Genomic DNA, 42,940 nt, shown 5'->3' with positions numbered 1-42,940 from the left:
GCCGATTAATAAAATTAGAACACCTCTTACATAAGGCATCGCAATGCGATCCTCTAGGCCTGAAGTATAGCTACTTTCGCTTTTAATAATGCAGAGAGCTTATCTGACTAAACACAGAAACTTCGCTCTTGTATGAATGCTTCTCTGCAATTATTTAATCTAAATATTCAGAGAGTGCATTATTTTTAGAGGGGGAGTAAGTTGTGATTTGGTTCTATATAGACGGAGGTTCTTAAGTGAATTACCTTTTATACGATGTTACTTTTTACTCTTAAGAACAGACTGATAGCTTTAAATGTTTTACCTGTATACCACAGACATCAAGTCGATTAAAACCTCATCAGAATATTTAATAAAGGTTTAAGCGCCTTAATAAGAATAAACTGTACTTTATTTAGGAAGTTGGATACCAACACTCTTTATTTGGTGTTCTTCGGCCTCTGCCACAATCCAGCGCAATGATTTCCATCTAAATTGGTCACCTTTTACTGGAGAATCGCCAACGATTGAAGTGATAAGCTCATGTACTCTCCAGTCTCTACTTTCTTCATCAAGTTCGAATGCATAAAGTGGAGCAAGATCAGCAAGCTTGATTTCGGGGTCTATAAAGAAATCACCTAAGAAGCGAGTTGGATCTTGTGATGATTTAGACTCTGGAGGCTGGCTGAATAGCTCACTGAGAAGATTTAAGTGCTTTGGCATACCTAATACACAAAGTGTGTCATCGACTTCTAATTCCGTACTCCCTTTCGGGTGCAATAAACTATTATCTCGGAACAAAGCAATAACCCTTGTTTCATCAGGCATTTCAAGCTTTTTTAATGGTTCTCCGATGCACCACTTTTGTGGGCCCAGTTTGTAAACAAAAATTTCCCACTCAGATTTAGGGTATATTTCTACACCGGCCCGTGATATCGGTTCGGGTTTTGGTGGTAACTCTACCTTTGCTAGTTTAGAAGCGAAGTTCAGTGAAGTGCCTTGTACGATTAATGAAACTAATACAACGAAGAAGGCAATATTGAAATATAGTTGTGCATTAGGAAGTCCTGCCATCATCGGGAATACGGCCAGGATAATAGGTACAGCGCCTCGAAGTCCTACCCATGAGATGAACCATCTTTGACGTTTACTAAAGTGTTTGAACGGAGCAAGACTGATCCATACTGAAATTGGGCGTGCGAAGAAGATCATTCCAAAGGCTAATACTAGGCCTGGAATGATGATGTCATTTAATGATGAAGGAGTTAGAAGCAAACCAAGTATTAGGAACATACCAATCTGACTCATCCATGTCATACCATCTAATACATTTAAAATGGCATGTTTGCCTCTCGTTGGGTTGTTACCTAGAATAAGGCCTGTAAGGTAAATCGATAAGATGCCACTTCCACCTAAATCCGTGCTAATAGCATAGATAATCAAGCCACCACTTATTGCTAAAATCGAATATAAACCTTCATCTAATTGAGTATGATTAATCAGTTGCCATAGTAACCATCCGCCACCAAAACCAAGACCAATCCCTACTGAAAAGTGTTTAAAGAAATTCCAGACCAGCATCCAAGCTGTGTGCTCTTGCCCAAGTGTAGAAAGTAAGCTGATGAGAGTTACAGTTAAAAACACCGCCATTGGATCATTACTACCAGATTCAATTTCTAACGTGGCACCAACTCTTTCGTTTATGCTTCTTCCTTTTAAAAGTGAAAACACCACAGCAGCATCAGTAGAGCCTACAATTGCACCAATCAATAAGCCTTGTAAGAGAGTTAGATCAAAGAGCCACTTTGCGAGTAAGCCCGTAAGTAATGTTGTAAGGGCAACACCTATTGTTGCTAATGATAGGGCTGGCCAGAGAGCAACTTTAAAACTGGCAACACGTGTCCGCATACCACCATCGAGTAAAATTATTGCAAGTGCTAAATTACTTATGATGTATGCAAGCGAGAAGTCATCAAAATGAATGCCGCCGACACCGTCCACTCCAGCCATCATACCAACAACCAGAAACACTAATAAGATAGGAACACCGAGTCGGGAAGAAACAGGGCTGAGCATGACACTGATAGCAATAAGTGTAGCGCCAATGAAAAAGAGATTGTTGATGGTTTCTTGTCCCACTTTTTCTCCTCTTTATTCTGGTGAGTCTATAGCATAGTTAATCTAAATTGGCTTCACAATCTCCATTTGTCTATTCAGTTTTATCATGTTTTTATGACAAACGTTATATCATTAAAAAGACTTTAATGAGAGAACGAAATGACTGAATAAATAAATCATGATTCCACCAATCATCAATACATTCATTGAACTAAATTTTTGCTGTGCTTGAATGATATTTTGAGGGGTTGGATGAGCCCCATATTTAAATTTAGGCGTTAAATGCTTCTGCTGCTGATATATTCGTGGTCCGCCGAGTTCAACGTCAAGTTTAATCGCAGTTAACTCAATCACTTTTGAATACACGCCATATTTTGTTTTATGTGCAACTGAGCGCAACAGTTGTTCGAGAGCTTTAATATTAGTTACAGAAAAAAGTAGGAGATAAACAGAGTATGGAATAACAAAAATGATCTGGTTAATTAAGAATGGTAGTGCTGAGAACGATTTAAATGCTGAGTTAGCTCTTGGCCAAGCATAATCAAGTTGCTTTAACAGCGTTGTAAGCATAACGGCATCAATACCACCGACTAAAAAGCTAAATATAACCAGACTGCTCGATGTGCTTGAAACTTGTGCCATCTTTTCAATACAGGCTTTACTCAAACCAACTGGAGATAAATTGGTTGTTTCTCGTTGACACCAAAGAGAAAGGCTGTGTTTAGCTGAATCGGTATTACCATCGTGAATGAGTACTGCAATGCGTCTAGACTCTCTTATAACCCCGTTATCGGCAAGACAGATAAAGAGTATCAAGGCTTCAAAAAAGAATGGAAATGCGGCTAATTCGATAAAAAAAGAAATAATAAACCAAATTGGAAATACAAGGAAAATGGATGAAAGGCTACCTGCAATGGCTTTTTGTTGAGTTGAACGTTGAGGTCTATTCACTTTTGACGAAAACCTTTTCGCCATTTCGATGTAAAAATATAAAGGCTGATATTTTCGAGGGATTCTTATTAATGCAGATAAAATCACCATCAAAAGTAACAAGCCAATGTTTTGATAAAAGGCTAAATCCGTTTGTATTGTTCTTAAAAAAGTATCAAACATTGGCTCACTATTATTCCTTTACTTAGACTTAAAGTAACTCCATTAATGCTAGTACAACCAATGCAGAATGATGGCCAGCTTTCACAATGTAGGAATCAAAATCAACAGCTGAGTCACTATTGGCGTTGTCAGACAAAGAACGGATAACAACGAAAGGAATATTGAATTTATGACAAACCTGAGCAATCGCTGCGCCTTCCATTTCACAAGCAGCCATAGTTGGGAAGTTGGCTAACATTGTTTTTGTACGCTCTGGATCGCATACAAAGGTATCGCCTGAACAGATTAAGCCAAGCTTAGATTTTACTTGTCCAACTTTTTCAATTGCGCCTTGAGTTAGGTGTAATAAATGCTCATCAGCTTTAAATGCTGCTGGATTTTGCGGTAGCTGACCGATTTCATAGCCAAAAGCAGTAAGATCAGCATCATGATGGCGAACTTCAGATGAAACAACAATATCGCCAATATCAAGATCATCAACAAAACCGCCTGCGGATCCCGTATTTACGATTTTTTCGGGATTAAACATTTGGATGAGTAAAGTTGTAGCCATACTTGCTGCAACTTTACCAATGCCTGAACGAGTAATAATGATCTCATGATTTGAGTACTGACCAGTGACAAATTCAATGCCTGCAATAGTTTGAGTTTGTGTGTTTTCTAATGCTTCAATTAAGTGAACAACTTCCGGCTCCATAGCGCCGATTACACCGATTTTCATTTTATGGCCTTGAGGTGAAATTATTAGTTTAATTTTACAGGTAAATGATGAGAGCTAAAAGTCTGGATTAACATTTGAATCTCTTGTTATCTATACTTTAGATATTTAAGTATTGAAAAGGCTTTAATATTGGAAAAGAAAGTTGGTTCGGACTCAAAGCAAACTGTTGATTTTAGTTTGCAATATGCAAATGAAACGACTCAAGAAGATATTGAGTATAGTAAAGCAGTTAATGAAATGTTGGTAAGCATCAAAGAAGCTGTAGGAGACGATCAATTTTCAAAGGTCTACTCAACAGGACTTGGGTTATGTTTATCATATTTCGAAGAGCAAGTTTGGACGTCTCAAATAATATCCTTGATGAAAAATTTAAATGAAGAGGTTCAATGTATCGAAGGTGTGAGCTTTTCATTCAATACTAAAGATGACATAGAGGGCGACGAAATGAGGTGCTCTTTAGAGCTCATACGAACAATACCTGTAGAAAGACAAAGAAGGGACGGAAGCTCTTTAGATAAATATACACTTACATCTCGCATCTCATTGCCATTAATAAATTTTAAAATGTGTAGAGATGCGAGTTAACTTTATTTAGTTTAAGAATTCTAAAATGCCAATCGCCGCCTTTCTTCCTTCATCAATTGCAGTAACAACAAGATCTGCACCTCGAACCATGTCACCACCAGAGAACACTTTGGGGTTTGAAGTCTGATAAGCATATTGGTGACGATTAACCACAACTCTATCTTTGATGTCTAATTCAATACCGTGTTGTTTCATCCAATCTGTCGGATTAGGTTGAAAGCCAAAAGCCACAATAACAGCATCAGCTTCTATCAATTGGTTTGAATCTTCGATCATTTTGAAACTAGGGCGTGGATTTCCTTCTTCAAACTCTAAATGAGTTTGTAAACATTCAACCCCTGAAACTTTACCATTGTTCACTTTTATTTCTATTGGCTGATGGTTAAAGATGAAATTAACACCTTCTTCTTTGGCATTAGCAACTTCATTTGCTGACCCAGGCATGCTGGATTCGTCACGACGGTAGAGTAAGGTTATTTTTCTGGCACCTTGCCTAACCGCTGTTCGGACACAATCCATTGAAGTATCGCCGCCACCCAGCACGACGACATTTCGATCTTTTAAATCAATAAATGGGTATTCTTCAGATGATTGATTAAGAATTTTCTTAGTGTTAGCAATTAAATAAGGTAAGGCTTGATAGACGCCTTGCGCATTTTCATTAGGAATATTGGCAATGATAGCCTTGTAGGTTCCAAGTCCCAGAAACACAGCGTCATGAGAGTCCGCGATATCATCAAAGCTGATATCTAAACCAATTTGAGTGTTAAGCTGAAACTTAACCCCCATCCCTTCGAGGATTTTACGTCTGTGCTGGATAATCGACTTTTCTAGCTTGAATGCCGGAATTCCGTAGGTGAGTAATCCTCCGATCTCAGGATACTTATCGTATACTGTTGCAGTAATACCATTTCGAGCAAGTACATCAGCACAGGCAAGTCCAGCAGGGCCAGCACCAATAATCGCAACATTTTCTGGCCGACTTTGAACGTGAGATAAGTCAGGCTTCCAACCTTGTTTTATGGCGGTATCAGTAATGTAGCGTTCAATATTACCAATCGTCACTGCCCCAAAATCGTCGTTAAGCGTACAGGCGCCTTCGCATAGCCTATCTTGTGGGCATACACGCCCGCACACTTCCGGAAGGCTATTCGTTTGATGAACTAAGTCTGCGGCTTCCATCAAGCGGTTTTCTGAAATCAGCTGAAGCCAGTTTGGGATGTAATTATGCAGTGGGCATTTCCACTCACAATATGGATTACCACAATCTAAGCAGCGGGATGCCTGAGACTCAATTTGTTGCTTTTGATTCGGGCGATAAATTTCAACAAATTCTGTTTGCCTTTGTTGAATGTCTCTTTTATCAGCAAGGTGACGATTTATTTCTATAAATTGGAAATCATTATTCATAGTTGTCACCTTATCCTTGTCTCATGATGAGCAGTGAATCTTTAGGATCAAAAACTAAAAGATCATTGATGTCAGCTTGTTTGGGTTTGACTAATACAAAACAATTTTTCCAATGCTCAAATTCTTCAATGATATGTTTGGCGTGTTCGCTATTAGTTTCTATGGCATGCAACTTAATGAGTTGCTTGAGAAATTCTTGATGGCCTTTATGGGTGAGTGGCACATACTCAACTAATTCGTTGTTGACTCTTTGATTAAATTGCCCAAATTGATCGAACACATAAGCGAAACCGCCAGTCATACCTGCACCAAAATTCACACCCGTTTGTCCGAGCACAACAACAGTGCCACCAGTCATATATTCGCAAGCGTTATCGCCTACGCCCTCAACTACGGCAATGGCGCCTGAGTTTCTTACCGCAAAGCGTTCACCCGCTTGTCCTGCAGCGTAAAGTTCGCCCCCTGTAGCACCATATAAGCATGTGTTGCCAATGATGGTGGCTTCTTCACTGGCAAACCGACTATCGACGGGTGGTTGAATTGCTATTTTCCCACCGGACATTCCCTTACCAACATAATCGTTACTGTCTCCACAAAGGTAGAGGCTCATCCCATTAGTGTTCCATACACCAAAGCTTTGTCCTGCACTGCCTTTAAAACAGAGTTTGAGATGGAGTTGATTTTGATTCGGATGCTTTTGCTGAGCAATATAACCAGCCAAGCTTGCACCTACAGAACGGTCGGTGTTTTTGATACTAAAATGGCCGATGAAGCTGGAGTTTTTTTCAATGACTTGTTTGCATGCTTTCAAAAGCATTTGATTCATTTCACCGATATCTTTTGGTGGATTGGTCTCGCTCCAAGTGATCGGTTTATTTTGTACTGGAGCCTCTTTGCCTAAGATTTGATTGAGTTCAAGTTGTTGATGATTCGTATGCTCTGCTTCATGTTGGCTTAGCAGCTCACTTCGACCAACTAAGCTTTCGAGTGATGTTTCCCCCAACTTTGAAATTTGCTCACGCAGATCTTGAGCAAGAAATTCAAAATATTGCATTACCCTTTCAGGTTCTCCATGATAATGCTTTTCTCTCAGTGTTTTATCTTGAGTTGCAATCCCTGTCGCACAATTATTTAAGTGACAAATACGTAAGTACTTACAACCCAGTGCGAGCATTGGAACAGTGCCAAAACCAAAGCTTTCAGCACCTAAAAGCGTTGCTTTGATGATATCTTTTGCTGTTTTTAAACCACCATCCACTTGGAGACGAATTTTATGCCTGACTCCATTTTTTACTAAAGTCTGATGGACTTCTGCAAGACCAAGTTCCCAAGGGCTTCCTGCATATTTTACAGAGGTAAGTGGGCTTGCCCCTGTACCACCATCGTACCCAGAAACAGTGATCATATCGGCATAAGCTTTTGCTACACCTACTGCAATCGTGCCAATTCCTGGTGTAGCGACCAGTTTAACTGATACCAATGCCTTAGGATTGATCTGTTTTAAATCGAAAATCAGCTGAGCGAGATCTTCTATCGAATAAATATCATGATGTGGTGGCGGTGAGATTAAAGTAACACCTGGCTTTGCATGCCTCAGCTTTGCTATTTCAACGCTGACTTTATGACCTGGGAGTTGACCACCTTCCCCTGGTTTAGCACCTTGCGCCATTTTAATTTGCAGCACTTCTGCATTAATAAGGTATTCTGCTGTTACGCCAAATCGGCCTGAGGCAATTTGCTTTATCGCTGAATTACGCTTGGTGTTAAACCTTGCAGAATCCTCACCACCTTCACCGGAATTAGATCGTCCGCCCAAGCGATTCATCGCAACGGCTAACGCTTCGTGTGCTTCAGGACTTAAGGCACCAATACTCATTGCAGCGGTGTCAAAACGAGAGTATAAATTACTTGCCTCTTCTACTTGGTTGATATCGGTTGGCGAATCAGTCCAATTGATCTTTAAAAGATCTCTAAGCGTTGCTGTTGGTCGTTTATCGACAAGTGCACTGAATTTTTGGTATTCGACATAACTTTGATTACGCAATGCAGAATGTAGTGTCATCACTACATCAGGATTAAAGCAGTGATATTCACCATCATTAACATATTTGAGCTGCCCGCCTTGAGGCAGTGGTAAGAAATCTTTTTTAGATAAGCGATAAAGCGCTTGTTGGGACTTGGAAACGTCATCAAAGCCTATACCTTCAACTCGGCTACAAGCACCGTTAAGGCATAAGTCGACGACTTCTTGGTTAAGGCCGATGACTTCAAATTGTTGGCTACAACGGTACGAGCTAACCGAACTAATTCCCATTTTCGACATGATCTTTCGCAAACCTTTTTCGATACCTGTTCGGTAATCAAGGTTTAACTGAGTGATTGGCTTTTGCCTGACTTGTGCCATAGCAGCAAGTGATTCATATACGAGATAAGGGTAAATAGCAGTTGCACCAAATCCGAGTAGTACAGCAAAGTGGTGAGGATCTTTGGTGCTACCAGTTTCGACAATAATGTTTGTATCGCAACGCAAGTTGTTATCAACAAGCGTCTTATGGATTAAACCAACAGCCAAGACCGCTGGGATAATAAGCTTGTCTTGCTCGGTTACTCTGTCTGACAGAATGAGGAGTGTTGTACCACCAAATGCCAGCTTTTGTGCTCTTTCAGCAATCCTGTTCAACGCCGATTTCAACCCCTCTTCTTCTGAATAAGAGAGACTAACTGTATCGTGGCGGTAATAACTCGGATTCAATTCTTTAAGCTGACTAAAGTCGCTATAAAGAAGGATAGGGGAGTTGAACATTACTCGATAAGCGTGACCGGTTGTTTCATTAAATAAGTTTTGCTCACGACCTGCGCAGGTTGCCAAAGACATTACATGCTTTTCACGCAATGGGTCGATAGGGGGATTCGTGACTTGAGCAAATTTTTGCCTGAAATAATCATAAATCGATCGTGGCTTGAGTGACAGCACTGCGATCGGTGTATCATCGCCCATAGAACCTGTAGCTTCTTGCGCATTAGCTGCAATTGGCCAGATGACTTGCTCGAGCTCTTCTTTGGTGTAACCAAAGAGCTTTTGATATTGAAGCAATGTTCCTGACGCCATTTCACTATGGCCTTGAGCTTCTTCAGGAATGTCTTCTGCGGGTATTAAAACAGTGTTGTGTTCCTTTATCCACTCTTTATATGGGTGGCGGCGTTTTAAATCATTATCGATTTCAAAAGATTGAAATAGCTTACCGCTCATGGTGTCAATGACCAAAAGTTCACCAGGGCCAATTCTTCCTTTAGCTACTACGTCACTGTCTTTGTAATCCCAAATTCCAACTTCTGAAGATACAGTGAGAATGCGATCTGAAGTGATGATATATCTCGAAGGACGTAAGCCATTTCTATCAACCGAACAGGCAGCGTAACGACCGTTTGTCATCACAACACCCGCAGGACCGTCCCAAGGCTCCATATGCATGGAATTAAAATCATAAAAAGCTTTCAGCTCTTCATCCATTTCAGGATTAGATTGCCAAGCTGGCGGAATTAATAGGCGCATAGCTCGATAAAGATCCATCCCACCACACAGGAGCATATCGAGCATATTATCAAGGGATGATGAGTCAGATCCTGATTGATTCACAAAAGGACGAGCTTGTTGTAAATCGGGCAATAATGGGGAGTGGAATTTATATGAACGGGCCTTTATCCATTGTCGATTACCTGTGATGGTATTAATCTCACCATTGTGTGCAAGGTATCTAAATGGCTGAGCTAACGGCCACTTGGGATTAGTGTTTGTTGAAAAGCGTTGATGAAATAAACAAATTGAGCTTTTAAGCTTTGAATCTTTAAGATCAGGATAATATTTATCAAGATCTGCAGGCATCATTAGACCTTTATAAACGATAACTTGTCCAGATAAGCTGGCAATATAAAAGTCTGGATCATCGGTTATAGATTGCTCTATACGGCGTCTTGCCATATACAATCTACGTTCGAGATCCTTTACTCGCCAACCAATAGGAGAGTTAATTAAAACTTGGACAATCTGTGGTTCTGATTCTGCGGCAATTTCTCCTAAGACATCACGATCTACAGGTACCTGTCTCCAACCTGCGATGCTTAATGTTTCTTTTGTCAGTTCATCTTCGAGTTTTTGTTTTGCGAGGTCAGCTTTTAGTGGGTCTTTACTTAAAAATATGACGCCAACAGCAAATTTTCGGCTAAGGTGCCAGTTATTTTTTTCGGCGATTTCAGTGAAAAAATCAGTAGGGGTTTGCATTAAAATTCCGCAACCATCTCCTGTTTTTCCATCTGCTGCAATACCACCTCTGTGTTTTAATTTATCTAAACTTTGAACTGCAAGCTCTACAATTTTATGGCAGGCTTCACCGTCCATTTGGGCGATTAGTCCAAATCCGCAGTTCTCTTTTTCAAAACTTGGGTGATATAAACTCATCAATTACTCCATTTATATGCTCCTGAATGCACTATTTATGCGATAGGCTCGACCAAAATATAGCCTAATGTGACGTAGGTCAACTTATCATGAGAACGATAATGTAGTTTTAATGTACTTTTTTTGTAGTTTTGTTGCAGGAATTGGATGATTTATGATGTTACTTATCGATATTAAGGTGTTTTTGTGAAATAAAATTAGAAGAAGTAAATATATAGATTAAATTAAATTTGTGAATTGTTATTCGGGTTAGCCCTGCGTGTATGCAGGGCTATGAATAAATCTATGATTTTGATTCAAGGTATTGCTTTAACTGCTGTAAATCATGAGCAGCATTTTCAAGAATAGTGCCCAGCCAGTAATCTTTTTCTAGCTGCCATGATGCTTCTTCACCATGTTGTAACTTTTGAGCGAACTGCTGAATACGCTTTAGGCCGACAGAACCTGCTGCGCCTTTAAACTTATGAGCTTCAGAACATAAGGTATCTTTATCACTCGACTCATTCGCTTTTTCTAAGTTATCTAAGTATTCAGGCAGAAGTTGTTCGAATAAAACGACGCTTTTAAGTAGAGTTGCGGCACCAATGGCGTTACAGTATTGCTCCAATGTATTTAGATCTAAAATTACGTCCAAATCAGTATTCGCCATTTTTTACCTCGTAAAGTTACGCTAAAACTTAAAATCTATTTCCGCATGATACTCAGTATTGATCCTGCTGCAAAGAAATACATGAGTTTAAGTGTAAAATGAAGCAATATTGTCTCAAAAACTTAACAATGTAGATTAGAGTTGTTTATGAAAAATTTACCCAGTTTAAAGAATTTATACTATTTGGTGCACTTGCATCATGAACAGAACTTTAATCGAGCCGCTAAAGCTTGTTTTGTCAGCCAATCAACATTATCGACTGGCATCCAAAACTTAGAAGAACTACTAGGGCAGCAACTTATTGAGCGTGATCATAAGTCGTTTATGTTTACTCCAACAGGCGAAGAAGTGGTTGGTCGAGCAAAAGAGCTCCTAGCTGACGTCACAGATTTGATGGAGTACGTACAATTACAATCAGAGCCAATGGCTGGAGAGTTGAAAGTTGGCTGTATCCCGACCATTGCGCCTTTTTTAGTGAGCCGCTTATTAACTGTCTGCCAAGAGAAGTATCCCAATCTAGAATTACAAATTAAAGAAGATACTACAGAGCAGTTGTTATTAGCATTGGGCGAAGGAACCTTAGATCTTCTTATTTTGGCTTTACCTGTAGATACAGGCAGCTTTCATAGCATGGCGCTAGGCAAAGACCCATTTAAAATGATTGTTCATGAGCAGTTTGCTGGTGGTCTTGTTGAACCGTTAGATTACAAAGCGATGCCAGATAATAGTATTTTTCTACTGCAGAAAGAGCACTGCATTACGGGACATGCGGTCAGTGCATGTCAGTTACAAGATAGTAAGAAAGTCCATCCGTTTTCCGCAACAAGTTTACATACACTCGTGCAAATGGTGAACAGTAAGCTTGGCGCAACCTTTTTACCGCAAATGGCTATCGACTCTGGCATTTTACACAATACGGATTTACAAGTACTCATGCCTCCGGGGGAGGCACCATATCGTGATATCGGAATTACTTGGCGCCAGACGTCGAGTCGAATTCGTACTTTTCGGACATTAGGGGAAGAGATTAAAGGGTTACTGAAATAAGCTATCCCTATCCATCGAATAGCAAATTGATTCAAACAGTATTATTTAATAAGGTATTTTCTCATTTTATCTTATTCTTTACTGTTTGATTTCTTTGTCTTCTACTGCGAATACTTGCATTGAATGTTGCTTACCTTTCAGTTTTACCATACCTAGATCAATTAATTTAATATCAGAAACTTGTTGTAAGCGAATGGCTACGGCTGCTGAGATCAGCAACTTCTGTTTAAGTGGACCACACTTATCTTGCAAGCGTGCTAGGGTATTCAATACGTCACTGAAAAAGCTAATTTCTTGTTTTTGCACACCAACAACAGCTGTAACGACTTGACCACAATGAACTGCAGCTTTGAACTGTGGAACTAGGCCATATTTTTGTTTGAAGAAGTTACCTTGCCATTTTAGAATTTGATTAAATTCGGTGTATAAGTTGATACAACGATCTTCTTCGACGCCGTCTTTAAGTGACCAATGAATTAAAACCGCATCTCCCATGTATCGATAAATGTCGGCATTATTATCTGTAACTGGATCAGATAACAATCTAAAGCAATCTTGAATTAAACAGCTGAAACGGTAATCTCCAAGTTGTTCTGCATGAGCGGTAGAGTTAGTCATATCCAAATACATAAATAAACGCTGTTCGTATCTTGGACGATGATATTTACCCAAAGCGATATTGATCAATTCTTTTGGGCCAACAAGTAAACCCATTTGTTCAATAAAAGCCAATGACAATCTGACGACGATCATATAGATCAGAAGTAAATGAAAAGCGCTAGATTGTATGATGTTCGTCGCCTCAATATGCCATAGAGTGGTCATTCGGTTATGGACTTCCCATAACTCAATAAACTGCATGAAACCGGCGATACCGACAGCTCCGCCAAGAAGCAGAATGCCTTTAACAAAAAGAGTGGCTAAATAGGTGAGTTTAGAGACAAAGCTAAAGTCTACAATGAGGTTGGATAACCAATGGAGACAGCCTAAAATAATGCCAATGTAAATGGCAAAAACTTTAATGTCGGCTTCAGTTGAAGCCCAATGAGGAAGCGCTGTAGTTTGCGAATATCTAAAAAACACAAAGACAGACATAGCAAGGGTCCAAGCAACAATTGCAAAGCCCAATTTTTTAGATTGACGACAAATTCTCAATGTACTAATTACTACTTAAAATTAGGGATGCGAAGTCTAGACGTTTATAGCAGCCAAATGCCAGTAGTTTGTGTGATTTAGATCAACAAAAGCTCAAACTTTGTCTCAGTCGATGGTCAACTGAAAGCTTTGGCGAGAATTCGTGAAGTAAATGCTGTTTTAAGATAAAAACCTCTAGGATTCACTTGTTTTATTTTTCCAAATTCATCGATTGTCTCAGTAAGTGCTTTACTGTTGGCACCTTTTGGCCTTAATTGCATTACCTCACCATAGCGTGCGGTAATTGTTTCAACTCGACCTACAGAGATAAGTTCAATAATCTCTTCCCAGTCTTGTTTAAGCAGCAGGAATTCATTTTGATCAGGTTGCCATAAAAATGGAGTACCGATTCTTCGGCTTCCAATGGGGATATTTCGATCGCCTTCAATTGGCACCCATAACACTCGTTGAATCTTATTGAAAACAACACTGTTTTCAAAGCAGGCTGTAAAAGGTGGCATGAGTGGGCAAAAAGTAACAAATGTCGTTTCGAGAGGTTTACCATTTTGGTTGATCGGAATGGTTTTTAGCTCGACGCCGATCTCTTGGAAATCTTGTTCAGCTTTAGACCCTGCTGTTGCCCCTAGTTCAGTCTCAATAAGTTGTCCTACCCAGCCTTTGTCCCGTTTCAGATCTTTAGGAACTGGAATATGGTTCATTTCTGCAACATTAGCTAAGGTGAGCCCTGCCATATCAGAAGCACGAGTTAATAATTCATCAATAGATTTTGGGGCAGATTTCATACAATAACTTCAGCGGTTGTGGTCAACGATTAGTGTACCAATAAATAAATTATTGAGGTGGTTAAAATGTGTGCGATCAATTTTGATCGAGTGAAACTTCACTTGAAAGAATATAACTGTATGAAAAAGTTATCATTGTTTTGCTGTGTTAGCACACTTTTTTTCTTGAAAATGGCATTTAACCGCTTATCCCTATATTTCCTCACACAGTTATCCACAGAATATTGGGATAACTTTTTGCATTAAAGTGCCTAAACCAAAAATATACCTATGGTCAACCTAAATTTTGTGGTTTTTTTAGGCTTGAATGAAAAAAAATGACCATCATTTGTGTATAAAAATATTCTAGAATTGAGATTGTAAAATAGAAAATGTGAATGGGTTAAAAACTGTTCTATGCAGGTAATGTGGACTAATTGAAAGTGTATTTGATTCTAAAGTGTTGAAACATAAGTTTTTTATATTTTAAGGTGTGAGGCTGAGTCTTTACTTTATAATTGTAAATGGCAGTCATTATTCACTTTTTCAAAGTTTCGAACAGAGATATCCACAGAAATTGTGGATAAACTGATAAGTATCTGAATTGTAATGTTGATAAGTTTAGCTTTTTACGAAGGTTATCCCAAAATGCTGTGTAAACATAGATTTGCCGAAGTTCATAGTTTGTGAAACAATCAGTTTATAAATGGGAAAGAAATTTGGAGTCCATGTGATTGATAGTGACGGCTTCCGTGAAAATGTAGGCATCATTATCTGTAACAAATTCGGTCAAGTCATGTGGGCCAGAAGATTTGGACAACATTCATGGCAGTTTCCACAGGGTGGTGTGGATGACGGTGAAACTGCAGAGCAGGCGATGTACCGTGAACTCTATGAAGAAGTTGGCTTATTGCCAGAGCATGTAAATATTCTATCAGTAAGTCGCTCATGGTTGAGGTATCGTTTACCTAAACGATTAGTGAGACAAGACAGTAAACCTGTTTGTATCGGTCAGAAACAAAAATGGTTTTTACTGCAACTGAACAGTAATGAAAAGGCAATTAATCTGAACGCTTCTGGTCATCCTGAGTTTGATGACTGGCGCTGGGTAAGTTATTGGTATCCTGTAAGACAGGTAGTTTCTTTTAAACGAGATGTTTATCGAAAAGCGATGAAGGAATTTGCGCCTGTTGTGCTTGCGATGCAAAACAGGGATACAGGTCGAAGAAGGTTTAAAAGATAAGTTAAGAAGCGGCTCAACGAGTCGCTTTTTTTATGTATATTCCGAATAGTAATGCTAAGTTTAGATTTGACATAAAAAGGTGCGTTTGAGATAAAAAGAATATTGTTCATTATTGATGGGAGGCGATAGTTGTTAACACTGCTAAAAAAGATCAGTCAAGAAATGGCTGCTGCCCAGCAATACGAACAGGCGCTGAATATTCTAGTTTCCAGTACAAAAGAAGCCATGAATACTCAATGTTGCTCTGTCTTTATTTTGGAAGGAAGTAAACTCGTTTTATCTGCTACAGATGGCTTGAAAAAGGCCGCAGTTGGCAAGTTTAAAGTTCCTATTACTAAAGGGGTGATTGGCTGGACAGTCCAAAAAGAAGAGCTGATAAATCTCGCCGATGCAAGAGAACATCCACAATTTTATACATCACGGGTCTTAATGGAAGATGAGTACAGAGCCATTTTATCCGTGCCTATCATTCACAGAAAGCAAGTCCTAGGTGTATTAGCAATACAGCAATCAGAAGCTCGACAATATAACGAGGAAGAAGAAGCGTTTTTAGTGACGCTGTCCGCTCAAGTTGCTGTCGCAATTAATGGCTTAAAGCAAAAGAAAAAAGTACAAATAGCTCGTAGGCAAGTTCTACTGAAAGGAGAGTCAGCTTCTCAAGGTGTTGCTATTGCAAATGCGTTAGTTATTGGTGGGCAAATCACGCTTGAACAGCCAAACATTCCATGTACTGATGTCGATGTGGAATATCAAAAATTATGTTCAGCCATTACTCGAACTCGAGCCAGTCTTGATGAAATCACCCAAAAATTTAATAGTGAACAACACGAAGAACTTGCTTCGATTTTTAGTGCCTTACATTTATTGTTAGATGAAAGTAGTTTAGGTGGTGAATACGAAAAAGAAGTGATGTTGGGGTGGAGTGCTGAATCTGCTGTTAGTCGAGTATCTCTGCGTTATATAGCGCAGTTTTCGGTCATGGATGATGCTTATTTGAAAGAGCGTGCTACGGATATTAGAGATTTAGGTCAAAGAGTTTTAAGGCAATTAATTGAACCTAATCGCATCAAGCTTGAACCTGATGAAAAAGTCATCTTAATTACTAGAGAAGCTGATGCAACCAGTTTAGCTGAATTTCCTCGACAAAAATTGGCTGGTGTCGTCTCTGAGTTTGGCGGTATTAACTCTCATGCCTGCATTATGGCTAGAGCATTAGGGATTCCTGCCATCGTTGGTGTAGACAAGCTCTTGCTGGCAGAGCTTGATGGCAAGCAATTAATCCTCAATGCAAATCGTGGACAATTACTCATTTCACCAACTCGATCGATGCTGAAAGAGTATCGAGAGTTAATCAGTGCAGAACAAGCATTAGAGAGAAAGTATCGTCGAGATTTAAAGAAACCTACGATCACGGTTGATGGTAAAAAAGCGGAACTGCATGTAAATGCTGGCTTGTTAAGTGGAATACACAATGAGACGGTAAAAGAGGCAGATGGTATAGGTCTGTACCGAACTGAAATTGCATTTATGATGCAACCTCGCTTTCCGAGTGAGGCTGAGCAACACAAAATTTATTCTGAAGTATTAGAAGCTGTACCTGGCCGGCCAGTCATTATGAGAACGTTGGACATAGGTGGAGATAAGCCATTACCTTACTTCCCTATTAATGAAGATAATCCATTTTTAGGCTGGCGAGGGATACGAATGTCTCTGGACCATCCTGAACTTCTTCAAATTCAACTCAGAGCCATGTTATTAGCGGATGCGGGAAGGCAACAGTTACAAATCTTATTGCCTATGGTCAGTCATCTCAAAGAAATTGATGAGACATTGGAATACTTTGATAAAGCGCATCATGAAATCCAAGAAGAGCTTGGTAGTCAGCTTCAGAAGCCTAAAATAGGAATTATGATAGAAGTACCGAGCTTGATTTATCAGTTAGATCAAGTGGCACAGCGGGTCGATTTTGTTTCTGTAGGCAGCAATGATTTAACTCAGTACTTGCTGGCGGTTGATCGTAATAACCCTAGAGTAACCAGTCTGTACGACAGCCTACATCCAGGTGTGTTGAGAGCATTACAAAGAATCATGTTGGACTGTCAACAACATCAACTTGAAGTGAGCGTGTGCGGAGAACTTGCCGGAGAACCCATGGGAGCAATGCTATTACTTGCAATGGGGTGTGATAAGTTGAGCATGAATCATGGTAATATAGCTAAAATTAATTACTTAATGCGACGTGTCAGTTTTACAGAGTTACAATGTATATTGAGAAGAGCGCTGTTACTGGACAGTGGTCAAGAAGTTCGAGATTTACTCACTAAGTATTTATCTGCACAAGGTATAACACTCGAAGCTGACACAGACGTTTAGCATTATTCCTTTTGGAGTACACCTTTGGAAAATTTATTCGTCATCATCGGAATATGTATGATGCTCGGAGCCTTTGTCGGGTTTATGGCTGGATTGCTGGGCATTGGTGGCGGTTTAATTGTTGTTCCAGCATTGATGTACTTGCTTCCTAAAGCAGGCATTCAACCTCAATTTGTACCAATAATAGCCATTGCTACTTCGCTTGCAAATATGGTGCTAACCACATTCTCTGCCGCAACAGCCCATTATCGTAGGCAAAATGTTTCACTAGATGTTGCAAAGGTTTTGGTTCCAGGCATTTTAATTGGGGCACTATTTTCTGGCACCATTGCATCGTATATCCCTGCTGAACATATGAAAAAGATCTTCGCTGTGTTTGTCATTTTGATGGCAATAAACATGGCTAGACCTATAAAAGCTGAATCTGTAGAAGGAGCCTTACCGAGTAAAGCCGTGTTGTTGGGATTAATGATTGTGATTGCAATCGTATCTGGTGTTCTAGGGATTGGTGGTGGTGTCATGGTTATTCCTATGCTTTGTTATTTTGGTTTGCAGATGCAAAAAGCGGTAGGTTTATCTAGCTTAGTTAGTCTGTGTGTCGCTCTTGCTGGTAGTGTGGGTTACATCATAGCGGGCTGGGATGTTACAGGCTTACCTTCGGGCACCATTGGTTACATCTATATTCCTGCTTTATTAGGTATAGCGGTAACTTCAACAATAGTCGCTCCTTTGGGGGTTAAAGCTGCAATGGCATGGCCGACTAAGAAATTAAAACTGTTTTTTGCTATTTTCTTAGCACTTGTTGGATTAGAGCTCGTTATAAGTTAAACGGGAACTATTGGATATTTACTCTGCTCAGATATAGAATCTGAACATGATTTTAACTCATTGAATTTTTTGGAAGCTTTATGGCACTCGAATTCCCACATATTGATCCAATCATGCTGCATTTGGGCACGTATGAAATATTTGGCCATACATTTGAGCCTGCGCTTAGATGGTATGGTTTTATGTATCTTCTTGGTTTTATTGCGGCGATGATTTTACTTAACCGAAAAGCGGATAAGTCAAATGGTCTGTGGACGCGAGATCAGGTTTCAGATCTACTGTTTTATTGCTTTTTAGGTGTCATTTTGGGTGGCCGAATTGGCTATGTTCTGTTTTATCAATTTGATTATTTCATTAGTGATCCAATGTATCTGTTCCGAATTACTGAAGGTGGTATGTCGTTCCATGGCGGCCTAATCGGTGTGATTACAGGCATGTTGTATATTGCATGGAAACAGAATCGTCACTTTTTTGCCGTAGGGGATATGGTTGCGCCTGTTGTGCCTATTGGCTTAGGAGCGGGACGTATAGGTAACTTCATCAACGGTGAGCTATGGGGAAGAGTTACTGATGTACCATGGGCGATGGTATTTCCGGGTGGTGGCCCGCTTCCAAGGCATCCTTCCCAGTTATATCAGTTTGCTCTAGAAGGGGTGGCCCTTTACTTGTTGTTATATTGGTTCAGTAAGCGAACTAAAAAAGAAGGTGCCGTTTCGGGAATGTTCCTTGTTGGCTATGGCGTTTTCCGTTGTGTAGTAGAAACTGTTCGCCAACCAGATGCTCAACTCGGTTATTACCTTGGCTTTATCACAATGGGGCAAATATTATCAGTACCTATGATTTTAATTGGCCTGTATTTAATTATGAGAAACAAAGGACAAAGCTAAATGAGGCAGTACCTTGATTTATGCCAGCGCATTATTGATGACGGAGTGTGGGTAGAGAATGAGCGTACCGGTAAGCGCTGTTTAACGGTCATTAATGCTGATTTGACTTATGATGTTGCCAATAATGAAATGCCTTTGGTTACAACACGTAAAAGCTTTTGGAAGGCAGCGATTGCTGAGTTACTTGGCTACCTTCGCGGTTATGATAATGCAGCACAATTTAGAGCAATTGGATGCAATACATGGAACGCCAACGCTAACGATAATGAAGCTTGGCTGAGTAACCCAAGTCGCAAGGGCGAAGATGATATGGGGTTTGTGTACGGAGCTGTTGCTCGTAATTACCCTAAACCAGATGGCGGAAGTGTTGATTTAATTCGCCAAGTCGTCGATGACTTGTCAAAAGGTATCGATAATCGGGGTGAGATTATTACTTTTTGGAATCCTGGTTCATTCCACCTAGGCTGTTTGAGACCTTGTATGTTTCAGCATCAATTTTCGATTTTGGATGGCACGCTTTATCTAAATAGTTACCAACGCAGTCAAGATGTTCCTCTTGGTGGAAACTTTAACGCTATTCAAGTATTTGCCTTGCTCAAAATAATGGCGCAAATTACCGGCTTGAAAGCGGGTAAGGCTTATCACAAGATTGTGAACGCCCATATCTATGAAGACCAGCTTGAGTTAATGCGTGATGTTCAGCTAAAACGTGAACCTCTCTCCTCTCCTGAATTACACATTAACCCAAAGATTAAGAGCTTTGAAGATCTTGAAACTTGGGTAACGTTAGACGATTTTGAAGTGACAGGGTATGAGCATCATGAAGCCATCAATTACCCGTTTTCAGTGTAGTTTTACCTTCAGGTAGATAAAAAAATAGCAGCCAATTGGCTGCTATTTTTTTATGACAATGAACCTTTACAGATTAAAGTTCACATTCGCCATTAACCAGAATTTTTGAGTATCTGTTGCCAATTCGTCAGCATCATAGTTTGCGTACTTCGCTAATAGAGTTGTTGTCTTATGGACTTTATAGCTAGCAACTAAATCAAACTCAGTACCGTAATCAGCGTTACCTTCTACAGCTTCGAATTGATGATAGAAACCTGCAACATTTACAGGACCTAATTTTGTTGCAATTTTACCGTAGTAATCGGTTACACCAGCATCAGGAGTTTTTAAGAATTTATCAGCAAAACCTTGGAATTTATGAGCGGTTGCCAATGGTGTACTGAAACCATACTCACCTTTATCACTACCGAGTTGCTCAAGGCCTAGCGTGATGTTGAACATAGAAATCTTTAATGTTCCATCAATCGCATAATAGTTCGCGTCATAACCATTAAAGGATTGAGTGGCAATGCTAGCGTGAGTTTTTAGAGAGCCAAACTTACCGTTATAATCGATGCCGTAAGTATTGTTGGAATCAGCCCAATCATCAGCATCAAGCAAATAAGCAAAACCAGTAAACTTATGATCTTTATTCAGCTTATAGTTTAGGTTTAAGAGGTTAAATTTGCCGTCTAGACCACGCTTAGGGCCATCTGGACCAAAAATACGGCTCACGTAATAGATGTAACTGTAATCGGCAGAAAATGCGTCATTGAAGGCATATTGACCACGAACACCGTCAAAAGTTTGCTCGTTTTGACGCCATGCGACACCACCAACAAAACGTTGATTGCCTAAATTGATACGCTGACGACCTAACGTAGCAACGGTAGCACCATCTTTATACTGTACATTTAATTGGTTTAGGCTGGTTCCGGTTGGATCTGCCACAACAGGGTAGCCTGTCTTATTATGATAAGCCGATGCATCGTTATAGTCATCAGCACCGATTGTACTAACATTGTCTACTTCAGCATTGACTGAAAGGTTATTTATAGTACCACTTTTGAAACTGAGTCGGCTTCTCAATGTCGAAGCGTTAGCGTCTTTAGCTGCGCCGTCTTGGTCTACATTTTCAAAACGATAGCGAAAGTTTAGTGTTGTTTTACTGTCAGAAATAAATCCAGAATCTGCTGCAACGGCTGATGCAGCAGACATACCACTTAATACTGCTAACACAACAGCGGATTTTTTAAAGCAGGATAAAGTTTTATTCATAGTTTAGTCCTTTGCAATAGGTTCTATTGCGAAATACTTAAGAAGTTCGCATAACTATATGAGCATTTTTGGTAAATGTGTTTGACTGAAATCAAGCTTAATAAATATTAGAAACTTTTAAAGTTTAAGGAGATTGGTTTGTAAGGGGAGAGCGAAAGTTATCTTTCCACATGAAACTGTATATGAGAAGTGGAGCAGCAATGATACATGGAAGAATACTGACAGACATAAACATACCATTTAAGTTGAGTTTCTCCAGTATTAATGGTGTTAATCCTCCGCAGATAGCAAAGCCTAAATTGTAACAACAAGCAACACCAGAGTACCTTACAGAGGTAGGGAAAAGCTCAGTAAGAATTGCGGTATAAACACCTAGAATGAGGGCTGAACCTATCAACAGAGGTAAAAAGGTAAAAATAATATTGGTTCTGTGGAAATAAAAATAGCTTAAAGGAAATAGGCTGTATACGGCGCAGCTCATTTGTACTAAGGGCAAGCGACCAATTTTATCTGACAGTTTTCCAACTAGTACAGCACAGGTACTTATAATGACAAAACTGCAAAAAACAAAGAAGTGGATTGTGCTTTTCATTACTCTTAAAGAAGGTTGCAAACTTATCAATTGATAAAAAGAAGAAATAGAGATTGCCGCAAGAGACGTTACTAAAAAGCCTTTAAAGACAGATTTAGGATAGACTTTTAGTAACAGATAAATAGGTGAGGATTCTTGCGATTGGTGTTTTTCTATCTCTTTAAAATAGGGGGTTTCTCTAACGCTAAACCTTAAAAGTAAACTGATTAAGCTTAAAATAGCGCCAACAATAAACATGACTCTCCAGCCCCAAGCTAAGAACTGTTGTTGAGTCAGCAGCGAAGACAAAACTGACAGTAACCCGCTAGCCAAAATATTCCCAAATGTTACGCCAAATATAATTAAACTTGTGCTGTAGCCACGTTTTCGAGCATTATTATGCTCAGAGCAGAAAACAACCGCTCCTGGAACCTCTCCGCCTAATGCTAAACCTTGAATGACTCTCAAAGTTGCGAGTAAAAAGGCACCTATGTATCCCATTTGTTGGTAACTGGGTAATAGTGATATAGCGAGTGTCGCAAAAGCCATTAAGGAGATGCTGTAGACAAATGCTGATTTTCGTCCTTTTCTATCGCCTCTCTCTCCGATGATTACACCTCCTATGATTCTACTTAAGTACCCAAAGGCAAAAATCCCAAGAACCGACATGAGTCCTTGGTGCTGAAAATCAGAAGGATAAAAAACTTTACTCAACGTAGGGGCTAGAAAAATAATGAGTGCAAAGTCGTAAAACTCAATACATGAGCTTAGTGTTGTTAACACTCTTACTTTTTCCTGTTGTGTTGTCATCTTATTGATTCATGAGGAGGTTGGTTGCTTTCGAAAGTAAACTATCAAAACTTCCTCAAAATATGGGAGATATCTATATCCTTGTAAGCATTTATTCAGATGAAACCTACTACTATTTTTGAGGTCGAAATCAACCATACTGAAGTTAAGGCTATGAATAAATTAGGAAGAATAGTTGCATTAATAATTTTATCACCTATCTGTCAAAGTGCATTCGCAAGTGTATCTATCCAAGATTCAAGTCTTGTGGGGAATTGCAATACTCATACAGAAATGAAATTTGTCAGTAATTGGGGAAATTGGCGAGTCCAAGCTGTTCAACTCAACGAATTTGGAGCGTTTGTTAAAGTCGATGATGGTTGTACTCCAGTTTCAATTTCTGAGCTTGGGGATGATGGGGTATCTCATATAAGAAAAGTGTTTGCTGATAATTTTGTTACACCTAAAAACTCTTTAACCATTGGTCATGTACTTGGGGAGAATGAAGATTTTGATACCTCAGCTATTTTATCCATGGTCTATATTCCTCGATCTAAATCAAAACATATTGACCCTACTAAAACCTGTTTGTTTTATATGAGTGCAGAGGGCCCTGCGATGCCCAGATATAGGACAATAGAGTTGAATGGTGCAAGGTGCACAATACAAAATGACTTAAATAAACACATTGTGACATTAAAAGCTCAGTGAAGAGTATTGAAAATACAGTTTTAACCTGAGATTAAGTACCACAAAAAAGCATCTATACTCAGTGTTGGACATCCACTTGTTGTACAGGTAAGTAAATAATGACATCAGGAAAGCTATATCAATCTCATGTTGATCTGTTCCCGATCGACAAAGATGACCCAGAAGCACTTGCTAAGCGAAGAGAAAGCTTTGTTAATAGAGCTACTCAAGTTTTTGATGATGAAAAGACCATCAGTGAAGTTAGAGAGAGTATACCTCTTGAGTATCTTTTTGATTTATGGACAGAACTAAAAATTGAAAATTTTTGGGAGATGCGACTCTGGTACTTAAATTGGCGGCACTTTTTAAAGTATCAAGACAGACTAGCTGTGGTGTTTTTCGGCACGTTTACGCTTGAAACACTCAATATTAACCTGAAGTTTGGTAATGAAGTAAAAGAACACGTTGAAGTTGTTTGGGAGGCTCACACACAATATATAGATAAATGTAAGCCAGAAGACGTGAAAGTATTTATTGAACGAGTTAAGTTAATGTGCGAAGCCCCATTGTTGCCAACACTTCTTAAAGACATTGACGATGTTGAATTGAGAAAAACAGCTTATATGCATTATGGTGACTTATATGGTGTACCAGAAAACGATAAAGCCTTATTGGAAAGCTATGCAGAGCAATACGCCAAAGTGATTGTGGCAGATGAAATAGAAGAGATTAAATCTCTGATGAGTAAACGCAGTTCAACCAAAGAGTTGGATGCAATGTGGCAAGACATTATAGAAACGTTCAATTTATCACGCCGCTTTCATGCAAGTGTTTTTGGCAGCGAGGTTGTAAGGCCCATTATCCCATTGAAATAAAATTAATGATCCATTTAGCGATTTGAATGTGGTCACAAGGTAGTTTGAGGGATTGTTGAGCATTCAAATAAGTGTTCTCAGGGTACTGCGCTTTTCTGATGAACATAAGTGCTTCGATGTAACTCTTTGAAAACTCTGGATGCCCCTGAATCGTCAAGATCTGATTGCCGTATTGCAGTAGGTAATTTTCACAAAAGAGACTTCCTGCAATAATTTCTGCTTTTTTGGGCTTTTCAATAATTTGATCTTTATGACTCACCACTAAATTAAATGTGTTCATTTTGGGGCGCTGCCAAGCTTGGGTGATCAATACTGAGTTTGTAGCGACGCCTATTCCCCAACCTTTTTCAGAGGTCTCAACTAGACCCCCCAATGCTTTTGCGATAATTTGATGGCCAAAACAAACGCCGATCAACTTTTGGTTTTGCTCAATCAGCAAGAGGAGCAGATCCGACAGTTTCTGCATCCAGTCCAAATTATCTGATATACAGTGCCGACTTCCAGAAATAAGCCAAGCATCGTAACCGGTTAATGAACTAGGAAATTCATGGTCGATGATTGCGTAAGTATCCCAGTTGATATTGTTTTCAACCGTATTAAAAAGCTGCTCGAACATCTCTGGGTAATCACCGTGATCGGGTTGAAGTTCATCCCTTACATGATCACAAAGAAGCAAACCAATCTTCATAATCTTCCATTCACCGCATTCAAAAATATTTGTTGATACTGCTCGATTGAAAATGAAATAGGGTTTCCTGATGCCGCAGGGTCACTATGAGATAACGCTGCAATTTTTGTTGCATCTTTATCTGAAATGCCAATATCTGCAAGGCTATGTGGGATATCTATTTCATTTCTCAGCCAAATGACCCAGTCAAGGAAGCCGTCGAAATTCTTTTTTGGTAATTCAATGTGATTGGTGATTGGGACGATTTTTGAAGCAATAGCCGCTTGGTTTGCTTTCAAAACATACGGCATCAAAATCGCATTCAATAGGCCGTGATGGGCGTTGTACATAGCCCCTAAAGTATGAGCCAATGCGTGCATTGCCCCTAGCCCTTTTTGGAATGCCGTTGCGCCCATTGTTGAGGCTATTAACATGTGTTCTCTTGCTTCTATGTCATCTCCGTTTTGAACTGCTCTGACTAAATAGTTTTTTATGAGCTTGATACCCTCAACAGCAATACCTTCAGCCATAGGATGGAAACTGGATGAACAGTACGCTTCTAAGTTATGAGAAAGGGCATCCATTCCTGTTGCCGCAGTTAAATTTGAAGGTAAACCTGTGGTTAGTTCAGGATCTAATATGACATAGGTAGGTAAAAGTTTGGGGTGAAAAATAATTCGTTTTCTTTGTGCTTGTGAATCCGTTATTACGGAGCAACGTCCGACTTCTGAACCTGTTCCCGCTGTTGTGGGGATAGCGATAATAGGCAGGGTTCCGTCTGAGTTGGCTTTTTTAAAGTTATCATTATTATCTTCAAAATCGAAAAGCGGCAGCGATTGAGCTGACATAAATGCAATTGCTTTACCCGCATCGAGTGCAGAACCTCCACCAATAGCTACTACACCATCAATATTATTTTCCTTACATGTCTTTACACCTTCACTTACTTGAATATCGGTAGGGTTACCTGTGACAGAGCTAAAGATTTGAGCTTTCAGTTTTAAGAAAATTTCGAGTTGCTTGATAATTGGAGTCGACGCAAGTCCTTGATCGGTCACAATCAATGGCCGAGTAATGTTGAGTGCAGCACAAAGAAAATTGATTTGTTGGACTTGTCCACGACCAAAGACAATTTCTGTTGGAAAGTGCCAGTTGAGAGCCATAACATTATTTCCTTTGATTGATATAAAATGACTTAGGTCTGGTTACTGCGTTGTATCCAAGTACTGAAAGGCTACATCCACGGCCAGAGTTTTTAACACCCGTCCAGGCCAGAGCCGGGTCAAGGTAATCACATTTATTCACGTATATAGAGCCAGTTATGATTTGTTGCCCTATTCCTTTTGCTCTGTGAAAATCATTCGTGAAAACGGAAGCGGTAAGGCCATATCGACTGTCGTTGATGAGCTTGATAGCATCTGCATCATCGGAGACTTTTTGAATTCCTAACACTGGACCAAACGTTTCTTCTGTCATGATATCCATCGAATGATCAACTTGAGACAGCAATTGTGGCGCTAAATATGGCGTTCCATTTTTGTTGCCTTCAAATTTAGAAACATCAATATGAGGAGTTGCACCCTTAGCAATCGCTTGATTTATCTGGGCTCTAACAAAATCTGCAGAACGAGTGCAAACCAGAGGGCCTAAATTCGTATCAGGGTCATCTGGGCGGCCTAACTGATAGTGTTGTGTTCGGTCTATCGCTTGTTCTAACACTTTGTTATATATGCTTTCTGGAACATATAATCGCTCAATACTGCAACAAGACTGTCCTGAATTGTAATAGGCGCCGCTGACAATCGATTCTACTGCTAATTCAATATCGGCATCATCACAAATGTAGGCAGCATCTTTACCGCCAAGCTCGAGCCCCGTACCAAGAAAACGCCCCGCAGCGGCTTTTTCAATTGCACTCCCCCCCTTAACTGAGCCTGTAAAAGCGATGTGATGGATTTCTGTTTCTTTCACAAGATATTCAACTCCAGCATCAGTTAAGTGAAGGTATTGAATAATATTCTTGGGGATACCCGCTAAGTGACATGCTTCTACAATTCTTTCTGCACAAAGAGGCGTTTGAGGGGAGTGTTTTAAGATTACAGCATTACCCGCTACCAATGCGGGTATGAGGGTATTTACTGCTGTGAGCAGAGGGTAATTCCATGGTGCTATGATGGCAATTACGCCGACGGGTACTTTCTCAATATACCTATCAACTCCCAGCTTCTCTTCAGGATAAACGGGTGACAATGATGACTCGGCAATATCTAACATGTAGTTAGCTCGAAAAGCGAACCCTTTAATTTCATCTGCAGACTGAGATATCGGCCGTCCCATTTGCCACGTTATTTCCTTAGCTACTTCATCGCTGAGGCTAACAAATATTTCAACGGCTTGCGCACACAACTGCTTCCTCTGATTTATAGACAGTTGCTGCCAATCTGATAAGGCGTTATTCGCTGCATTAACAGAATGTTCAATATCTTCACGAGTTGCTAACTTGCGTTCAACGAAAATCGAGCCATCAATTGGCGATATGGTTTTTTGAATCTCAGACATAATTCAATCCACTCAAATTAACTCGAAGTAACGTTCGAGTTCCCAGTCGGAAATGTGTTTTCTAAATTCTCTTTCTTCCCACTCCCTCGTTGCAGTGAAATGCTCTACAAACTCATCGCCAAACATCTCTCTTGCGGCTGCAGACTGTTTAAACATTTGCGTTGCTTGTCCTAAAGTTTGTGGGAGTGGATGTTCATGCTGATATTTTTCATCGTAGGCATTTCCTTTTACAGGCTTTGTTGCTTGCCACTTGTGCATGATGCCGTATAAGCCTGACGCTAAAGCTGCTGCGAGTGCTAAATATGGGTTGGAGTCTGCTGCAGCTAATCGGTATTCGATACGTTGGGAGTTTTCATCACCAGGAATCACACGTATTGCCGTAGTTCGGTTATCGACTCCCCAAGTTGCATGTGTGGGTGCCCAATATCCTGGTGTGAGACGATGGTAACTGTTGATATTCGGAGCAAGCAATACTAAAAATTCAGGCATTAACCTTTGCTGACCTGCAATAAAATGCCTCTGAATATTACTCATGTTGTGTTCGTGACTCGGCGCAAAAAACTCGGAATGTCCATTTTTTATCGCGTTCAACGAAATATGAATGTGCCCGCTTTGCCCTGGATAATCTTCTGACCAACGAGCCATAAAGGTCGCCATTAACTCATTCTTCTGTGCCAGCACTTTCATGAATGTTTTGAAGAGTGCAGCCTTATCAGCGGCATTTTCTGCATTATCAACTGAAATCGCAGCTTCAATCACACCAGGCCCAGCCTCTTCATGAAGACTTTCTATTGGAAAGTCCATATCTTCAGCGAGCGATAAGATTTGATGATATAAATCCGAATGAGTGGAGTTCCTGAGCACAGAGTAACCACACCAATCAGGTGAGAGTGTTTTTAAATTCTTGAAGCCTTTTTCTCGGATGGATTCGGGTGTTTCTTGAAACATAAAGAATTCATATTCAAAGCCTGCGTTGACATGAAAACCTTGTTCAGTGGCAAAATGAATAACCCGTTGCAAAACTGATCTAGGGCAAATACTTTGAGCTTTTTTAGTAAACTCACATACAAAAAGTAACGTGCCGTTCTCATCGGGGAGTTCTCTGCAAGATTCTGGAATGATACGCATTTTTGCATCAGGGTACCCTGTATGCCAGCCAGTAAAATGAGTGTTATCGTATAATTGATTCTTACAGTCCCAACCTAACGCAACATCACAAAAATCAAAGCCTTTATCGAGTGATGAGAAGAATTTCTTTTTGCTCATGTACTTGCCGAGCATGTTTCCGTCCATATCAAAAAAGCCGACTTTTACGTGGGATAAGCCCCGAGCATCAACAATTTTTTTAGCATCAGAAATAGATTTAACTTCTCTTGGATATAGCATAATCATCACTCCGTCGGTGTTAACAGAAGAAATGGCTTCAATTTCGGCTCAATAGGACTTTAGGAAACTTAGGCCAATGAAGAATAAATTTGCTTGGTACAAATGAGTATAGACACGGAATAGCCAGCTCTCGAATTTAACGTGGATTTGGCTACTGGTTTAAGAGATATTTGAAATATAAAGTGCTCATTGGTTATAACAGTGAGTTAAGAATTTGTTTGGATAAAGCTGTTTGGTCAAAATTACTATCTGTTTGATAGCTTCACTTTCTTTTTTACTGAAAACCCTTCATCAAAGTTCGTAGTTACAAGATTCGAAGTTTGGTTTTTCAATCAACATCATAATCCAAAACAGGCGCTAACCACTTTTCAACTTCTTCAATGCTCATTCCTTTGCGAGTAGCATAACTTTCAACTTGATCCTTTCCGATATTTGTCACCCCAAAATATCGAGATTTAGGGTGTGAAAAATACCAGCCACTTACGGCAGCAGTAGGATACATGGCGAAGTTCTCAGTTATATTTAGTCCAATGGTTTCATCTGGTTTGAGTAATTCCCATAGTGTGGCTTTTTCAGTGTGGTCGGGACAAGCGGGGTAACCTGGAGCTGGGCGAATACCTTGATACTTTTCTTTTATCAATGCTTCATTATTTAAGGTTTCGTTACTGACATAACCCCAAAACTCTTTGCGTACACGTTCATGCATTCTCTCTGCGAACGCTTCCGCTAAGCGATCGGCTAAGCACTTGAGCATAATAGCGCTATAATCGTCGTGATCAGCTTCAAAGCGGTCAACATATTCATCAATACCATGACCTGCTGTTACGGCAAATCCACCCATATAGTCTTCAACTCGGCTTTCTTTAGGGGCAATAAAATCGGCCAAACAGAAGTTGTGATTCCCTAATCTTTCAATTTGCATCCGTAGGTGATGGCAGGTTTTCAACACCTGATTTCGAGTGTCATCATGATATAACTCGATATCATCGTGATTTACAGTGTTGGCTGGAAATAATCCGATCACCGCTTTTGCTGTTAGCCATTTTTCATCGATGATTTGTTTTAGCATTGTTTGAGCATCGGCGTAGAGTTTTCTGGCCTCTTCACCGACCACTTTATCATCCAAAATACGAGGGTAATGCCCATGTAGCTCCCAACTTCTAAAAAAAGGTGTCCAGTCGATACGCTCAATAAGGTCGTTTAATGGGTAATCATCGAATACGGTGATACCGAGTTTTTTCGGCTTAGTGGGTTGATAGCTTTCCCAGTCGATTTCAGTTTTGTTGGCTCTGGCTTGCTTGATGGACACAATGGATTTGCGTTTGCCTTGCGATAAACGTTTTATTCTTAATTGGTCGTATTCTTGATAAATCGTATCTATTTCGTTTTGGCGAGAAGCATCTTTAATCAATTTACTGACCATAGGCACAGCGCGAGATGCATCGGTGATGTAAATGGCACCAAAAGGGTAGTTTGGAGCAATTTTAACTGCTGTATGAATTTTTGATGTTGTCGCACCACCAATGATGGCTGGAATGGTCAAACCCGCTTTTTCAAATGCTTTAACGTTATGAACCATCTCATCAAGGCTTGGAGTGATTAAGCCTGACATACCAATGATGTCGACGTTTTCTTCTATCGCAACGTTGATAATTTTTTCAACGGGTACCATTACCCCTAAATCGATAACTTCATAGCCATTACAGGCTAATACGACACCTACGATATTTTTACCAATATCATGCACGTCACCTTTAACGGTGAGCATCAATATTTTACCATTGGACTTTCCTTCTACTTTCCCCGCTTCAATATAAGGGTTAAGGTATGCGACCGCTTTTTTCATAACTCTTGCGGATTTTACGACTTGGGGCAGGAACATTTTACCGCTACCGAATAAATCACCGACGATGTTCATTCCATCCATAAGAGGACCCTCTATCACCTCTAGTGGTATGTCGGCATTTATGCGTGCCTCTTCGGTATCTTCGTCAATGTATTCAGTAATGCCTTTCACTAATGAGTGTGCCAAACGTTCGTTGACGGGTAAGCTTCTCCACTCAGCTTTTGCGTGATCCGCATCTGAACTTTTTGTGCCACGATATTTTTCTGCGACTTCGAGTAACAGTTCGGTATTGGTGCTTTCTGGATTCGGGCAAGGCTGATTTAAAACGATTCGCTCAACATGCTCTTTTAGTGCAGAGTCGATATCATCGTAAATCGCTAATTGACCAGCATTAACGATTCCCATATCCATGCCAGCATTAATGGCGTGGTAAAGAAATACGGCATGAATTGCTTCACGAACAGGGTTATTACCTCGGAAAGAAAATGAAACATTGGAAACACCACCTGAGATCATCGCATATGGGCAAGTTTGTTTAATTTCTCTAGTCGCCTCAATAAAATCAACCGCATAGTTATCGTGTTCTTCGATACCAGTTGCGATAGCGAAAATGTTAGGGTCAAAAATAATATCTTCAGCAGCGAAACCGACTTTATTGACTAACACATCATAAGCCCGCTGGCAGATTTCTACTTTTCTAGCTTTAGTATCAGCCTGTCCTTGTTCGTCAAATGCCATTACGATTACAGCCGCACCGTAACGTTTGACCAACTGAGCGTGCTCAATGAAGGCGGCTTCACCTTCTTTTAACGAAATCGAATTGACGACACCTTTACCTTGAATACATTTAAGTCCGGCTTCCAGTACTTCCCATTTTGAGGAATCAACCATGATTGGAACTTTGCTGATATCAGGCTCAGAAGCAATTAAGTTTAGGAATTTTTGCATGGCAAAAACGCCATCCAGCATCCCTTCATCCATGTTGATGTCAATGATCTGAGCCCCGTTTTCAACTTGATCTCGGGCTACATCCAGCGCAGTTTCGTATTCTTCTTCTTTTATCAGACGTAAAAAGCGAGCTGAACCTGTTACGTTGGTACGCTCACCGACATTGACGAACAGCGATTCGGGCTTAATCGTGACTGCTTCGAGTCCTGATAATCGGCAATCAGGTGCTAAGTTAGGTCGTATTCTTGGCGAATACGAGCTTATAGCCGTCTGAAATGCAGCGATATGATCAGGCGTTGTACCACAACAACCACCGACAATATTGAGATAACCACTTTGTGCCCATTGCTCGATAATCTCAGCCATTTGCTCAGGTGTTTCATCATAGCCACCAAATTCATTCGGTAAGCCTGCATTAGGGTGAACCGAAACATAACATTCGCAAATTCGGGCTAATTCTTGAAGGTAAGGCTCAAGTTCTTTTGGCCCAAGTGCACAGTTAAGGCCAATTGATATCGGCTTGATATGCCTAAGAGAATTATAAAATGCTTCTGTAGTCTGCCCGGTTAAGGTTCTGCCTGACGCATCGGTGATCGTTCCTGAAATCATCACTGGCAAACGTTGCTCTGGGTGGCTTGAATATCGTTCCGTCAACACTTTATCAATGGCAAATAAGGCGGCTTTAGCATTAAGAGTGTCGAAGATGGTTTCAACTAATAAAATATCACAGCCACCATCAATCAAACCGTTGGTGGCTTCAATGTAAGACTCAACAAGTTCATCAAAATGAACATTACGGTAACTTGGGTCATTAACATCTGGACTGATTGAACAAGTACGGTTAGTCGGTCCTAACACACCAGCAACGTAACGCTTTATCGCTGTTTGCTGTTCAACTTGCTCACAGGCTTGTTTTGCTAATTGGGCGGCAACTTGGTTAATTTCATAAACCAATGACTCCATTTTATAGTCAGCCATGGCAATGCTGGTAGCATTAAAGGTGTTGGTTTCAATAATATCTGCGCCAGCATTCAAATAATCGATATGGATTTGTTTAATAATTTCAGGCTGTGTAAGCACCAATAAGTCATTGTTGCCTTTAACAGGGCAAGACCAATTACTGAAGCGAGCACCTCGATAGTCTTCTTCTTCAAGTTGATATTGTTGGATCATGGTTCCCATTGCACCATCAAGCAGCAGAATTCTATCCTGTAGATCATCTTTGAGTTGTTGATGTAATTGAGCAGCCTGTTGTGAATTTGAAACCATGTGTTGCAATACCAAACTTAAACATTGAATTGTTTTTAAATTACACTACGGACATCTAGATGTCCATGCTTGCTTGATCATTAAATCAAAAACAGATTAATAAAAAATAATAGAAAATTAAATTAATAGTCATGTTGTAAGTGGATGTTTTTTACTAAAATAAAAATTAGTATTGAAACCTTTTAAGTTATGTATGGCAGTAATTTCGGCAGAAACCAGAGCTCAAATAGATATACTCGTCAACGAGAGAGTAACTACTGGAGATTTTAATTTTTCAGTAGTTGGTAGGCATGGTTGGGTAAGAAGTTACAAAGTTAAAGTTATTGATGGGAAAGTAGCATATTGTAACCGGTCGTCAGCATTCTCGAGATTTATGGGGTGCTTAACTTTTACTCATAGTGGCGGGAGTGCTGAGGTTTTAAAAAGTTATATTCAACAGCGATTAAGTATGGCTGTCATTGCTCCTCATCAGTGTGCGACTGGCAGAATACAAGTTGGACAGGCGTGTAATCATCAACATGCTGGGCAAAGTTACCAACTTAACGCATGTCACATAGATTCTTTTGGAAATGTTATAGATTGCATTGCTAAATCTATTCAAAATAACAACGAAGCTGTGATGTATGTTCGAGCTCTTCTTGATAGCGAAGGTAAGCAACCTTCACTATATCACTTTATGCCTGAGCTTCTCGCCATATTAGACGAAAATGGTAATGATTTATTACCAGAACTAAAGTCGTTAGAGAGTGTAAAGAGTATGTCTCAATTTTTAAGTAAATCTAGGGGCATAAAAATAATAATGAGAGATGTTCGTAAACAATATGCAAATGAAAGTTCTAGAGGCCAAATTATTGACCTAAAATTTGCAAGTAAAAGTTTAAGGTATAATAAGGAAGAAAAGAAACTACATGGTCACCCTAAAGTAAATAAAGTGGTTCTCAAAGTAAAAGATATGGCTTATAACCTTTCTAGTGTCCCATTCGTTTATTCAAATAATTCTCAAAAAAGTTTATCTCGACTTTCAAATTTCCGTAACACTCAGAGAATAATAGAAAGAGAATTAAAAAAGTTAAGTGTTGACCAGCTAAAAAGTTTTAAAAATGAGCTGGAAGAATTAAAAAGTGTATTATTAAACCAGTCTATCGCTGGCGTTGATTCGAGTTTACTATTAATTCCAGCTAAAAATGAGCAAGGAGAAGCCATCTTACATGTCAAATTTGTTGACTTGGCACATGGTGTGCACGAATCCGAGTCACTCAATAATTTTCAAAGAATGCGATCTGAAATGGATCAATCAGTTTTAACATTGATAAATATGGTAGAGCAAAAAATTCACAGTGAAAGCTGAATACCTGTAAATTCAAAATTAGTATTAGATTTTTCACTAGATTGAATACTGCCTATATTTTTGAGGAGCAGATTCGTCAGTGGTTTATTTTGGCTCAACACTTTCTTTTCAAGTTTTCGTTTGGTTAATTCACAAAGTTAATTTCTAGATAATAGTCGGTAATTTCGTTTTAGGTAGATAATAAAATTAATTTGGATTGTTGATACTATAAATGTTTAGATGCCTATAATTTGAAATACCTTTGAATACTATTTTTGGTAGGTTGATGAAAAACGCAAAGTTGATTTTCTTACGTCACGGTGAATGTGAAGGTGGCCAAATCCTTCGGGGATTGACCAATGTTCTTTTATCTAAGGAAGGTGAACAACAAATGTGGGATGCCGTTTCTCGCTTTGATGTAAATACGCTTTCAGTATATACCTCTCCCTTAAAGCGCTGTTTTTACTTTGCTGAGAAATACGATAACAATGGCATTGTGATGCCATCACTGGCTGAATTCGATTTTGGTGATTGGGACGGTAAAGAGTTCAAAAACATTTTTGAGCAAGAGCCTGAAGCCTTTTCTGCATTCTGGGATGATCCTTGGAAAACACCACCACCAAATGGTGAGCCGATGGAAGTCTTCGAAATGAGAGTAACAGGTGCAATCACCCAAATCATTGATGATTTACTTGCCAATACCGAAGCTGTTGATGAAGAAAAGCATCCTACTGCATTGGTGATCACTCACGCAGGTGTTATTCGTCAGGCCATCGCATTAGCGCTTAGTTTAGGTAAAGGGCACAGCCTATTTCGAGAGTTTGATTTACCTTATGCCGCCGTTGTTGAAATCAATGTGATTGAAGATGATCACGGTCGACGCCATTTAAGGTTACAATGGCCAAAATCACATTAATTCTAGTTAGATAGCCACATTGAATAACACCGCACTTAGCGTCAGTAATCTTAATTGGTCGATTGATGGTAATCAGATATTGTCTGATGTCGGCTTTGAGCTTGCTGAAAAACAGATGCTTGGCTTAATTGGGCCAAATGGCTCTGGTAAATCGAGTTTATTGCGCTGTCTTTACGGATTTATCAAAGCTGATAACGGCTTAATTCAACTTTTTGGAAAACCATTCGCTGAGTATTCTGCTAATGAAATTGCTAAGTATGTCGCAGTGGTGCAACAAGATACCCCGAGTTTTTTGGATATCACAACTGAACAATTGGTGATGCTAGGGCTCACTCCGCATAAGTCTTTATTATCAATGACTACCGCAGAGGACCATCAAAAAGTGAGTTCTGCGCTAGCCAAAGTTGAGTTAAGCCATAAAGCAAAGCAGAATTTTAAATCATTATCTGGCGGTGAAAAGCAGAGAGCTTTAATTGCCCGAGCGATCGTACAACAACCCAAATTATTGATTTTAGATGAACCAACTAATCACCTCGATATCCGTTATCAAATCCAGCTCTTAGAGCTAGTAAAAAGCCTAAATATCACAGTAATGGCTTCGATTCATGATCTTAATCTCGCTAGCAGCTTGTGTGATAATTTGTTGATGTTAGAAAGCGGACAAGTCTCTGCATTTGGAACTCCTAAACAGGTGTTAACTGAAAAAAGAATTGCAGACGTGTTTGGTGTGTGTAGTGAAGTGACTGAACACCCTCAAAATGGACGCCCACTGATCCAATACTTTTATGGGTACACACCAAAGGAAAGTGTTCAAGTTTATGTCGAGGGAGTGTCATGACTTCAACAACCACTTCCTCAGTGACTAAGGTGTCAACGGCCCGCACCCCTTTGTTCATTAGTTCTATTTTGTTATTGGTGAGTATTGTTTTCTCTTTGGGGTTTGGTGCGGCTGATGTCTCGTTTTCTCAAGCGCTTAATGCTTTAGTAAATGCCTTTAATAGCAGTCATCAAGTTAGCATCATTGATCGGATCATCATCGAATTACGATTGCCCAGAGTCTTATTAGCAGTATTGGCAGGTAGCGGATTAGCGATTGCAGGACATGCATTACAAACTGTATTAAGGAACCCACTAGCTGATCCATTTTTATTTGGTATCAGCTCAGGCGCTTCACTTGGCGCCATTTCATATTTGACCTTATTTAGCAGTCAAGTTGCTGTATTAAGTAGTTTTGGTCACATGGGGCTTTCAATGGCAGCCTTTATTGGTGCTAGTTTATCAGTGATGATTGTGATTGCGCTCTCTGGTAGAGGGATAGCGCAGCAAGCTGAAAGAATGTTGTTGGCTGGTGTGGCGGTATCATTCATGTTTGGTGCACTAAGCAGTTTGATGTTGTATTTTGCAGATCCTCGTGCTGCGGCAGCTGTGCTATTTTGGAGCTTAGGGAGCTTTACAAAAGCCTCTTGGGATAACCTGACAATGCCATTTATTATCGTTGCGTTGTGTTTTATTTGCCTATGGCTATTCAGACGTTTAACGGCGGCTCTGCAGTTAGGGGATGAGACTGCACATACGCTTGGAATCAATGTCGCTAAAGTCAGGCTAGGCATTTTACTTGTATGCAGTTTACTCACCGCCACGTTAGTTGCGGCTTGTGGTGGTATTGGTTTTGTTGGGTTAATGATCCCGCACACAGTAAGAATGCTTTTCCCAAATCAATCGCCACTGTTTTTAACCGCTCTTTTAGGGGCGTGCTTTATGGTTTGGGTGGATGTTTTGGCTCGAACTTTACTCGCTAACCAAGAATTACCCGTGGGAATAATTACTGCCGCTATTGGTAGTGTGTTTTTTATTTTTCTGCTTTCAAGGCAAAAAAGGTCTTAAATTGTACAATATTTCTAAGCCATCTGCGGATAACGATTCGCTTATTCAGCATCAAATAGATCATAAAACGAAGCCACTCGGAGCGCTCGGGCAGCTTGAAAACACAGCTTTTCAATTGGTCAGAGTATTAGGGAAGCAAGCTAAAAAGCTAAACCCTCAAGTTATTATTTTTGCTGCTGAACATGGTATCGCCGACTTTGGTGTTTCTATCGCACCGAGTGCGGTCACTCAACAAATGGTGATGAATTTTGCAGCTGGTGGCGCAGCGATTAATGTATTTTGTAAGCAGCATCAGTACCCACTTCAGGTCGTAGATTGTGGATTAAGAATCGAGCTTAATGATGTTCCTAATTTAAAAAATCAAAGGCTAGGAAATGGTACATATCCGTTTCACCAGCACTCTGCCATGTCTCTTGAACAAGTTAACCAAGGTTTTAGAGAGGCTAAAGCCCTTATTCATTCTTATATTCAACAAGGTAAGAACATCTTCGCTTTTGGTGAAATGGGAATAGGTAACACCAGTAGCGCTTCGGCTTTAATGGCTGCACTACTTAATCTTCCGGTGAAAGAAACGGTCGGTTCAGGTACAGGCATCGATGCCAAAGCTTTAACTAAAAAAGTGGAGCTTATTGAGCAAGCCATAGTATTACATAAAGGGCAGCTTGATGGCCCCCTATCTCAACTTGCTTGTTTAGGTGGCTATGAAATTGTGCAGTTGGTGGGTGCCATCCTGGCCGTTGCCGAACAAGGTAAGCTGATCGTAGTTGATGGTTTTATTGTTACAGTTGCAGCCTTGTTCGCTTATCGAATTGCACCAAACAGTCGTGAATACATGATTTTTGCTCACAAGTCACAAGAGCAAGCTCATGATGTATTACTGAATGAACTTTCCGCTATTCCTTTGTTAGATATAGGATTACGTTTGGGCGAGGGCACTGGTGCCGTATTAGCATTACCGCTAATAGAGTCGGCACAGGCGTTTTATCATCAAATGGCGAGCTTTGAAGAGGCACAAGTCGATAATGTCATCGAGTAAACCACCAATGAAAAAGAATTGGCATCTACAGTTGGATTTATTCTTTATTGCTTTGGGCTTTTTTTCTCGGATCCCGATGCCATCTTGGGTCGAAGTTGATGCAACAAAATTAAATCAAGCAAGCCGTTATTTCGGTTTGGTGGGGTTAGTGATTGGTACCCTGACATCTTGTGTGTTTTGGTGTGCGCAACTTTATTTACCGCCGAGTATTGCGGTTATTCTATCGATGGTTACCAGTGTGATCATTACCGGCGCTTTTCATGAAGATGGATTAGCGGATACCGCCGATGGCTTTGGCGGTGGTTGGAAGCCCGACGATAAACTGAAAATCATGAAAGACTCTCGCCTTGGGAGTTACGGCGCATTAGCGCTCATTTTAGTTGTTGGCTTAAAGTGGCAGTTGCTGGTCGAACTCGCACTTTATGATCCGAACTATGCTGTTATCGCTATTATCGCCAGCCACGGTTTAAGTCGTGTACTTGCAGCCAGTATTATTTTTACCGAAGACTATGTTCGTGAGTCTGATGACTCTAAATCAAAGCCTTTGGCAAATGAGCAAAGTTTAAATGAACTGCTTATTTTAATGACTACAGGGTTAGTGATTCTCTTCACTCTCGATGGTTTTACGGCCATTTGTTTATTGGTGTTATTATCGATTACTCGCTTTCTTACCGTGTTATGGTTCCGTAAACAGATTGGTGGTTATACCGGTGACACATTAGGTGCAGCACAACAAATCAGTGAGATCGTCATTTATACCGCATTATTATTGCTAGGAGCGCATGGATGATTCATTTGGTCATTGGAGGTGCAAGAAGCGGGAAAAGTCGTTATGCAGAGACATTAACGGCTGGTTATTGCAACGTTGATAAGCCAATTTACATTGCTACTGCACAAGCAAAAGACGATGAAATGTTGCTACGAATTGAACACCATCAATCTCAGCGCAATGACTCTCAACTGGATTGGCAGGTTATTGAGTGCCCGCTTGAACTCTCATTATCACTTAATCGCCTACCTGAACGTGCAGTGATTCTCATTGATTGTTTAACCCTATTGTTAACCAATGAGCTCATCAATAATGAAACTCTTTGGCAGCAAAGAAAAACTGAGCTGTTGAGCTTTTTATCACAAACAGAGCAAACCATTGTATTGGTTTCAAACGAAGTTGGTAGCGGTATTGTGCCCCTAGGGGAGCTATCCAGAAAATTTGTAGATGAAGCTGGTTGGTTGAATCAAGCTGTTGCTGCCATGGCTGATAAGGTCACTTTAGTTATTGCTGGGTTGCCAATGGAGTTAAAAGGTGGTCGCTAAAACGCTGATGGTACAAGGGACAACGTCTGATGCAGGAAAGAGCACTTTAGTCGCAGGCCTTTGCAGACTCTTTACGAGGCAAGGCCGTAATGTTGCACCGTTTAAACCCCAAAATATGGCGCTGAACAGTGCGGTGACTGAAGATGGTGGAGAAATTGGTCGTGCTCAAGCACTGCAAGCTGTTGCGGCTAATCAGGCATTAAGAACTGATTTCAACCCGATTCTATTGAAGCCAAGTTCAGATCAACGAGCGCAAGTAATTGTTCATGGCAAAGCTCTCACTTCACTTGAAGCGACTGACTTTTGGGGCAAACAAGGGCTTAGCTATAAAGCCAGAGCAATGAAAGCCGTGCTTGAGTCTTATCAAAGATTAACATCTGAATTTGATTATGTTGTTGTTGAAGGCGCAGGCAGCCCAGCAGAAATTAACCTGAGGGAAGGTGATATTGCGAACATGGGATTTGCTGAAGAAGTAGACTGCCCTGTCATTCTGATTGCTGATATCGATAAAGGCGGGGTGTTTGCACATTTAGTGGGAACGCTCGCACTACTATCTGAATCAGAACAAGCAAGAATAAAAGGTTTTGTGATTAACCGTTTTCGTGGCGACATTAGCTTATTGAAATCCGGTTTAGATTGGCTTGAAGAATATACGGGTAAACCAGTTTTGGGTGTTTTGCCTTATCTTGAAGGGTTACATTTAGATGCAGAAGACGCCATTCCACAACATCAAATTCAGAAACAGCAAACCAAGCTTAAAATCGTAGTGATCGTTTTACCAAGGATCAGCAATCACACTGATTTCGAGCCATTACGGTTACATCCAGAAGTTGAATTCAGTTATGTTCGATTATCCGATAGCTCTGAAGTAATAAATGCAGATGTGATTATTCTTCCTGGAAGTAAAAATGTGATTGAAGATTTAAGGGCTTTGAAGCGTTCTGAGTGGCATGAGGCAATTCAAAGACATTTGCGTTACGGTGGCAAACTGATTGGAATTTGCGGTGGATATCAAATGCTCGGACAAGTTATTGCTGATCCATATGGTGTAGAGGGAAGTATAACTAACGAAGTTGGCTTGGGATATTTACCTGTTACTACAACGCTGAATTCTGAGAAGCACCTTAAGAATGTCACAGGAAACTTGGTAATAGGACAACAAAAGATTGCTGTTCAAGGGTATGAAATCCATTGCGGAGAATCGACATATACAGAATTTTGTCAGCATTCCATCGAGTTAGAGCACCCAAGTGGTAATGTATTTGATGGTGTGATTTCTGATGATAAACAAATTTTAGCGACCTATTTGCACGGCTTATTTGATGCGCCAGATTGCCTAAAAGCCATTTTAGAATGGGCTGGATTAACGTCGGATAAAACTGTCGATATAGATGAAATCCGAGAGCAGCAAATTGAACGGTTAGCAGATGCTTGCGAACAATATATTGATATCGCAAAGGTGTGTGAATTTTAGCGAATCAGTATAATAGTGGAGATGATATGACTCAGGTTTATACTTTCGGTTACAGTCCAGCGGCCATTACTTTACTTGAACATCGTAGTGTTAAAAATGAAGCTGATATTTTTCTTAGCCACCTTACTCCTTCAATGACATTATTGGATGTAGGCTGTGGGCCAGGAAATCTTACCTTAGAATTTGCAGAAAGGTTACATCAGGGTAAAGTATCAGGCGTTGATATCTCCGAAACACAAATAAAGCTTGCTAATGAAAAAGCCAAAATGGGGAACATTAACAATTGTGATTTTCAAGTGGCTAGTATCTTTAGCTTACCATTTGAGGATAACAGTTTTGATGCAATTTGGTGTGCAAACGTATTGCTCAACTTTAAAGAGCAAACTCAAATCAGAAACGAGTTCAAACGTATTTTAAAACCTAACGGCATTCTAGGTTTACTAGAGCAACATTCTGAAGCTAATTTATATTATCCAAAAAATTCAGCGTATGAATTTTTCTATCAAAGCCTCAATCGTGCACTGGAATTTAATGGTGGAGATCCGGATGTGGGTAAACGCTTACCAGAAATATATTCACAAGATGGTTTCGTGATTCAAGAAGCCGCGGCTGTATGCAAGATTGGTTCTCCAGAACACAGAAAAACATTTGGTAAATTTGTCGCTACTTTATGGGCCGAAGCTGAATTTCCAAAGCTTGCCGTTGAACAGGGTTGGCTTTCTAACGAAAAATATCAACGCTTAGCAGAAGCATTAAAAATTGAAGCAACGAAAAGTTCACATTTTTGTGGAAGAGCGGTAGTAAAAATCGTTGCAAAAATAGAAAAGGGGAATCATGTCTGAACAAGATAATAAACATAAGCAACGTCAACAAAAGCTCAAAGAGTCTGTAGATGCAAGAATCGAAGCTGCCCAAGAAGAGAAAGGCATTCTTTTGGTATTAACGGGTAACGGTAAAGGCAAGTCTACTTCTGGGTTTGGCACGGTAGCCAGAGCCGTTGGTCATGGAAAAAAAGCAGCTGTAGTTCAATTTATCAAAGGCACTTGGGAATGCGGCGAACGTAATTTACTCGAAAAAGTTGGCGTTGATTTTTATGTCATGGGAACCGGATTCACGTGGGAAACTCAAGATAAAGAAAAAGACATTGCCGCAGCAACTGAAGCATGGGAATCGGCAGAAAAACTGCTGGCTGATGACTCCATTGATTGTGTGATGCTTGATGAATTGACTTACATGGTGAGTTATCACTACTTGGATGTTGAGCGAGTGGTTAAAGCGCTTAATAATCGCCCTGAAATGCAACATGTCATTATTACGGGGCGAGCTTGTCACCGTAAATTAATTGATTTGGCGGACACCGTAAGTGAAGTTAAGCCGATTAAACATGCGTTCGAAGCAGGCATAAAAGCACAAGTAGGATTTGATTACTGATGAAAAGATTAAAGGGACTTATCTTCTGTTTTATTTTTGCTTTTTTCACGACAAACTCTATAGCTTGGGCTGAGCCTGCAAAGCGAATTATTGCGCTATCTCCCCATGCCGTTGAACAATTATTTGCTATTGGTGCAGGTAACTCAATCATTGCAGCAGTCGATCATGCAGACTTTCCAGAGCAAGCCAAAAAAATTCCATCGATTGGGGGTTACCATGGTATTCAAATTGAACGAGTGCTTGAGTTAAACCCTGATCTCATCGTAGTTTGGGGAAAAGGTAATAAACCTGATGACATCAATCGCTTGAAAAAGTTGGGTTTTACTCTCTATGACAGTAGTCCATCTTCACTTAATGATGTTGCAAATGATCTATTAGAGCTGGGTAAGTTGACTGGCCATGTACAGCAAGCTCAAGCCGTGGCTATGGAGTATCAGGCTCAACTTGCTCAAATTAGAAATGAAAATGCCGGCAAACCCAAAGTAAAAGTTTTTTATCAATTATGGTCAAACCCATTAATGACT

Annotated in this window: 35 protein-coding genes (1 of these 35 only partly in view); 20 read left to right on the top strand and 15 right to left on the bottom strand. The window is 40.0% G+C overall.

The window, feature by feature from the left end; all coding sequences use genetic code 11:
- Nucleotides 1-390: 390 nt before the first annotated feature.
- From AC1EU2_RS07930 to AC1EU2_RS07920, 3 genes are all read right to left on the bottom strand, one after another.
- The gene (locus tag AC1EU2_RS07930) at nucleotides 391-2,118 is read right to left on the bottom strand and encodes a potassium/proton antiporter (protein ID WP_480297628.1); all 1,728 of its coding nucleotides are present in this window, start codon (nucleotides 2,116-2,118) and stop codon (nucleotides 391-393) included.
- Nucleotides 2,119-2,229: 111 nt separating this feature from the next.
- Nucleotides 2,230-3,210: a cobalamin biosynthesis protein gene (locus AC1EU2_RS07925; protein ID WP_480297626.1), complete on the bottom strand. Its 981-nt coding sequence runs from the start codon at nucleotides 3,208-3,210 to the stop codon at nucleotides 2,230-2,232.
- A gap of 28 nt (nucleotides 3,211-3,238) precedes the next feature.
- A complete protein-coding gene (locus AC1EU2_RS07920; protein ID WP_480297625.1) occupies nucleotides 3,239-3,931 on the bottom strand; it encodes a 5'-methylthioadenosine/adenosylhomocysteine nucleosidase in 693 nt (230 codons plus the stop codon).
- A gap of 129 nt (nucleotides 3,932-4,060) precedes the next feature.
- Here AC1EU2_RS07920 and AC1EU2_RS07915 point away from each other — a divergent pair, with 129 nt between their 5' ends.
- Nucleotides 4,061-4,516 carry a hypothetical protein gene (locus AC1EU2_RS07915; RefSeq protein WP_480297624.1) on the top strand — a complete coding sequence of 152 codons (456 nt, stop codon included), beginning with the start codon at nucleotides 4,061-4,063 and terminating at the stop codon, nucleotides 4,514-4,516.
- Nucleotides 4,517-4,522: 6 nt separating this feature from the next.
- Here AC1EU2_RS07915 and AC1EU2_RS07910 read toward each other — a convergent pair whose 3' ends face one another.
- The 3 genes from AC1EU2_RS07910 to AC1EU2_RS07900 all read right to left on the bottom strand — a co-directional run bounded on the left by AC1EU2_RS07910 (nucleotide 4,523) and on the right by AC1EU2_RS07900 (nucleotide 11,031).
- On the bottom strand, nucleotides 4,523-5,926 hold the full coding sequence (locus AC1EU2_RS07910; RefSeq protein WP_480297622.1) for an FAD-dependent oxidoreductase: 1,404 nt from the start codon (nucleotides 5,924-5,926) through the stop codon (nucleotides 4,523-4,525).
- 10 nt (nucleotides 5,927-5,936) lie between these two features.
- Nucleotides 5,937-10,382, bottom strand: coding sequence for a glutamate synthase large subunit (gene gltB, locus AC1EU2_RS07905; protein WP_480297621.1), 4,446 nt, complete (start codon nucleotides 10,380-10,382; stop codon nucleotides 5,937-5,939).
- Nucleotides 10,383-10,665: 283 nt separating this feature from the next.
- On the bottom strand, nucleotides 10,666-11,031 hold the full coding sequence (locus AC1EU2_RS07900) for an Hpt domain-containing protein (RefSeq protein WP_129946734.1): 366 nt from the start codon (nucleotides 11,029-11,031) through the stop codon (nucleotides 10,666-10,668).
- 147 nt (nucleotides 11,032-11,178) lie between these two features.
- On the opposite strand from AC1EU2_RS07900, the gene AC1EU2_RS07895 reads away from it, so the two are divergent.
- Nucleotides 11,179-12,078, top strand: coding sequence for a hydrogen peroxide-inducible genes activator (locus AC1EU2_RS07895; RefSeq protein WP_480297620.1), 900 nt, complete (start codon nucleotides 11,179-11,181; stop codon nucleotides 12,076-12,078).
- A gap of 78 nt (nucleotides 12,079-12,156) precedes the next feature.
- Here the strand turns inward: AC1EU2_RS07895 and AC1EU2_RS07890 are convergent, their stop codons facing one another.
- Both AC1EU2_RS07890 and mutH read right to left on the bottom strand, forming a co-directional pair.
- Nucleotides 12,157-13,173, bottom strand: coding sequence for an adenylate/guanylate cyclase domain-containing protein (locus tag AC1EU2_RS07890; RefSeq protein ID WP_480297618.1), 1,017 nt, complete (start codon nucleotides 13,171-13,173; stop codon nucleotides 12,157-12,159).
- A gap of 176 nt (nucleotides 13,174-13,349) precedes the next feature.
- Complete coding sequence (mutH, locus tag AC1EU2_RS07885) at nucleotides 13,350-14,015, bottom strand: DNA mismatch repair endonuclease MutH (protein ID WP_480297616.1); 666 nt, start codon at nucleotides 14,013-14,015, stop codon at nucleotides 13,350-13,352.
- Between the two features lie 709 nt (nucleotides 14,016-14,724).
- Between mutH and rppH the strand changes: the two genes are divergently transcribed.
- The 5 genes from rppH to AC1EU2_RS07860 all read left to right on the top strand — a co-directional run bounded on the left by rppH (nucleotide 14,725) and on the right by AC1EU2_RS07860 (nucleotide 20,177).
- Nucleotides 14,725-15,237 carry an RNA pyrophosphohydrolase gene (rppH, locus tag AC1EU2_RS07880; RefSeq protein ID WP_480297614.1) on the top strand — a complete coding sequence of 171 codons (513 nt, stop codon included), beginning with the start codon at nucleotides 14,725-14,727 and terminating at the stop codon, nucleotides 15,235-15,237.
- Nucleotides 15,238-15,366: 129 nt separating this feature from the next.
- Nucleotides 15,367-17,610, top strand: a complete 2,244-nt coding sequence (gene ptsP, locus AC1EU2_RS07875) for a phosphoenolpyruvate--protein phosphotransferase (protein ID WP_480297613.1) — start codon at nucleotides 15,367-15,369, stop codon at nucleotides 17,608-17,610.
- A 24-nt stretch (nucleotides 17,611-17,634) separates the two neighbouring features.
- Nucleotides 17,635-18,438, top strand: coding sequence for a sulfite exporter TauE/SafE family protein (locus AC1EU2_RS07870; protein ID WP_480297612.1), 804 nt, complete (start codon nucleotides 17,635-17,637; stop codon nucleotides 18,436-18,438).
- 80 nt (nucleotides 18,439-18,518) lie between these two features.
- Nucleotides 18,519-19,325, top strand: a complete 807-nt coding sequence (gene lgt, locus AC1EU2_RS07865; protein ID WP_129946741.1) for a prolipoprotein diacylglyceryl transferase — start codon at nucleotides 18,519-18,521, stop codon at nucleotides 19,323-19,325.
- Nucleotides 19,326-20,177, top strand: coding sequence for a thymidylate synthase (locus AC1EU2_RS07860; protein ID WP_480297610.1), 852 nt, complete (start codon nucleotides 19,326-19,328; stop codon nucleotides 20,175-20,177).
- 66 nt (nucleotides 20,178-20,243) lie between these two features.
- Here the strand turns inward: AC1EU2_RS07860 and AC1EU2_RS07855 are convergent, their stop codons facing one another.
- Nucleotides 20,244-21,434, bottom strand: a complete 1,191-nt coding sequence (locus tag AC1EU2_RS07855) for an alginate export family protein (RefSeq protein WP_480297608.1) — start codon at nucleotides 21,432-21,434, stop codon at nucleotides 20,244-20,246.
- A gap of 124 nt (nucleotides 21,435-21,558) precedes the next feature.
- Entirely contained in the window at nucleotides 21,559-22,815 is a 1,257-nt protein-coding gene (locus AC1EU2_RS07850; RefSeq protein ID WP_480297607.1) for an MFS transporter, read from the bottom strand.
- 99 nt (nucleotides 22,816-22,914) lie between these two features.
- On the opposite strand from AC1EU2_RS07850, the gene AC1EU2_RS07845 reads away from it, so the two are divergent.
- Together AC1EU2_RS07845 and AC1EU2_RS07840 are read left to right on the top strand one after the other, a co-directional pair.
- Entirely contained in the window at nucleotides 22,915-23,505 is a 591-nt protein-coding gene (locus AC1EU2_RS07845) for a hypothetical protein (protein ID WP_480297606.1), read from the top strand.
- A 98-nt stretch (nucleotides 23,506-23,603) separates the two neighbouring features.
- The gene (locus AC1EU2_RS07840) at nucleotides 23,604-24,359 is read left to right on the top strand and encodes a hypothetical protein (RefSeq protein ID WP_480297604.1); all 756 of its coding nucleotides are present in this window, start codon (nucleotides 23,604-23,606) and stop codon (nucleotides 24,357-24,359) included.
- Here the strand turns inward: AC1EU2_RS07840 and AC1EU2_RS07835 are convergent.
- The 5 genes from AC1EU2_RS07835 to metH form a co-directional block, all read right to left on the bottom strand.
- Nucleotides 24,343-25,047 carry a glutamine amidotransferase-related protein gene (locus AC1EU2_RS07835; RefSeq protein WP_480297603.1) on the bottom strand — a complete coding sequence of 235 codons (705 nt, stop codon included), beginning with the start codon at nucleotides 25,045-25,047 and terminating at the stop codon, nucleotides 24,343-24,345. The genes AC1EU2_RS07840 and AC1EU2_RS07835 overlap by 17 nt on opposite strands.
- Nucleotides 25,044-26,189, bottom strand: a complete 1,146-nt coding sequence (locus AC1EU2_RS07830; protein WP_480297602.1) for an iron-containing alcohol dehydrogenase — start codon at nucleotides 26,187-26,189, stop codon at nucleotides 25,044-25,046. Before AC1EU2_RS07830 ends, AC1EU2_RS07835 begins: the two co-directional genes overlap by 4 nt.
- 4 nt (nucleotides 26,190-26,193) lie before the next feature.
- Nucleotides 26,194-27,585, bottom strand: coding sequence for an aldehyde dehydrogenase family protein (locus tag AC1EU2_RS07825; RefSeq protein ID WP_480297600.1), 1,392 nt, complete (start codon nucleotides 27,583-27,585; stop codon nucleotides 26,194-26,196).
- 12 nt (nucleotides 27,586-27,597) lie between these two features.
- Nucleotides 27,598-28,971, bottom strand: coding sequence for a glutamine synthetase family protein (locus AC1EU2_RS07820; protein WP_480297598.1), 1,374 nt, complete (start codon nucleotides 28,969-28,971; stop codon nucleotides 27,598-27,600).
- Between the two features lie 328 nt (nucleotides 28,972-29,299).
- Entirely contained in the window at nucleotides 29,300-33,034 is a 3,735-nt protein-coding gene (metH, locus tag AC1EU2_RS07815) for a methionine synthase (RefSeq protein ID WP_480297596.1), read from the bottom strand.
- A 193-nt stretch (nucleotides 33,035-33,227) separates the two neighbouring features.
- Here metH and AC1EU2_RS07810 point away from each other — a divergent pair, with 193 nt between their 5' ends.
- From AC1EU2_RS07810 to AC1EU2_RS07760, 11 genes are all read left to right on the top strand, one after another.
- Nucleotides 33,228-34,382 (top strand): hypothetical protein, encoded by a 1,155-nt coding sequence (locus tag AC1EU2_RS07810; RefSeq protein WP_480297594.1) that lies wholly within the window; start codon nucleotides 33,228-33,230, stop codon nucleotides 34,380-34,382.
- 265 nt (nucleotides 34,383-34,647) lie between these two features.
- Nucleotides 34,648-35,277 carry a histidine phosphatase family protein gene (locus AC1EU2_RS07805; RefSeq protein ID WP_480297593.1) on the top strand — a complete coding sequence of 210 codons (630 nt, stop codon included), beginning with the start codon at nucleotides 34,648-34,650 and terminating at the stop codon, nucleotides 35,275-35,277.
- Nucleotides 35,278-35,296: 19 nt separating this feature from the next.
- Nucleotides 35,297-36,115 (top strand): ABC transporter ATP-binding protein, encoded by an 819-nt coding sequence (locus AC1EU2_RS07800; protein ID WP_480297592.1) that lies wholly within the window; start codon nucleotides 35,297-35,299, stop codon nucleotides 36,113-36,115.
- Nucleotides 36,112-37,161 carry a FecCD family ABC transporter permease gene (locus tag AC1EU2_RS07795; RefSeq protein WP_480297591.1) on the top strand — a complete coding sequence of 350 codons (1,050 nt, stop codon included), beginning with the start codon at nucleotides 36,112-36,114 and terminating at the stop codon, nucleotides 37,159-37,161. Before AC1EU2_RS07800 ends, AC1EU2_RS07795 begins: the two co-directional genes overlap by 4 nt.
- Nucleotide 37,162: 1 nt before the next feature.
- A complete protein-coding gene (cobT, locus tag AC1EU2_RS07790) occupies nucleotides 37,163-38,197 on the top strand; it encodes a nicotinate-nucleotide--dimethylbenzimidazole phosphoribosyltransferase (protein WP_480297589.1) in 1,035 nt (344 codons plus the stop codon).
- 7 nt (nucleotides 38,198-38,204) lie between these two features.
- Nucleotides 38,205-38,987 carry an adenosylcobinamide-GDP ribazoletransferase gene (locus AC1EU2_RS07785; protein ID WP_480297588.1) on the top strand — a complete coding sequence of 261 codons (783 nt, stop codon included), beginning with the start codon at nucleotides 38,205-38,207 and terminating at the stop codon, nucleotides 38,985-38,987.
- A complete protein-coding gene (gene cobU, locus AC1EU2_RS07780; protein WP_480297587.1) occupies nucleotides 38,984-39,511 on the top strand; it encodes a bifunctional adenosylcobinamide kinase/adenosylcobinamide-phosphate guanylyltransferase in 528 nt (175 codons plus the stop codon). The genes AC1EU2_RS07785 and cobU overlap by 4 nt, the downstream gene beginning before the upstream one ends.
- A 7-nt stretch (nucleotides 39,512-39,518) precedes the next feature.
- Nucleotides 39,519-40,985 carry a cobyric acid synthase gene (locus tag AC1EU2_RS07775; protein ID WP_480297640.1) on the top strand — a complete coding sequence of 489 codons (1,467 nt, stop codon included), beginning with the start codon at nucleotides 39,519-39,521 and terminating at the stop codon, nucleotides 40,983-40,985.
- Nucleotides 40,986-41,011: 26 nt separating this feature from the next.
- Nucleotides 41,012-41,827 carry a methyltransferase domain-containing protein gene (locus AC1EU2_RS07770; protein WP_480297586.1) on the top strand — a complete coding sequence of 272 codons (816 nt, stop codon included), beginning with the start codon at nucleotides 41,012-41,014 and terminating at the stop codon, nucleotides 41,825-41,827.
- A complete protein-coding gene (cobO, locus tag AC1EU2_RS07765) occupies nucleotides 41,820-42,416 on the top strand; it encodes a cob(I)yrinic acid a,c-diamide adenosyltransferase (protein WP_480297585.1) in 597 nt (198 codons plus the stop codon). Before AC1EU2_RS07770 ends, cobO begins: the two co-directional genes overlap by 8 nt.
- Nucleotides 42,416-42,940, top strand: partial view of a cobalamin-binding protein gene (locus tag AC1EU2_RS07760; RefSeq protein ID WP_480297584.1) — the 5' portion only. The gene runs 342 nt beyond the window's last position; only the first 525 of its 867 coding nucleotides appear in the window; its start codon is at nucleotides 42,416-42,418; the stop codon falls past the right edge of the window. The genes cobO and AC1EU2_RS07760 overlap by 1 nt, the downstream gene beginning before the upstream one ends.

Source organism: Parashewanella sp. 2304DJ23-3, assembly GCF_056591695.1.
This window is presented reverse-complemented; position numbering and strand designations above follow the sequence as displayed.

Coding starts and splice junctions, on each gene's coding strand:
- AC1EU2_RS07925 (WP_480297626.1), bottom strand. CDS start 3,210: ATGTTTGATACTTTTTTAAGAACAATACAAACGGATTTAGCCTTTTAT.
- AC1EU2_RS07920 (WP_480297625.1), bottom strand. CDS start 3,931: ATGAAAATCGGTGTAATCGGCGCTATGGAGCCGGAAGTTGTTCACTTA.
- AC1EU2_RS07910 (WP_480297622.1), bottom strand. CDS start 5,926: ATGAATAATGATTTCCAATTTATAGAAATAAATCGTCACCTTGCTGAT.
- gltB (WP_480297621.1), bottom strand. CDS start 10,382: ATGAGTTTATATCACCCAAGTTTTGAAAAAGAGAACTGCGGATTTGGA.
- AC1EU2_RS07900 (WP_129946734.1), bottom strand. CDS start 11,031: ATGGCGAATACTGATTTGGACGTAATTTTAGATCTAAATACATTGGAG.
- AC1EU2_RS07895 (WP_480297620.1), top strand. CDS start 11,179: ATGAAAAATTTACCCAGTTTAAAGAATTTATACTATTTGGTGCACTTG.
- AC1EU2_RS07890 (WP_480297618.1), bottom strand. CDS start 13,173: ATGTCTGTCTTTGTGTTTTTTAGATATTCGCAAACTACAGCGCTTCCT.
- mutH (WP_480297616.1), bottom strand. CDS start 14,015: ATGAAATCTGCCCCAAAATCTATTGATGAATTATTAACTCGTGCTTCT.
- lgt (WP_129946741.1), top strand. CDS start 18,519: ATGGCACTCGAATTCCCACATATTGATCCAATCATGCTGCATTTGGGC.
- AC1EU2_RS07860 (WP_480297610.1), top strand. CDS start 19,326: ATGAGGCAGTACCTTGATTTATGCCAGCGCATTATTGATGACGGAGTG.
- AC1EU2_RS07855 (WP_480297608.1), bottom strand. CDS start 21,434: ATGAATAAAACTTTATCCTGCTTTAAAAAATCCGCTGTTGTGTTAGCA.
- AC1EU2_RS07850 (WP_480297607.1), bottom strand. CDS start 22,815: ATGACAACACAACAGGAAAAAGTAAGAGTGTTAACAACACTAAGCTCA.
- AC1EU2_RS07845 (WP_480297606.1), top strand. CDS start 22,915: ATGAAACCTACTACTATTTTTGAGGTCGAAATCAACCATACTGAAGTT.
- AC1EU2_RS07840 (WP_480297604.1), top strand. CDS start 23,604: ATGACATCAGGAAAGCTATATCAATCTCATGTTGATCTGTTCCCGATC.
- AC1EU2_RS07835 (WP_480297603.1), bottom strand. CDS start 25,047: ATGAAGATTGGTTTGCTTCTTTGTGATCATGTAAGGGATGAACTTCAA.
- AC1EU2_RS07830 (WP_480297602.1), bottom strand. CDS start 26,189: ATGGCTCTCAACTGGCACTTTCCAACAGAAATTGTCTTTGGTCGTGGA.
- AC1EU2_RS07825 (WP_480297600.1), bottom strand. CDS start 27,585: ATGTCTGAGATTCAAAAAACCATATCGCCAATTGATGGCTCGATTTTC.
- AC1EU2_RS07820 (WP_480297598.1), bottom strand. CDS start 28,971: ATGCTATATCCAAGAGAAGTTAAATCTATTTCTGATGCTAAAAAAATT.
- metH (WP_480297596.1), bottom strand. CDS start 33,034: ATGGTTTCAAATTCACAACAGGCTGCTCAATTACATCAACAACTCAAA.
- AC1EU2_RS07810 (WP_480297594.1), top strand. CDS start 33,228: ATGGCAGTAATTTCGGCAGAAACCAGAGCTCAAATAGATATACTCGTC.
- AC1EU2_RS07805 (WP_480297593.1), top strand. CDS start 34,648: ATGAAAAACGCAAAGTTGATTTTCTTACGTCACGGTGAATGTGAAGGT.
- AC1EU2_RS07795 (WP_480297591.1), top strand. CDS start 36,112: ATGACTTCAACAACCACTTCCTCAGTGACTAAGGTGTCAACGGCCCGC.
- AC1EU2_RS07785 (WP_480297588.1), top strand. CDS start 38,205: ATGAAAAAGAATTGGCATCTACAGTTGGATTTATTCTTTATTGCTTTG.
- cobU (WP_480297587.1), top strand. CDS start 38,984: ATGATTCATTTGGTCATTGGAGGTGCAAGAAGCGGGAAAAGTCGTTAT.
- AC1EU2_RS07775 (WP_480297640.1), top strand. CDS start 39,519: ATGGTACAAGGGACAACGTCTGATGCAGGAAAGAGCACTTTAGTCGCA.
- AC1EU2_RS07770 (WP_480297586.1), top strand. CDS start 41,012: ATGACTCAGGTTTATACTTTCGGTTACAGTCCAGCGGCCATTACTTTA.
- cobO (WP_480297585.1), top strand. CDS start 41,820: ATGTCTGAACAAGATAATAAACATAAGCAACGTCAACAAAAGCTCAAA.